The sequence below is a fragment of the Paeniglutamicibacter sp. ORCA_105 genome (assembly GCF_045798545.1).
In the GTDB taxonomy this organism is placed as follows: domain Bacteria; phylum Actinomycetota; class Actinomycetes; order Actinomycetales; family Micrococcaceae; genus Paeniglutamicibacter; species Paeniglutamicibacter sulfureus.
Genome location: NZ_JBIXLM010000007.1, coordinates 1 through 56,799, shown reverse-complemented (window position 1 = coordinate 56,799; position 56,799 = coordinate 1). Strand labels below are relative to the sequence as shown.

Genomic DNA, 56,799 nt, shown 5'->3' with positions numbered 1-56,799 from the left:
ATGCGCGAGGGGCGGCCTTGCGGATGCGCTGCTGCGCATGCGAAGACCGCCCCGGGCGGTTGCGCGCCGGCGGGTTGGCGCCGGCGGGAGGTGCTGCTGGGCGCAGCGCCGCGTGGCTTAGTAGCGCTTGGCGGCCTGCGGGTGGGAGGCCAGCTCGGTCTCGACCTCGCCGTGGACCTTCTTCTCCATGAAGAAGGAGAGCAACGGCACGACGCCGCCCAGGGCGATGGTGATGAAGCGGCTGAAGGGCCAGCGCATCAGCGACCACAGGCGGAAGTCGGCCAGCAGGTAGACGACGTACATCCAGCCGTGGATGATCAGGATGGCCAGCGAGACGTTGACGCCGCCGGCGATGTCGGCCCGGTTGACCAGGCCCACGGCGTTGGAGCCGCCGTCGAGCAGGGTGCCGCCGATGAAGAGCTCCAGGTGCCAGAAGTACTTCACGATCATTTCGGCACAGAGCAGCAGCAGCATCACGCCGGTGGCGTAGGCCAGCACCTTGTAGAAGGTGGCGGCGCCGCGGATCTGGGAGGGGGTGCCGGCAAAGCGGCGCACCTTGGGGGCGGAGTTTTCTTCGGTCACGACTGGTCCTTGTGTTGGGAAGCGCTGGTTGGGGATTCGCGGTTCTGGGGGGCGGGGTTTGCTGACGTGGGGTTCTCGGACGTGGAGCCCGGGGAGGCAGAGTCCGGCGCGACGTGTTCGGGTGAGGCAGAGTCCGGGGATGCCGTCGCCGGGTTCTCGTGGTCGAGCTGGCGCTGGTAGACGATCGCCGGGTCCAGGCCCGCTGCAAGGGCGGCGGCATCGGCGATGTCCTCCCGCTGGCGGCGGTAGTCGTCGGCCACCAGCCGGTACCAGAGGAACACTGCGAATCCGGCGAAGACCACCCACTCGATGCCGTAGAAGATGTTCAGCCAGTTGATCTGGCGCTCCTGGGGCTGCGGGCCCACGTCGACCTGGACCAACCCGGTCGCGGCGGCGGAGAGGTCGGTGCCGTCGGCGCCGGCCACCGTCGAGGCGACGACGAAGCCGCTGTAGGAGGGCACGTCCCAGACGTTGATCAGCTGGGCCACGGACAGCGAGGGGAAGATGCCGTTGCGCGCGTCCTCGGCGATGGGCGCCTCGGTGGGCAGCAGCCGGCCGGTGATCTCCAGCGTCCCAGTCGGGGCGGCGGCGGGGGTTGCGTCGTCGGGCTGCCAACCACGCACCACCGGGATGGTGTTGCCCGCCGGCGCTCCGTCGACCGCGAAGGCCGCGACGACCCAGTAGCCGGTGCGCGAATCCTCGATGCGGTTCTTCACCAGGACCTGCGTGCCGGGCAGGAAGCTGCCGGAGGCGGAGACCATCTGGTCTGCCTCGCGGGCCATCAGGTCCGTGGCGGGCTTCAGGTAGCCGGTGAGCGGAACGACGCGCTCGGTGGTGGTCACCGGGGGCGGGGCCTCGGTCTGCGAGCGGTTGAACTGCCATTGACTCAGCAGGACGAAGCCGGTGGCAACAACGAGGGCGCCAACCAAGGCCAGGATCCAACGGGGTTTAAGGGCAGTTTTCAGCACAGTACCACCGTACTTCGATTCGACGTGGAAGAGCCAATGGAACCCATGGCGCGCACCGCTCGTTCCCGGCGGCGCCGACCGGCCCGCGGGATGTGCCCGGGGGCGCGTTTCCGCTGGCGACCGGGGGTTCGGTGGCGCCCGGCAAGGGAAGGATCACGGGATGCCGACGTGGCGCGGATTACACCGCGCGGTACCCCGCGGGCGCCTGCGGTGCCCGACGGGCCCGATGCGGGGGGCCAGCCCGGGGTCGGCCAGGGAGTCGGCCGGGGATGGTGAAGTATCGGACGGTGGAGAAGTCGACGGTGGAGTTGATCAGCTCGGCGATGACCCCGGGGTCGTTGGCGCGGCGCAGGGATTCGCGGAACGACTCCTTGGCCAGCGAGCGGGCCAACGCGGCGAGCATCATCAGGTGCCCGGAATAACTGGACGCGGGGGTGGCCAGCAGCAGCACCACATGCGCTGCTCCGTCCTTGGCGCCGAAGTCCAGGCCGTGGCCGTAGGCCATGACGCCCACCGAGATGCTGGGCGCCGCCACGAAGGAGCTGCGGGCGTGGGCCAGGCCGATGCCGCCGGGAAGGCCGGTGGCCAGCTGGTGCTCGTGGCGGTGGACATCGGAGAGGAAGCCGGGAAGGTCCGCGATCCGGTTGGCCGCAAGGAGTCGCTCGGCCAGGACCGCGACCGCCTCGTCGCGGGTGGGGGCGGCCAGTTCAAGGACCACCATGGCGCCGGTGGTCAGCTCGGGGGTTGTCTCGTCTTCCGGCGTCGGCTGGGTTGAAGTCATGGGGATCGATTCGAAGGTGGCGGTCAACGGGCGGGAAGGGGGGCTGGACAAGCGACGGTGTGCCCTGGCTTTGTAGCGTACACGGGGCAGCCGCCCGGCATGCAGGGCGGGGTCGCGGGCAGGGGTCGCGGGCAGGGGTCGCGGGCAGGGGTCGCAGGCAGATGCGAAACGGCCGGGCGCCGATCGCCCGCTTTCCTGGTGGAAGCGGCGGATCGTGCCCGGCCGTCGTTGACGCGGTTGGCGCCTGTGGCGGATCGCCGGTGTCGCTAGTCGGCCTCGTAGGGGGAAACCACCATGTCGACGCGCTGGAATTCCTTGAGGTCCGAATACCCGGTGGTGGCCATCGAGCGGCGCAGCGCACCGACGATGTTCGAGGTGCCGTTGGTGTGGCTCGAGGGGCCGAAGAGCACCGTCTCCATGGGTCCCACGGTGCCGACCTTGACCCGGTCCCCGCGCGGGCTGTCCTCGTGCGCGGCCTCCATGCCCCAGTGCCAGCCGGCTCCCGGGGCTTCCTGCGCGCGGGCCAGGGCGGTGCCGAGCATCACTGCGTCGGCGCCCATGGCGATGGCCTTGACGATGTCGCCGCTGGTGCCCAGGCCGCCGTCGGCGATCACGTGCACGTAGCGTCCGCCGGATTCGTCCAGGTAGTCGCGGCGGGCCTCGGCGACGTCGGAGATGGCGGTGGCCATCGGCGCGTGGATGCCCAGGGCGCGGCGGGTGGTGCCCGAGGCGCCGCCGCCAAAGCCGACCAGCACGCCGGCGGCGCCGGTACGCATCAGGTGCAGTGCCGGGGTGTAGCCGGCGGCTCCGCCGACGATGACCGGGACGTCGAGCTCGTAGATGAACTGCTTGAGGTTCAGCGGTTCCTGGTTCTTGGACACGTGCTCGGCCGAGACGGTGGTGCCGCGGATGACGAACACGTCAACGCCCGCGGCCACGACGGTCTTATAGTGCTCCTGGGTGCGCTGCGGGGTCAGCGAACCGGCCACCGTCACCCCGGCGTCGCGGATTTCCGCCAGGCGCGCGGTGATCAGCTCGGGCTGGATCGGCGCGGCGTAGAGCTCCTGCAGGCGTGCGGTGATGGCCGGGTCGAAGTGCCCGCCGTTGGCGGACTGAAGGGCTGCGATCTCCTCGAGCACCTTGGCCGGGTCCTCGTAGCGGGTCCACAACCCCTCGAGGTTCAGCACGCCCAGGCCGCCGAGCTTGCCCAGCGCGATGGCGGTGGCGGGGCTCATCACCGAGTCCATGGGCGCGCCCAGGATCGGGGTCTCGAATTTGTAGGCGTCGATCTGCCAGGTCACCGAGACATCCTGCGGGTCGCGGGTGCGGCGGTTGGGGACAATCGCCACATCGTCAAGGGAGTACGCCTGGGCTGCGCGCTTGGAGCGCCCGATTTCAATCTCGTAAGTCACCGAACCACCCTATCAGCCCGCCGGCGGGGGCCGGCTCCCGCCTCACCCGGACCCCGCCCGCGTGACGTGCCCCGATGGGTGGGCGACGCCGTTCCCGAGAGTGGGCTTCAGTTGCCCAGGGTGCCCAGCGTGGCGGCCAGCGCGGTGGCCGCGCGTTCCTCTGCCGCGGCAATGACCTCGAGCTGGTCGGCCAGGGTCGCGAAATGCCCCGAGCGCGCCTCGGGGTCGATGGCCGGGTCGATGAGATCGGTGAACACGATCCAGTCCTGGGCCAGGTGCGCGTAGTCGGCGGCGTGGGCGGCCAGCGGCGCGAGTCCGGGCAGCGTGGCGGCCTCGGTGAGGAAGTCCGCGTACTGGCCGCGCAGCGCGCCCAGTCCGCCGAAGCGGGTGTCGGTGAGGAAGCCCAGGACCTGGGACAGTCCGGATTCCAGGCGCGCGGGCTCGGCGAAGATCCGGGTCCAGCCCTTGGCGGTGGTGGTGTCGCGCAGCTTCTGGGCCCAGTTGTCCATCCCGGCGATGCCGAAGTTCTTGGCGAAGTGCGTGGGGATTCCCTCCAGCTCGCTGGTGCCCAGCAGGCGCCCGGTGGTTTGCGCAATGGCCTCGCGCACATTGGCGGCCAGGGTGGCGGCGTCCGGGCCGGTGCGCTCGGGGACCCAGGCCTGCCAGTGCTTGTCCTTCTTGCGCCGGGAGCGGGCAAAGGCCAGGTCTTCGGGGCTGATGGGGGTCAGCGAGCCGGAGCCGTCGTCGATGAGCAGGTCATCGCCGTGTTCGCCGACGACCACCAGGTCGATGGAGTCGGAGTCCTCCACCACGTCGGCGTCGATCCACGGCAGGGCGGCAACGGAGGCGCGCACCACCACGGCGCGCCCGGCATCCAGCCCGGCGTCCAGGTAGTCGGCGGCCAGGCGCGCACTGCCGGTGGTGCGCTCGCTGAGCACGGCCCCGCAGCGGGCCAGCAGGTTGGCGGTGTATGGCTCCGGGTGCGCCCGGGTGACCACGGTGGCCGTGGTGACTTCCTCGTAGACGAAGGTGAAGGCCATGAAGCCGATGCCGCCGGCAAGCCCGGCCAGCAGCGGCTCGGACAGCGGCTCGCCGGTGAGCGGGTGGGTGACCCCGGCCTGGGTCAGCACGCGGTGCCAGAGCCCCGCATCGTACTGCAGGACGTTCTCCGGGGCGGGGTACTCGGGCAGCTCCGCTTCCTCGGCCGCAGCGGCAGCGGCGGCGGCATCCTGGGCGCTGGCCGGGCGGTTGGGCTTGGCGGCGAGGATCGCCTTGCGGGCGGTGGTGTAGCTTTCACCGGTGCGGTCCATGCGGGTGCGGACAAGCTTCTTCAGGTTCTTCGGTTGGGCCACGGTGTGCTCCTTATGTTGCGTGTGCGCGCAGGCGCGGGTTTCTCCCGCACGCCGCAGTGGGCAGCGCCAGTGAAACATTCTACGTGGGGCGGACAGGACCCCGGCACCGCGGCCCGCGCGGAAGCGGCAGCGCCTCCGCTGCGGATTCGACCCCTAGACGTGGCGCACGGCAACCAGCAAACGGGGCACCAGGGCACCGGACTTTACCGCCGCCACCAGGTTTCCCATCCTGTCCGCCGGGTCCGCGCCCAGCAGGATCGGGGTGGCCAGGGGCGAGGGGGAGCGTCGCGAGGCGGCGTCGGCCTCGGCCATGTGCTTGAGCACCGCGGCGCTGCGGTCGGTGTTTTCGGTGACGGTGAACCCGGCCGCGCGCAGGTGATCGAGGTAGCCTTCCTCGGTTTCCACATAGGACGCCGATGCGGCGTCGGCCCACGGCATGGGGTAGCCAACGGTGTTGGTGCCCATCAGGTCGTAGACCCCGAACACTCCCCCGGGATGCAGCAAGCGGTGCACCTCGGTGAACACCGCCGGCTTGTCGGCCAGGTTCATGCCCACGTGCAGCATGGTTGCGACGTCGAAGGAGCCGGCGGGCAGGCCCGTCTGGTGTCCCGGGGCAACCAGCATGGTGATGGAGCCGGCCATGGCGCAGGCGGCGTCAAGCTCCCTGGCCAGGACGACGAATTCCTCGGTGACGTCCACGCCGGTGACCACCGCACCCAGGTGCGCAAAGTAGCGCGCGGGGCCGCCGATGCCGCTGCCCACATCCAGCACCCGGGTTCCCAGCCCGATGCCCACCGCCTGTGCCACCGCCGCGGTGGCGGCCCTGCCGCCGGTGTGCAGGTGGTCGGCTTCGCCGAGCTCCTCCGGTTGCAGGACCTCCGGTTCCAGCCCCGAGTCCCGCAGTGCGGCATGCAGCCGCTCGCGCAGGTTCCCCGTGGTGTAGCGGCTGATGGACTGCTCGGTGTCGCTCATCGCTGACTCCTTGCGACGTATGGGTGCACACCCACCGCTTCGTCGCGGCGTGGCGTACCCATGGGGGGGGTCTTTCCCATGATAGGCCCGGGGCACCGCCGCGTCACCGGTGGTCGATACCCCAATTGTTGCGGTGCCCGGCGGGCCGGGAGCCGGCGGGACTACGGGAGCAGGCGTTCGCCCCTGCCGAAGCCGAGCACCAGGGCCGAGAGGGCCTGCCGGTCAACGACATTCGGCTCCCCGCCTGCCAGCCAGTCCCCCACCTCGCGCAGCGCCATCTGGGCGGTGGCCAGCCGCGGCAGCCCCCCGGCGGCCTGGTTGTTGGTGAGCATGGCCGCCCCGTCGCTGGCGTGGAACACCGTCCAGCCGCGCACCTGGAGTTCGGGAAACAACCTGCGGTAGCCCGCCACGGCCAGCGGGAACCGGTTCCCGATGTCCGCCGGGTCTCGGCCAGGGCGTTGTCCCAGCAGCCTGCCCTGCCACCAAAAGTACTGGCCTCCGGGGCAGTGGATGGATTCGAGAAGGGCCAGGCGGTTGCCGCAGAGCACGCCGTGGCCCACCTGCCGGTTCGGGTCCCCGGGAAATGCCAGCGGGTGGATCGTGCGGCTCCCGGGCAGCCGGTCCAGGTGCGCCAGCAACTGGCCGGTGAGTAGTTCCGCGGTGTCCAGGGACGGGCCGAACTCCCAGCCCGTGCGCTCCCGCACCTGTTGCGGATCCAACAGCCTCCTGGCTCGGGGCCGGCGGGGCGGGGCAGTCGTCGCCCGGACGGTTTCGACGCCCACCAGGTAGGCGCACAACCAGCCCAGCGGAACGGGGTTGGCATTGGGGCCTCCGGCGAGCGCGGGGACCAGCAGTGCGCCGGCGTAGGCGAGGAACAGGACGTAGGGAACGCTTGGCCAGGGTCCTGCGCGACCGCCGGCCCGTGCCCAGGCACCCAGCAGCGCCGGCACCGGAACCAGGAGCACCAGCAGCAGGACGGTTGCCGCCGGTGCCCGGTTTCCCCGCGCTACGATCGCCGCCGGCACGCAGGCAACCAGCATCACGATGGCCAACAGCAGCCACGCACCGATCCGACCCCATCCCGGACCCCGCCGCCCGGGCTCGCGGATCCGCAGTGGCGGGTAGTCCCGCTGGTGCCAGCGCATGGAGGAGAGCCTGATCTCGCTGCGTGCGAAGACGTCCAGACCCGCCAGGTGCGCGGGATCCTGGTGGGCAAACCAGCGCGCGTTGGCCCGGGCGCAGGCTTCGCGGCGGGCCCTGGCTCCGTCGCGTTCGCGCTCCCGGCGGATCGCCTCGGCCGCGGCGGAACGCGCCCGGTTCTGCACCCCGGCGTCCCGGACTCGCTGCCCGTCCTGCCAATGGTCGGCTTCCGCCCGTTCCCCGCGGATCCCGGCGGCGCTTCCCATGCCCAGGCCGAGGGTCGCGTCGTAGGCGGCTCGCAGCTTCTCGTCCTGCAATACCCGCAGCGCCTCGTTCAGGGCCTTGGCCAGTTCCTCGTTGCCGGTGGAGGCGTCGGGATGGTGTTCGCGCATTTGGGCGCGGTGGGCTGCCTTGATCACGGCAAGCGGCGCCGAGGAGAGAACCCCCAGGAGGGCATAGTGACTGGCCCCGTTCATGTTCCCGCACCCCATTGGCCACTGCATCCCCAACAGACCATGCCGCCCCAAGCCCTCCGTTCGCGGTCCCCAAGACCGGAGTGTTGCATCCGTGATGTTCACCCGAACCTACCAACATGCGGCGCGTTTGTTTAGGGTTGCCGGCCATTGCCATTTTCGGCGGGCGATCCAGCCCCACGGCGCAGTGCAGGCAGCGGCGGAACAGGCCGCCGGAGCGCCTGCCCGCTTGGATGCCGAGGACCGGGTGGATTGCTGCACCAGTGGCCGCCGGACACTGAAGGCCATGGCGCGGGATTGTTGCGGCGTGGCCACGGATCCAGTTTCTGACAAGGAACTCAAGGTTTTCCCAAGGTTACTTTGGACAATGTGTGGACATGGGTACTGTTGCGGTTCGAACGCTTCGGCCGGCAACGGCCACACGTCGCTACCTCATGGTCATCCCTCTGGGGTTATTGTGCTTACTCGCCATCGGACTTGGCTACTCGCTCACCACGGCCAAGACCGCTCCAAGTGTGCAATTGGGTGCACCGGCGGAGATTCCAGGGGGCATCGCCATGATCACGGGGGTTGTCCCGTTGGAGGTGGACGGATGGCAACCGCCCTCCCCCGTGGCGGCCCTGCAGCAAGATGCACAGGACGGCGCCCACCGGGTGCGCGTCGAAGTGCAGTTCACGTCCCTGGACCCTGCCGGTACCCGGCTGGATCCGGCAAGATTCATCGTCGACGGACTCGGATCGGGCCAACCGGTCCCGCTCTGGTCCTCTCCGGATGCAGCCTTTGTCCAAGAAGGTGAATCCGTGCGGGCCACCATGGTTTTCGAGCTGCCGGACAAGGCCGTTGCCTTGGTGCTCGAAGGTCCGGACGGTGGCCGCCTTTCGCTGGGGAAGGAACACCATTCAGGCGGTTGACCGCCTGACTTTCACGAAACACCAGTAAGAAGCTTGGGGTAATTTCAATGTCCATTTCCAGAAGGGAATTGATCCAACTAGGCGGCCTTGGGGGCCTGGGGATCATCGGTGCGGGTCTGGTGACGGTGCCGATATCCACCGTCTCCGCCAAGTCCGCGAGCCAGCTGCGCGCCGGTGACATGCCCAAACCGTACGCGGCTGCGTTCGCCAGGCCTCCGGTCCTGCATCCATCGTCCGTCTCCACCGGAGTCGACGGCGCCAAGGTGAACCACTACCGGATCAGCATGCGCCAGGCTGTCGCGCAGATCCTCCCGCGCCAGACCACCGGTATCCTCGGCTACAACGGCATCTTTCCCGGCCCCACCATTGAGCTGGAACAAGGCACCCGTGCGGTGGTGCACATGCGCAACCACATGCCGAAGAACCACCCGACGTTCGGTCACCTGCTGGCGACCTCCACGCACCTGCACGGTTCGGCGTCATTGCCTCAATTTGACGGCTACGCCAGCGACGTGACGCTGCCGGGGTTCTATAAGGATTATTACTATCCCAATACCCAGGCCGCACGCTCGCTCTGGTACCACGACCACGGTGTCCACTTCACGGCGCAGAACGTCTATTCGGGCCTCGCCGCGCTGTACATCATGCACGACGCGACGGAGCGGGAGCTGTTGCCACAAGGCGCCTTCGACGTGCCGTTGATCATCAGCGACGCCATGTTCGCCGCCAACGGCAGCCTGGCCTACGACGACCGGGACCATTCCGGTCTCTGGGGCGACGTGATCCTGGTCAACGGCAGGCCCTGGCCGGTGATGAAGGTCCAACCGCGGGTGTATCGCTTCCGCGTGCTCAACGCATCCATCTCACGCTCCTATCGCCCGACGCTGAGCACCGGAGACCCCATGTACGTGGTGGCCACCGACGGCGGGCTGATGCCGCGGAGCCAGGCCGTCAAGTACTGGCGCCACGGGATGGCCGAACGGTATGAGGTGCTGATCGACTTCAGCAAGTACAAGCCGGGGCAGCGCATCCAATTGCGGAACCTGTCCAATGCGAACAACCGGGACTATGACAACACGAACAAGATCATGGCCTTTGATGTCGTCGCACCCCCGAGCGAAACGGAGATGAAGCTCGACCCGAAGTGGAACTTCATTCCCAGCACGCTGGCGGACAGCCACGTGATGGGACTGACCAAGGATGATGCGGAGGAAAAGCGCTACTTCCGGGTGCAGCGCGACGACGGGGTCGAACCCTGGACCATCAACGGAGTGACCTGGGAAGACGTCATCGCCAGCAACTTCAAGCTCGCCAGCGCGGATCCCAAACTGGGCTCCGTGGAGATCTGGGAAATCGAGAACAAGTCCGGCGGCTGGTTCCATCCGGTCCACATCCACCTCATCGATTTCCAGATCCTCAGCCGGAACGGCAAGCCGCCCGCGGCCTGGGAACGGGGCCCGAAGGACGTGGTGTACATCGGAGAAAACGAGAAGGTCAAGGTCATCATGAAATTCGGACCGCACATGGGCCGATACATGGTGCATTGCCACAACCTCCCGCACGAGGACCATTCCATGATGTTCCAATTCCGGGTGGGCCTGGGCGAAATGGATGAGGATGTCAATGACCCGATCCTTGCCGCACCGTGCCAGTTCGACACCGAAACGGGAGATGACTGAGCGTGGCCATCACGGACCGCCCCGGAGCACCCGCCGCCGGACGGCGGCGGGTGCTCCGGGTCAGGTTCACGACCATCGCCGCCGCAGTGTTTGTGCTCGTGACCCTGGCCTGCCGGCTCTGGATCCTGGAGCCGGTGGCGGTCCAGTCGGACAGCATGGAACCCACGGTGAAGGCCGGCAGCCTGGTGTTTGTCTTCAAGCCGGGGCCGGAGCTCTCGGGCGTGCATTCGGGTGATCTGGTGGTTTTCCCGTCCCCGGTGGACGGAACTCCCCTGATCAAGCGGGTCGTTGCCGTCGGAGGGCAGCAGATCGAGGTCCAGGACGCGGTGCTGTATGTCGATTCGTCCCCGGTGGACGAGCCGTTCGTGGACCTGGCCACCATCGACGGGACCTACTACCCACGCACAGACGTCCCCGACGGGACCGTTTTCGTCATGGGCGACAACCGGGAGCGATCGATCGATTCACGGGACTACGGACCGGTTTCGCTCGAGGACATCGACGGGCTGGTCCTCGGAGCCAAGCCCTGAGGTGTATTGACCAGACTCGGCCTCCCGTAGGCCGAGCAGTGGCCTGGAAAAAAATTGGGCCCGATGCTGTCCACGGCGCGGGGACATGCCCAGCCACCTCGGTGGCCTCCCCGGAGCTGTTGGGCCTGCGCTGTGCTGGGGACGGCCCGGGGGCATCTGGGCTGTCGCGAAAACTCCGGGCCCCAAGTGTTGCCGACGAGGGAGCGAACCTTGGCGCTGAGCTGGTCAAACGTTCCTCGACCTGGCGTGCTTGCTGGCGCGACGCCCGAAACCCGGCTAGTGTCGAGTATGTTGTCTCTCCCCGCAATTTGTGAGCGTCAGCGTTTGGGGACGAACTCGTGTATTTCCGGAACAGCCAGCTTGGCGAACCGGGTAGCAAATCAATACATCGATTCCGAGGCAAGGACCCCAGCCATGAAAACCCCTTCTGCGCGTACCCGTAAAATCGCCATGTTCGGCGCCGCCCCGTTGGCCGTCCTGATTGCCGGTGCAATGGTCTGGCAGGGTTCCCAAGCAGCCTTTACGGCTTCCACCCGCAACGCCGGCAGCGCATGGAGCACCGGCAACGTGGTACTCACCGACGACGACCTGGGTGCGGCCGCATTCACGGTGGAAAACATCGTCCCCGGCCAGACCGGCCAAAAGTGCATCGTGGTCACTTCCCAATCCAACGTCCCGGGCCAGGTTCGTGCCTACACCCAGAATCTGATATCCGCGAAGGGCCTGGAGGACAGGATCTTCTTCGATTTGGAGCAGGGCGCCGGCGGCTCGTTTAACGATTGCACCGGATTCACTCCGACGGCCAACAACGTCCCGGAAATGTCCATTGCCCAGCTGTCCACTGTCAATCGGGATTTCGCCACCGGCGGCGCGCCATGGGATACGGCAGGCAACCCCGGCGAATCCCAGAGCTATCGCGGGACCTGGCGTTTCGACACCACCGGCATGAGCCAGGACGAGGTCAATGCCCTTCAGGGCGCCCGCGTGGGCATCGACCTGGTGTGGGAACTGCAGTCCGACGAGTCGCCCACCGCTCCGTAGCCCGGCGGCTACGTCAGATCTAACCTGTGAACCGGGAGGAACCCGGGTCCGCCCGGAGCCCCTCCCGGTGGAGCCCGTTATTTTCCGCTGAAGGATGGGTGCCCTTTTTGGCAGCCATTGCCTCGCGACTGTACCTAGGCGTACTTCTGAGCCTGGCCCTGATAGCGATGTTGCCTGCCTTGCTGGGCTGGAACGGCACCGTGGTGCAGAGCGGGTCCATGGAACCGCACATCAGCGCCGGCGACGTGGTGCTTGCGGCGGATTTCGGTGCCACCCAGGAGGTCCCGGTGGGCGGCGTCGTCCAGTTCACCAGCCCGGCGGAGGCCGAACCGGGCGGGGTGGAGAAGACGCGGCTGCACCGAATCGTTGCCGAGAATTCCGACGGTACCTTCGTCACCGCCGGTGACGCCAACACCGAGGTGGACAGCACTCCGCTGGAGCGTGGGCAGATCACGGGCCAGGCCAGGCTGCTGGTTCCGTCAGTGGGCCTCCCCGGGCTCTGGTTGGGCAGCGGGAACCTCGTCGCCCTCGCGTGGTGGATCGTGCTGACACTTTGCGCGGTCGCCCTTGCCGTGTTCTGCGGCCACCGCTCCGAAGACGACGACGATGAGGACAAGAAGGCGGACGAGGCCACCGGCGCCCCTCCTCCGCGGGCTCACGGCTCCCGTCTCTGGAAGGCAAGTGCCGCCATCGGCATCCTGGCCGCCCTGGTTGCCCTGGTGCTGGCCACGGCCTCAACCTTCTCCTCAGCCGCGTTCACGGACTCGACCGCGAATGCGGCCAACACGTTCGAAACGGCAGCGGATTGGACGCCGCCCTCGGTCACCATGCCCACTCCCGGGGCCACGGTGCGGGGCACCGTCCCCCTGACCGCGGTAGCCAGCGATGCCGTATCGGGAATCCGCAGCGTAGCCATCCAGTACCTGCCACCCAACGGCGCGTGGACCACATTGTGCACCCAAGCGGCATCCCCCTATACGTGCCAGTGGAACACCCAGTCGCTCCCGGACGGAACGTATGGCCTCCGTGCCATCGCTACCGACAACGCCGGTCTCACCGCCACCTCCTCCACCGCGCAAACCACGGTGGCGAACACCTTCTCGGTGACGCTCAATAGTCCCGAAGAGTCCGTTCGGGGAACCGTGGAACTCGCCGCCACCCTCAACAGCCCCGGCGGAACCCCGTACGCCGTCCGCGTGGAATACTCCGTGGAGGGCGCCAACAAATGGACCACGCTGTGCCAGATGCCGTCATCACCCTACAAGTGCGCCTGGCCCACCGGCAGCTTCGCCAACATCTCGTACGACCTGCGCGCGGTGGCCGTCGCGGGTGGAACCTCCACCTACTCGGACACCGTCACGGACGTACTGGTGGACAATGCGGCCCCCACAGTGACCATGAACGACCCCGGCACACCGCTTCGGGGAACCAGCACCTTCGCGGCCACGGCCGCAGACGCGCACTCGGGCACCGACCACGTACAGATCCAGTACGCCCGCACCGGCACCAGCACCTGGGCGCAACTCTGCAGCATCACCGAGGCGCCCTACTCCTGCCGTTTCAACACCACGACCCTTGCTTCCGCCTCCTACAGCTTCAGGGCCATCGCCACGGACCAGGCGGGCAACAGCACCACCTCGTCCCCCATCGCCAACAGGGTGGTCGACAACACCGTCTCCTCGGTGTCCCTGGAGGACCCGGGTGCCTATCTGTCGGGCAACACCACCCTCACGGCGGCCGCGAACTCCACGGCCGGCGTGGGCAGTGTCCGGATCCAATCCTCGCCCGCCGGGACGGACACCTGGACCACGCGCTGCACCCTGGCCGCGGCAACGTACTCCTGCGCCTGGGACACGCGGACCGTTGCCGACGGACTGTATGACTTCCGCGCCGTCCTCACCGACGGCGCGGGCAGGGAAACCATCTCCGCGCTCGTAACCAGCCGACGCGTGGACAACAGCCCCCTGCGCGCCGCGGACATCCAGGCCGCCAACGGCACCGGGGTCCCGGGCAAGCTCGACGCCGGCGACACCCTGAGCTTCACCTACAGCCAGCAGGTCAACCTGGCAACCGTCACCCCGGGATGGGCCGGCGCTTCCCTGCCGGTGACCCTCCGGCTGCGCGACGGCAACGTCCAGGGCCTGGGCACCGGCAACAACGGGGACACCGTGGACATCCAGCGGCCGGGCAGCACGGTGAACCTGGGCTCGGTAAACACCAAGGGCAACTTCGCCAAGAGCCAAAAGACCGTCACCTTCAACGCCACCATGTCGGCGACGACGGTGACCACCGCCGGGGTTCCCAGAACCAGCGTCACCGTGACGCTGGGTGCCCCCACCGGCGGGGCCGGCAGCCTGCGCACCTCCACCACGGCCGTCGCCATGGTGTGGACTCCGACTTCGTCCGTTGCCAGCATGTCGGGAGTCGCAAACTCCCTGACGCCCGCTGCCGAAGCCGGGACGCTCGATAGGGACTTCTAACCACGTCATTTGCCTGGTCTTGAGAAAGGGGCCATGCATGCGGCTACCCGGACGCAGTCCGCCGAATGAAGCCGGCCGCTGGCGGTTCGCCCACACACACACACACACACACTGCAATGCGGTTCCGGTTCTTCGGCACACCGCGGGCGGCCACATCAGGATCGTTCGGCTTGCCCACGCATCCGCTCATTGACCGTGCCCCGGGCCGGGCGCATACTGGCGCCGTGGCCACTCGAATTTCACACCTGTTGAACCAGTCATTCTCCGCCTTGAAGTACGAACCGACCGCTAAGAGGGTCCGTGCCACGCTCGGCGGCCAGCCCGTGGTGGATACCACGCACGCGCTCTTGGTCTGGGAACCCCGGCGCATCGTGCCGATCTACGCAATACCCGAATCCGACGTCCTGGCCGAGCTCACCGAGTCCGCTGCCGGGCCTTCCCCCGTTCCGGAGGATGCCAAGGTGCTGACCCCCGATGATGCCTTTGCGCTACACACCGCCGAAGGCACCGTCCTGGATGTCCAGGTGCCCGGGCATGCGCTGGAAGCGGCAGCCTTCCGCCTGGCGGATCCCGATCTGGATGGCGCCGTGCTGCTGGATTTCTGGGCCTTCGACTGGCGTGAGGAAGAACAGTCCATCCACGCCCACCCGCGCGACCCGTTCCACCGGGTCGACATCATTCCCGGCAGCAGGCACGTCCGCGTGGAACTCGAGGGCATGGTGCTGGCCGAATCCTCGCACCCGGTCATGCTCTTTGAGACGCACATTCCACCGCGCTACTACCTGCGGCCCGAGGATGTGAGATGGGATGCGCTGGTGGCCACCGGGACCTCGAGCATGTGCCCGTACAAGGGAACCGCCAACTACTGGGCACCTGCCAGCGGAGGGCGGGACGTGGCATGGAGCTACGCCAAGCCGTTGCCCGAATCCGCGGCCCTGGCCGGGCTGGTCTGCTTCTACAACGAACGGACCGATTTCCTGGTCGACGGAAAACGCCTCGGGCGACCAAAGACGCCCTTCGACTAGGCTCGTGCCCGGCATCCGTGGCACAGGACGACTCAGTCGAAGTCGAGGCGGAACCGACGCTCGATCAGGGGCGGGGTGAAGCGCGGGTCTCCCTTGGTGATCCCCGTGTCCCGCCACCCGTGGCGCAGGTACAGGTCCATGGCCCGCTGGTTTCCCTCGGCGACCCAGAGATAGGCCTCGGCGTAGCCTCGCACGCGCAGCCGCCCGGCGGCCTCACGCAGGAGCACGGTACCCAAACCCCTGCCCCAGCACTCCGGAAGCAGGTTCAGCGCGTACAGTTCCCCGACGTCTGCGGCCGCTTTGTCCCGCGGCACGCCGAACTGGCAAAACCCCACCACCTCCGCGCCAACCACAGCGACGATCGGGCGGTAAACCATTCCCCGGGCCAGGGTCCGCGCCCAGCTCCGGGCGATGAGGTCCACGTCCATGCTCTCCAGGAATGCGGCATCGATGATGCCCGCGTAGGCTGCGCGCCAGGCCGCAACCAGGGCCCGGGCAATGGCCGGGGCGTCGTCCTGGACCGCATCGCGCAACTCGACGACGGGTGCATTCGGTTTCGCGACTGGCTCCATGCCCGTCATCCTAGCTGCGCAGCAAGCTCGAGTCCGCCCTGCCTGCCCGCAGATCGGTCCGGGCCCAGCGCTCATGACACCGGCATTTTTGCGTTAAGGCCAAGATGTCCGGCCGGGAATCCCGGCCGGACATCTTGGATGGAGCAATACCGCGTAGCCTTCCGATGGGCTCTCGAATCCCTCGGGGAATCCGACGAATCAAACCCCTTGGTCATCTGCCTCGGAGAAGGTACCCAGGTCTTTTGCCGGCAGCGGAAGCTACAGCGGCCAGTTGTTGTTGCCGGAGGTGCGGCTGACGCCAGCTTCCGGGTTGACTTCGCGCAACGGCCAGTTGTTGTTGCCGCCCAAGGTCTTGACGATGCCGATGCTCTGCACCGAATCGCTGTCGTGCTTCGCAACGTCGGCGGCACCGCCGACGAATACGGCTCCGGCCAGCAGCAGGGCGGCTAATGCCGATCCCAGGATCTTCTTCATTTGAACTCCGTCTCAATTGATGTTGGGCAAGTGAACGGGACGTTCCCCGCAATGCCCGCACCCAAGACGAGTCGGCACCCCCAAAGGGATATCTTAGTGCTCACCTGCCGTTATTGGGTAGGGTCTTGGCGCTCAATTTGTGGTGAATCCACCTGACACGTTCCAGGCAGGTACATGTCGTGGATGCGCATTCTTGTATCGGCCATTTCCGCCATGCAGCATAATGGTGGGCATGCCCCACCCTTCATTGGAATCCCTTGCCGCCAAGGCCGAAGCGCACCACCGCAGGATTCGGAATTCGGGCGACCAGCAGCAGGTTCTGGAGGCTGCCGCGGAATGTGCCCGCATCTACGGTGCCCTGGGCGAATCCACCAAGGAATCAGATTTTCTCTACGACATGGGCAAGAGCCAGATCCTTACGGGGGCGTACGCCGCGGCGTTGCAGACCGCGGAAAATATCCTGGCGTTCCCCAGGACACAAACCGACCGGGTGTTCAGGGCCCAGGCGTTGATCCTGCGCGCAGCTGCCTTGCGCAACCAGTCCCAGCATGAAGCCGCCGTGGAAACCGCACGCCAGGCCCTCGACGTGATGGCGACAGTGGAAGACAATTACCACGCCCGCGCCGAGGCCTACCAGGGAATTATCGCTTGTTTGGTCGAAGCGGAGAAGATCGACGAAGCCTGGGCCGTGCACGGCCGGTTGTCCGCCACACTGGAAAAGGTTGACGATTCCAAGTTGGCCGGCCAGGGCTTCTGGACACTGGGTAATCTTGCCTTCGCCAGGGGACATCTGGCGGAGGGATTCGACTACCATCAGCGCGCCGCCGACCAACTGCAGCAAAGCAACGACATCCACCTGTGGGCGAGGTTCAACAACGCGAGCGCCGATATGCAATTGCAGGCAGGAGCGGGAAACCAGCAAACCGATGACTGCATTGCCAGGGCCCAGCTGGCCTACGACATCATCGGTGGCAGCGCGGTCGAACTCCTGGGGTTGGCCGGCACCCGGGCTCGGTGGCATCTGGCCAACGGCAGGCTCCAGGAGGCCTCGGACTTGCTGGAAAAGGCGCTGGTCGATGCCTACAACGGCGGGGCGCCGGAAGATGCCTCGGTGCATCTTCTCTGGTCACAGGTCCTGGATGCCCTCGGCCACCATGAATCGGCAACCAGGGAACGCGAACGCGCTGCCCGGATCGAGCGATCGGCATAACACTGGACCGGACCAACACTGCCGTGTCCGTGCGCGCCTAGGGCGCCTTCTTCGTGTCCTTCAGGATTTCCCTGACTTCCTCGTTGCTGAACTTGGTCCACGGGGAATCAACGGCGCCTTGTAGCGCGGCGTCCGGGCTTTGGGCCTGGTTCCACCACCTGGTCTCAAAGATGCGACCCTCGAACAGGACCCGTTCCCCCTTCTCGTAGATCTTCTCAGCCGACCAGGCCGGGTAGGTGCCGGCCGGGACGACGACCGGTACTTCGGGCTTGTCCCCCGGCAGCACCGGGCCAATCAACATCCACGTCGCTGCACCTTCGTCGGACACCGGCAAATCCGGCGCTGCTCCTTCGCTCCACCATTTCGCTTCGTAGACGTTGCCGCGCCACACGACCCGCTCCGACTTGGGGTAGGCGGCATCCTTGTTCCATACGGGGTAGGGGCTCTTGGCGGGGTCATCGACAATGGCTGTCTCCATGGGGGCAGCCATCGGAGCGGAGCCTTGCTGTGCCGTGGCCACCTTCGTCATGTCCGCCGAGAAGACACCGGCGAAGGCCCCCTTGGCCTGGTTGGTTCCACTGCAGTTGTTCGACACGCGCTGCAGGTCCGGGAAGTTCGGGCCGCAGTCGATGTCCCTGTTGGCCGACCACATCGAGATCCTCCCAATTCCGGTGGCGGCAGCAAAGCCCTTCAGCGCCACGGCATCATCAAGCGTGAAGACCTCCCCCATAAGGTCGTTCTGGCCGATCATGGGCGTGAGCCCGATCTTGGCCCACAGTGTCTGATCACCCAGGACCTGGCCCAGGTCGCCGTAGATCGCCTTGAGTTGCGAGTGCGCCGCACGTGCCCCCTGCTCCGAAGCTGCTGCCATGCTCTGGCCCGCGGCACGCGTTTGGCCAAAGTTCATGGTCATGAGGTTCACGCCCGCGAGGTCGACGCCGCCTTCAAGGAGCCTGCCGACTTCACCCTGCCCGGCTTCGGTCATGCCTCGGGTATCCACCGGGAGGGTAACCCACACCTCCAGGGGTTTGCCCGAGTCCTTCGCCCGCTCCTGAAGGGCGGCGACGGCCGAAGCACGCCGCTTAGAGGCAACGGAATCATCGAGGTCGTTTCCCTCAATATCCAAATCCAGCGTGGTGGAATCGTACCGTTGCAGGAAAGCCTCGTAACCGGCAATGATTTTCTGCTCGTCGGTGCAAGCTGTTGCCAGTTCGTCGTTGTTCAGACCACCCGTGGAAATGACGATCTCCCCGCCCTGATCCCGAACGCGGGCTACCTTGCGATCCAGATCAAACATCTCATTCGCGCCATCCATGGAGTAATAGCCACCCCAGGAGTTTGAACAGGGATTCTTGGGATCTGCCACGGCGAACCCCAAGACGACGCGTTCCCCTTCACCCACATTCTCGGCAATGGGATAGAACGGGGTCGAGGTTGCATCCACGTAGGAGCCAAACCAATGTCCCGACCCTGCAGCGCGGGCGGCATCGCGCGAGCTGTTCCAAAGGTACGTTCCCGCTCCCACCACTCCCGCGATGAGTACTGCTACAACAAGGACACGAACCCATGAAAGGCGCCTGCCGGCGGTCAGAGTAGACACAACAATCTCAATTCCCCAATAAACGTCAGCCCGCTTCCCATGGCCAGAACAGCGGGGTGGATGTCGTCGATTTGCAAGACATCCTGGTACAGCTAACCCCAAAGTTTTGGAAGAAAGACCGACCTGCGCGAATCTTGTGGAAACCTTGTGCAAACTCGGCGGCAAGGTAATCCAAATCACATACATTTCGTGGGTTATGCTCAGGTCCGGAAAGCCTGGGGATCCTTGGACCGCCTGGCGCCGATGCCAATTTGCTGGGGGGCAAACAGTCTTGAAAAACACCGACCATCACGGACGCAGCACAGTCCCGGAGCTGCGTAAACGCCAATGGGGCGCCGAAAAGCGATCCGAACCGCTGTCCATCGTTCATCCGATCCCTTCGCGACGCAAAATGGCGTGGGGACGCATCGGCATTGTCACGACAATCCTGGCGTGGATCGGCTACGTCATCAGCACGATCGCAAGGCAGCTGGCGGATAACCCGGATGCGGGTTTCCGGTTTCGGTTCGAAGCCGCCATGTACCTTGCGGTCGTCACCTTCCTGACTTTTTCGGCGTTGATGTACCTCATTGCCAGGCAGGGCGCACTGCTTCGTTTTTACCAGCACCGGCGGGTGCCCCGTGGCGAACTGGACCAGCACTTCCGTTCCTACGACAAGTCGATTACGACGCTGGTTCCCAGCTACGCCGAAGAACCCTCTGTTGTCAGGAAGACCTTGTGGTCAGTGGCACTGCAGGAGTTCGCGAACCTGAATGTGGTGTTGTTGGTTGACGACAATCCCTACCCCACAGACCCCGATGTCCTGGACAAGCTACAGGAAACCCGCGCTCTGGCCAGCGACATCCAGGAAGCGATAGAGCCGGCCCGTATTTCGGCCCAGGCCTCCCATTCATTGTTCCTGCGGCAAAGGGAACTCGGTGCCTCCAACGCACAAATGCTTGCCACTACTATCACCGCCTACGACGAAGCCTCCACTTGGCTGGAAATCATGGCCTCCAATGAGACGGTTGAAGACCACGTAGATGAGTTCTTCGTTGATTCGGTCATCATGGGACTGGCACGTGAACTCCGGCTCACTTTGCTCGCCCTGAACGCTGCCGCTGCGCAGAACGATTCGCCGAACAGCGATCACCTTGAAGAGCTTCACTTGCGGCTGGAGCGGATCTTCTCCGTGAAGATGCGGTACTTCGAGCGTAAGAAGTATGCCAACCTCTCACAGGCGATCAACAAGGCCATGAACCTCAATGCCTACCTTTCGCTCATGGGCCAAAAATGGTTCGTTGACCGGCGAGGTGACGTCGAGGTACTGCGTGCGTTGGATCCGACCATGGAATTCCCGCAAGATGGCGAAGTCCTGGATATCCCGGATTCCGAGTACCTGCTCACGCTCGACGCCGACTCGCTGTTGCTGCGGGACTACTGCCTGCGTTTGGTCTACTTCCTGGAGTCCGAGGAAAACTCGCGCGTAGCCGTGACGCAAACGCCCTACTCGTCCTTCCGTGGGGCGCCCACCCGCATCGAACGCCTGGCAGGGGCCACAACCGACGTCCAGCACATCCTGCATCAGGGCAAGACACACTACAACGCCACTTTTTGGGTCGGTGCCAATGCTGTCATCCGCAAGCAGGCGCTTTTGGACATCCGCCAAACCCACACCGTGGGTGGATATGAGATACACACCTATATCCAGGACCGCACCGTCATCGAAGACACCGAGTCAAGCATCGACCTCGGTACCCATGGCTGGACCTTGTCCAACTACCCTGAACGTCTCAGCTACAGCGCAACGCCGCCGGATTTTGGTTCGCTGGTGGTCCAACGCCGCCGGTGGGCCAACGGCGGGCTGTTGATCCTCCCGAAGTTTGCGCGCCAGGTCAGCGAACGCCAGCGCCGGAACGAGCGCATTCGCCTGCGTGAAGTGCTGCTGCGGGTCAACTACATGGCGTCTATCGCCTGGGCCAGCATCGGCTTGGTTTTCCTCCTGGTCTACCCCTATGACGGACGTCTGCTCAGCCCGCTGATCTTCGCTGCGGCGCTGCCCTACTTCATCGCCATGGGAAGTGACTTGAGGGACTGCGGACACCGTTTCAGCGACATTTTCCGAATCTACGGATTCAACTTGATCCTCTTGCCGGTCAACATGGCCGGTGTCCTCAAGTCCACGGAGCAGGCATTCACCGGAGAAAAGATTCCGTTCGCGAGAACCCCGAAAGTCAGAAACCGGACAGCTTCCCCAGGGCTCTACGTGGCCATCCCATACCTCATCGTGATCTTCTCACTCTTTACCATGTGGCGGGATTTCCAGGAACGCAACTGGGGCAATGTGGCCTTTGCCGCGTTGAACGCCGTGTTGGCGCTCTATGCCATCCACGCCTACATCGGTTTCAAGAACTCGATCGTGGACATGGTCCTTGGTGTCGTCCAATGGATATATGTCCCGCCCAAGAAGGCCAAGGTCGCTACAGTCTCCTATCCCGTGGCCACACCGGAAAACACCGATTGGTCAACCTTGCTCTACCAGGGTGACCGACGACTCGATCGAGACATGAGGGGAAGCAACGATCGACGCAAGAGGATCGGGGTCAAGTAGCCATGGGCAACATTCCCGTCGTCGAGATGGATTTCGAAGCACCGGACCGGCCAGCCGGCGTCGCCGCTGCCGCACAGTCCACGGACTTCCTTCCGATATCAACCATGGACTGCGAGCACGCCCTGCTCACCTTTCGTGGCAACGAGCTGCTCGAGGTCACTTTCAGGCCCCGCACCGAGCTCAAGATCCCGGTGGTGGTGGGTCTTCTGGCTCTAGTCGACGCCGAACTGGAACGACGTGTCAGGTACCTTCTGGTTGACATTGGTGGCCTGGATTCCGTGGATGCCGATGTCGCGGACATCGTCAATTCCACGTGCAAGGGCATTCGAATCGCGTTGCTGGGTTCGGGACCGGCCGATCGTGTCCTGGCCCGGTTCTTCATGCGCAAAATCGATCCACTGCGACAGCTGAGCTACGTCGAGAGCCGACAAGATGCCCTGACTTTCCTGCTGGAACATGACTGATCCGTGGGTCCCCGGCTCGGATGAACCTCGCATTCCGCAAATTGTCGATGCCATCCTCAGGATCGCCGATATGGACTTTGAGACGTCGATCCACCCCAGTAGCAGGCGCGATGAAATCGATGCCATCATCATGGGGATCAATGCCATGGCTTCCGAGTTGCAATCGACGTATTCCACACTCGATCGCCGGGTGTCTGAACGCACCCGGTTGCTCGAGGCGGCGCGCGACCGCATGGAGGAGCTGGCCTACACCGACCCCTTGACGAACCTGGCCAATCGTTCTGCCTTGATGGGCGAAATCGAAGAGATGCTTGAGGACCTCGAAGACAATGATTCTGCTCCGTTTCTCATGCTTCTGGATCTGGATGCCTTCAAGAGCATTAACGACACCCACGGACATGCGGTAGGCGACAAGGTCCTGCGCCAGCTGGCCGAGCGGCTTCGCAATTGCGTGCGCACCGAAGACGTGGTGGCCCGTCTCGGCGGCGACGAATTCGCCATCCTGGTGCGCATGCCCGAACACAGCGCCACGAGCGTGGGACGGCGCATCGTTGCGGCCATGAACGAGGACATGGTCATTGACGACATCCATTTGAGTCCCGGAGCCAGCTTGGGCATCGTGAGGGCTACGTCCGCCCACACCGGAGACGGGTTGGTGCTGGAAGCCGATACCGCGATGTATGTGGCGAAGCGCTCTGGAAGCGAGAAGGTCGTCGAGTTCGAACCCTTCATGCTCTTTGAACGGCGCGAAAAGGCCGAGATGCTTGCCGACCTGAGGCAGGCACTGGGGACCGAGCAGTTCTTCCCGGCCTACCAGGCGGTGATCTCGCTGGACGATGAACGCATCGTGGGTGCCGAGGCATTGGTCAGGTGGCAAAGAGCCGGATACGGATTGGTGCGTCCCGACGAGTTTCTGCCAACCGCCGAGGCGTCGGGCATGGTCGGGGCACTGACCGAATACATGCTCGAGAAAGCCTTGGAGGACGTCAAGAAATGGCGTGCCTCCAACCTTGTCGACGGCGGATTCAGGGTCCATCTGAACGTCACCTCACGAGAATTGCATGATCTGCGCTTCGCTGACGTGGTGCGAAATGCACTGCGTAAACACGGCTTGCCGTCCAGTGTCCTGGCCCTGGAAATCACCGAGAACCGATTGATGTCAGGAGACAACCTTCACCGATACACGCTATTGGCACTGCAAAAAATGGGTGTGGAGGTCTTCATCGACGACTTTGGTACGGGGTATTCCTCCATCAGCTACTTGCGGCAATTGCCCGTCACGGGGGCCAAGATCGACAAGTCATTCATCGATGACGTTGCCTTGGATCCAAAGCAGGAGGCCCTGCTGCGCGCCATTTCGGATCTGATCACCGCGTGTGAGCTCAAGTGCATCGTGGAGGGCGTGGAAACCGTCGAGCAATCCAAGAAGCTCAAGGCCATGGGTTTCACCACTGTCCAGGGGTTCCTCTACGCCCGCCCGATGGATGCTGCCGAGTTCGAGAAGACATTGCTCCGGCGCTGCTGATCCGCCCTCGCCCGATCCCGGGTGCCGGGACCTTCTCACGACGCCAGCTTGCCGGTCCCCCGCAAAATCCCCGGCGCGCGGCCCTGCCGTAGACTTTCCGGGATGCCTTCCCGCAATTCGTACGCACGCCCTCACGCCCGCAGACACCCCATCCGACTGAGCCACATGACCAAGCCGCATTTCCGTTTCACTGTGTTCCTCGCCGCTGCATATCTGTTGGCCTTGGCGATGATCGCCTTTTGGCCGACCCCGGTGGACCGTCCGGTCAGCGGAAGCCTGAGAAGTGTCATCGGGTGGCTGCACGCACATGGCATGCCCTCCTTCATCGGGTACAACAAGTTCGAATTCGGAGCCAACATCCTGCTTTTCATTCCGTTCGGCTACATCGCCGCGGCATGGACCAGGAAATGGTGGCACCCGCTGGCCGCGGGCTTCGCCGCGTCGTGCCTCATCGAACTCGGCCAGGCACTGCTGCTGCCAAACCGCTTCGCCTCGCTCCTGGACATCGTGGCCAACACCGTCGGTGCCGCCCTGGGCATCTTCATCCTTGCCTTCCTGCACGCACGGCATGCGGAACCGCGACCCGATTCCCCGCCGGCCACCGACCATGGACAGGGAACCCATCCCGATGACGAGATGGCCGGGAAACCGCCGGTCGGCCGGTGATTCCGGCAGCACACCAAGGCTCTCCCCAAAAAGGAAAGGCAGGGTCCCGCTGACTTGTCAGCAAAACCCTGCCCGGAGTGCCTGCAGCTTGGGGTCTGCGGCGTATCTCCCTTGGAAAGAACTGGTACTTGGGGGTAACCAGTTCCTTCCGAAACGGTCCCGCACTTGGGGGAGGCAGGACCGGAAGTCAAGTGTACCCATGTCATGTAGTCATGCGCCAATTCACCGGAGTGTCTTTTCGCCACTTTTTGGTAACACTTGGGCGGAACGCGGGATGGTGGTTTTCCCCCCCGCCCTTGGCGCGACCGTGCGGGAGCACGACGAAGGCCCCGGCACTGTCTTGCGATGCTGAAGACAGCGGCCGGGGCCTTCGGATCAGATGTTTAGCGCGAACGGTAGTTCGGGGCCTCGACGGTCATCATGATGTCGTGCGGGTGCGATTCCTTCAGCCCGGCAGCGGTGATGCGCACGAACTTGCCGCGTTCCTTCAGGTCCGGGATCGTGCGTCCGCCGACGTAGAACATGGTCTGGCGCAGGCCGCCGACCAGCTGGTGGGCCACCGCCGAGAGCGGGCCGCGGTACGGGACCTGTCCCTCGATGCCCTCGGGGATGAGCTTCTCGTTGGAGGGCGCGTCCGACTGGAAGTAGCGGTCCTTGGAGTAGGAGGTGTTCTTGCCGCGGGTCTCCATGGCACCGAGTGAGCCCATGCCGCGGTAGGCCTTGAACTGCTTGCCGTTCATGAACACCAGGTCGCCCGGGGACTCGGCGGTGCCGGCCAGCAGGGAGCCCAGCATGACCGAGTCGGCGCCGGCAACCAGTGCCTTGCCGATGTCGCCGGAGTGCTGCAGGCCGCCGTCGGCGATGACCGGGACGCCCGCCGGGATGGCGGCCTTGGCGGCCTCGTAGATGGCGGTGACCTGCGGGACGCCGACACCTGCGACGATGCGGGTGGTGCAGATGGAGCCCGGGCCCACGCCGACCTTGATGGCGTCGGCGCCGGCGTCGATCAGTGCCTGGGCGCCCTCGCGGGTAGCGGCCTGGCCGCCGATGACGTCCACGTGTGCGGCTGCCGGGTCCTTCTTCAGGCGGGCGATCATGTCCAGCACGCCCTGGGTGTGTCCGTTGGCGGTGTCCACGACCAGCACGTCGACGCCGGCCTCGACCAGCTTCATGGCACGGTCGTAGCCCTCGCCGAAGAAGCCGACGGCGGCGCCGACGCGCAGGCGGCCCTCGTCGTCCTTGGTGGCCTGCGGGTACTGCTCGGCCTTGTCGAAGTCCTTGACGGTGATCAATCCCTGCAGCACGCCGTCGTTGTCGACCAGCGGAAGCTTCTCGATGCGGTGCTTGCCCAGCAGCGCGATGACCTCTTCGCGGGACACCCCGACCCGGGCGGTGATCAGCGGCATGGCCGTCATGGCCTCATAGACCTTGGTGGTCATGTAGTTTTCGCGCGGCACAAAGCGGGTGTCGCGGTTGGTGATGATGCCCAGCAGCTTGCGGTTCTCGTCCACCACCGGCAGGCCCGAGACGCGGTAGTGCGCGCACAGGTCGTCCCACTCGGCCAGCGTCGCGCCCGGGTTCACCGTCACGGGGTTGGTGATCATGCCCGATTCGCTGCGCTTGACCTGGTCCACCTGGTTGGCCTGGTCATCGATCGACAGGTTGCGGTGGATGATGCCGATGCCGCCCTGGCGGGCCAGCGCGATGGCCATCGGTGCCTCGGTCACGGTGTCCATGGCAGCGGAAAGCAGCGGGATGTTGATGTTGATCCGCTTGGTCAGGCGCGTGGTGGTGTCAGCCTCCGAGGGGATCACATCCGTCGGGCCAGGAAGCAGCAAGACGTCATCGTAGGTGAGGCCTTCAAAGGCAAATGGATTGAACTCAGTCACGGGGGACCTTTCACGCCGGTGCGGGGATTGATTACATCCTAGAACGCTTCACCCCCAAGGGACATTCCCGCATGGTAGGTGTGGTGAACGCAACTCCCCCGGACCGCTGCGCACGACACCCTGCCCCGTCCCGGTTTGCCTTGCTGGCACCGGCCATCGTGCCCGCCGGGCCCGGGCTCCCGTGCGGGCAGGCCGCCCGGCATCGCCGGTCGGACCGGGAGGCAGGAAGGCGACCCGTCACGCCCTGATGAAGATCGCGGTGGCGCGCGAGGAGTCGATCCCGGTCTGGCTGATCGACTGGATCATGTACCAGTAGCTGTGTCCGAGCACCACGCCGGTGTCCAGCCAGGACTGGGCGGCGGTGGTGCGGCGGCGCACCGCGCGCAGGTAGGTGCCGGTGGACTGGATATAGGGAACGACGGTGCCGGTGGATTCCCAGCGCCAGATGGCGATGAGCTTCAGCGGCTCGCCGCTGGAACTGGAAGTCCAGCTCAACCGCACGCCGGTCCCCTCGCGCACGGCCTTGGAAATGGTCGGGGTGTAGGGGCGGGTGGCGTTCAGCTGCGGGTACGGGACCGGCAGTGAGGGCCGCGCGTAGTGGCGGGCCTTGAGGATGCCGATGGCGTTGAGCTTGTTCGCCCTGAAGGCGGTGGTGTTGTAATAGGCGTGTCCGCGCACCGCGGGCACCTGGCGGCACTTGGTGAGGTGGTCGCGCAACTCGTTGGGATCCCGCCAGGCGGCAGTGGCCGGGTCGCCGACCTTGTAGGCGGCCTCCCCGGTGTACAGCTTGACGTTGGTCCCGGCAACCTGCTTGGCCCACCAGTCGACCAGCACGTTGTAGTTGGCCACGGTGTAGCCCTGGTACCAGTACAGCTGCGGGGCGATGTAGTCGACCCAGCCGTCCTTGACCCAGCGCCGGGTGTCGGCGTAGAGGGCGTAGAAGCTTTCCAGCCCGCTGGTGGCCGAGCCCAGGGTGCTGGAGGTCCTGTTGGCCCAGATGCCAAAGGGGCTGATGCCGAACACGACCCGGGGCTTGGCTGCCCGGATGGCGTTGTGGGTGTCGCGGACGAACACGTTGATGTTGTTGCGCCGCCAAGAGGAAATCGAGGTGAACGAGCCCTTGTAGCTGGCGTAGGTCGAGGAGTCGGGAATCGATTGGCCGGAGACCGGGTAGGGGTAGAAGTAGTCGTCGAAGTGGACGCCGTCCACGTCGTAGCGCTTGACCAGGTCGATGACCACGCTGCGGATGTAGTTGCGCACCGCCGGGATGCCGGGATTGTAGTATCGCCGGGGCCCGTAGGCGAAGGACCAGGAAGGGTTCAACCGCGCCGGGTGGCTGGCCACCAGGGAGTTCAGCGAGGTGTCCATCCCCACGCGGAAGGGGTTGATCCAGGCGTGCAGGGCAATCCCGCGTTTGTGCGCCTCCGAGATCGCGTAGGCCAACGGGTCGTAGCCCGGGTCCTTGCCCTGGGTGCCGGTGAGGTACCTGGACCACGGCTCCCCGAGGGTGGACTTCCACATCCGGTCGGCGGCGGGGCGGACCTGCAGGAACACGGCGTTGAGGTTCCGAGACACGGCCAGGTTCAGGATCGAGCGCAATTCCGATTGCTGGGCGGCCACGGTCAGCCCGGATTTTGAGGGCCAGTCGATGTTCACGACGCTCGCGGTCCACAGGGCACGGAACTCGGTGCGCGGGTAGGTCGCGGAGGTGGCGGTGTTGCGGGAGGAGACGGTGTAGACGTGGTTGCGGATGACCGCCGCGGCGGCGGGGGCGGCAAGCAGCCCGGGGCCAAGAGCGGCGCCGGCCAGGCCCGCCACGGCCGCCGAAAGCACCGCCCTGCGGCTCACGGGATTGGCCAATGACAGGGACAGGGGTGCCATTTCCGTTTTCATGGCGGTGACTCCGATGGTGCGCGAGCGGTCACGGCCGGGCCGGATCGCGGGGCCGCTTGGAGGCAACGCTACGCCGCGCGGGCACGCCCGGAAAGTGCCGCTGCATCACGCTTGCGCCGCACTTTGGTTACGCCTTGGAGCAGGCCCCGGCGACACCCCCGGCCGGTGCCCGGGAACCGCGGGGTCAGGGCGAATCGGTGAGCGCAGCGAGGAAGCGCTTCTCGAATTCCACGGCGGTGGTCCTGGCAAAGGTACTGGTCAGGTGCGACTGGTCCATGTAGACCAGGACGTTGCCGATGACCGGGCGGCAGATCCCGTCGGGGCAGAGTTGGTCGGTCATGTCCATGGTGGAGAACCCCTCCCCCAAGGTGCCCGAGGCCGCCAGCTCCTCCAGCGGGGAGGTCTCGGCCATGAGTTCGGAAACCGGTGCGCTGCACTGCTGCGCCCATGCCCCGAACCTGTCCACGCAATCGGGCACGGGAGTGGTGAAGCGCGGGGTATCGCGCAGCGCCACGACCGGGATGCCGGCCTCGAGCAGCGGTCGGATGCCGGCCTCGTAGTCCGGCACCACCCGTTCCAGCTCCCCGGCGCTGTGGCCGTGACGGTCGGGGCCAAGCGCGGTAAAGGAGCCGAGGGTGATCACGGCGTCGGGGTCGTGCTCCAGTGCGTAGTCACCGGCGGCCGCGTTGAACTCCCCGCATTCCTCTCCGCGGGTTTCCGAGGGCCCGCCAAAGCGGCACGACGGCTTGGTCAGCAGAACCCAGCGCCACCCCAGCTTCTGCGCCATCGCATCCACCGCGCCGCTCCAGTGCTGCGCGTGCGAATCCCCCAGCAGCACAATGGTCTTTTCCGCCTTCGGGTTTCCGCCTTGCTGGCAGTACTCGATGGCCGGCGATTCGGGTGCCCACGCCCCGGTGCACTCGGCACCGAAGTTCGACCATTCCTCATCCAGCTTGGTGGTCAACGGGACCATCACGGCCTCGGAACTTGGTTCGTGCCCGAAGCCGGGATCCAGGATGGCCGCGCCGGGATTCTCGACCGGTGCCTGGGAGGCCGCCCGCAGCTCTTCGGCGGAGACGCGGTGTTCCCAGCCGCCCAGCGGGGCAAGCACCAGCGAGAGCAGTACCGCGATGCCCAGCCCCACGCGCCGGCGCTTGGCCGAGAGCCACTGCCAGGAGCGCAGGGGCGACTCGACGATGCGCGTGGTGGCCCAGGCCAGCAAAAGGGAAACCAGCATGATGCCCAGCCCGGCGCCGAGGGAGATCTCCGCGCTTCCGGATTCGACCAGGAAGAAGACCATGACCGGCCAGTGCCACAGGTAGAGCGCGTAGGAGACGTTCCCGAGCCAGCCGAGGACCGGCGCCGCGAGCACCCGCTGCACGCCCAACCGGTGGTTCGGGGCCATGATGACCAGCGCGGCGGCGAGCGTGGGCCATAGCGCCAGGTAACCGGGGAACTGTTGCTGGACCTGCAGCAGCATGCCGCAGCTGAGGATCGCCGCCAGGCCCAGCCAACCCAGGGGCACGGTCAGGGCGGCGGGGAGCCTTTGGAGCATCGGCAGGAAGATGGCCACCAGCGAACCCAGCGCGAATTCCCAGAGCCGTGCACCCGTGTCGAAGTAGGCCCACGATTGCGCCGTGGAAGTGGTGTGCACCGAGTAGGCCAGGGAAAGCAGGAAGACGGTGCCAAAGAGCGCGCCCATGGTCATCCGGTAGCTCAACGAGGGAATCCTGGTGCCGAGCCTCTTCCACAGGATCAGGCCCGCGGCCAGCAACAGCGGCCAGAGGATGAAGATCTGCCCCTGGATGGACAGCGACCAGAAGTGCTGCAGCGGGCTGGCGGTGGCGTGTTCGGCAGCGTAGTAGTCAACCGAGTCGCGGGCCAGCTGCCAGTTTTGGGCGTAGAAGAGGCTGGCGGTGATCTGCTCCATGATGGAGTTCCAGCGCGCCTTGGGCAGCAAGGCGACGCTGGCCGCGATGGTCGCCAGCAGGACCAGGACCGCTGCCGGCAACAGCCGGCGGAAGACATTGAGCCAATAGGTCAGCAGTGCCAGCGGACGCCCGCCCTCGACCTTGCGGATGAAGGCACCGGTGAGGAAGAACGCGGAGAGGAGAAGGAACACATCCACACCGCCGGAAACCCGGCCAAACCACACGTGGTAGACCATGACCAGCACCACGGCCAGCGCCCGCAGGCCCTGGAGCTCAGGCCTGAAAGCGGATGCGGTGTTCGCGGCACGTGGACTCCGCCCTGCCACGCGTTGCGCAGGTAAGGAAAGCGACATCAATACATCCTGGAAAATCGACAGCGTCCCCTGCCCGGAACGTTGGGCATGGGCATCCAACGTTACCAAACCTCGTTATCGATTCGTTACGCGAGGTTCCCTGACTGGCCACATGGTGTGTCTCCACGCCAACCGGTACCCAGCCATCCAAGTCACTCGGCTGCCGCAGGCCGAGCGGGCGCTTTCGCGCGCCTGCAGCCCAATTCCTACCAAAGTTGCCGACCAAGGACGAAGTCGCCGACGTGGAAACCCGATGGCATTCTTCGGGAGGCACACGCGAGGACTTGCCTGGGGAAGCAGTATCCCCGCGTGCACCACTCCATAGCGAGTTCCGAACCGGATTGCACGGGCGCGGCTGCACCCCCGAGATCCGGATCAGGCGGCCTTCCATGCAGGCCCCGATCAGCGCCAACGCAGATCCTGCGTTGGCTTCGAACCATAGGTCAACCGTGGAACAACGCTCGCGGACATACCCTGCGAAAAGCTTGCGCCCTGTGGCAACCTCCGGGCCCTACGCCGTTCGCCGCAGACCGAGCGCGCACGATTCCGGGCCCTAGGTTTTTTACAACCTGGGGCGACTACAAATGGGGCTCATGGGGCGGCGGGGGTGTCGCTCCGGCCCAGTGGGGGGCACACCCTGCAGTAGGAGTCATCATGTTTCAGAAGACCCGCACCATAAGGACGGGAAAGCGCGACCTCAAAAGAACCCGGCCCTCGGTGTTGGCAGGTGCGGCGTCCGCGGCACTGCTCGCCGCGGCACTGGTTCCGTTGGCAGGAACCGCAGCATCCGCCAACACCGCAGGCAATGGGCCGGTCGATCCACAAAATGGCTTCCCGACCTGGTTCTCGGACGGCACCGCGAAACTCCAGCTGTGCTACACGGCCGGCACCGGCTGCCTGATGGAACCACCGAATCCCGATCTTCCAGCGTCCTACCCGGACAATTTCCCCGATGAGGCATTCTGGTTCGCCGCGGAAGCCAGCGGCGGGAACCTGCGCCTCTACGAGGCCGCCCTGGAGGCAGCGCATGCCAACGAGATCGTCCAGGACGGGGACCAGATGGGCTTTGGCCGGCTGCGCTTCATCATCGAGAACATCGTCGCGGGCCAGCAATACACCGTGACGCACCCCTACGGGGTGAACACCTTCACCGCCGAAGCCGACCCCAAGGTCGGAGGGCGCATCAAGGTCACCCTGGATTCGGGCGCCTGCGCCCCGTCCCTTGCCTCCCCGTGCAATTGGGGCCAGGTGGGCGCGGCATTCCTGGGCGACTACACCACGGGCAGCACCGCGACTTTCCTACGTCAGGTCGGTGCGGCACCCGGAACCCTGGGCGACATCAACACCGCCCGCGCGGTCACCGGGGCGCCCTCGGGCAATAATTTCGTGACCGTCACCGGCCCCAACGCCGGCGGGCCTGGCATCGACACGTTGACGGTGAGCACCTTTACCGTCCAGGGCCTGCTCTACCAGGGAGACGACGGGGCGCCGAGCACCCCCGACCTGGCAGCGGCCAGCGACACGGGCAGATCAACCACTGACAACATCACCCGCACCAACCTTCCCACCCTCACGGGAACCGCCACCGCCGGATCCACCGTGGAACTCCTCGTTGACGGTGCCACGGTCCCGGCCGTGAGCGGTGTCGCCACCGGCGGCAACTACTCGTTGCGCGTGCCGACGGCGCTGGCCAACGGCGTGCATAAATTCCAGGCCCGGATCGCCAACCCTCTGGTTGCCACCGACCCCGCAGCGCCGCCGTACCTGACCTCACCTACACTCACCGCGACGGTGGACACCGTGGCACCGGTCTCCTCCGTCGTCGCGCCGTTCCCCTCGACGCCCACCGCGGACACCACCCCGACCCTGAACACGGCGGCCAACGAGGCGCGGTCGACCCTCGAATGCCGGTTGCTGCCGAGCAATCCCGACTGGGAAGCAGGTTGCCCGGCGGCGAAGACCTACGACGCCCAGCTCAACGGGACCTACGTGTATGAGGTGCGCGCCACCGATGCCGCCGGCAACACCGGTGCCGTAGCGACCCGCACGGTCCGGATTGGAACCGCGGACACCGTGGCGCCCGCCATTTCCAGCCGCGCTCCGGGAACCAATACAACGAACGTGAGCACGGCCTCCAATGTCTCCGCAGTCTTCAGCGAGTTCGTCCAGGGAGTTTCCCCCACGACGTTCACCCTGAAGAACCCAGCGGGGACCACCATCCCCGCGGCCGTCACCTATGACCAGGCGACGCGCAGGGCCACGCTGAATCCGACGGCGAACCTCGCCGCCAACACCGTCTACACCGCACGGATCACCGGAGGCACCACGGCGGTTCGCGACCTGGCGAACCTCCCACTGCCGACCGCCAGCTGGACGTTCACCACGACCGCCGCCCCAGCGGTGACAGTGCGCACGCCGGCATCCGGGGCCAAGTCCGTGGCAGTCGCCGGCAACGTCTCCACCACGTTCAGCGAACCCGTGGCCGGGGTGGGAGCGACAACCTTCACCCTGAAGAACACGGCGACGCAAGCGGCCATCGCCTCCGCCGTCACCTACAACGCGACCACACGGGTAGCCACGTTGAACCCGACGGCAAACCTGGCCGCCGACACCAGATACACCGCGGTCCTCACCGGCGGCAGCACGGCCATCCGCGACGCACAGGGCACCCCGCTTGCCACGCACAGCTGGACCTTCACCACCGGCCCCGCACCCGCGGTGTCGGCCAGGGTCCCGGCCGTCAACGCCACGGCCATCCGCCGGGCCAACAACATCACCGTCACCTTCACTGAATCCGTGCTGGGCGTCGGTACCCCGACGCTGAACCTCCGCAACGCCACCACCGGTGCAGTGGTGTCGGCAACGGTGACGCGCAACGGAACCACCAACCAGTGGATCCTGAACCCGGCTGCCAGCCTGGCGGCCAACACCCGCTACACCGTCCGGGTGACCGGCGGAACAACCGCGATCCGCGATGCGGCACTCAACCCGCTGGTCTCGACAACCTGGTCATTCACGACCGGCGCGTCCTGACATGAAGTTGGCCGCCTGCCCACCGCAAGTTGGTGGGCAGGCGGCCATTTCTTGTGCCCGGGCAAGGCCCGGAACGGCCTTACACGTCCCGGCGATGCCGGCGCGGAGGGAAAACTGGCGTGCGTGCGTCCGGCCCCGGAATGTCGGGCCACATACTCGTGCCAGGGAGCCGCGAGGGGCTGGGGGCGAGGAACTAGGGAACACCGTGACGGGCCTGGGATCGGCCGACCCCGCTGGATCGAGGTAGCCTCGAGCGCCTGTGGATTCGCGGGGTATTGCTCAAAAATGCCACCCTCCCAATGCAAAGTGCGGGCGCAATCACGGATTCTTTTCCCGATTGCGCCCGCACTCCCGTGTGTCCGACCCAGCCTCAGGTGCAAGGAAGAACACCTGCCACCACCGAACTCGATGGCATTCCCGGGAAGCACACGCGAGGACCTGTGTGGGGGGGGTAGCAGTATCCCCGCGTGTGCCGTACCAGGGTGCGTACCGGTCCGAATTTCACGGGTGCGGTTACACCCCGAAATCCGGGCCGGGCGGCCTTCCACTCAGGCTCCGTTCAGGGCCATCGCAGGGATTGCGCTAGCTTCGAGCCTCAGGTCAACCGTGAAACAACCTTCGCGGACATACCCTACGAAAAGCTTCGGTTCCTTGCCTCGCCGGATTGTTGCCGCTGGGCAGAAGAGGCCGGAGTCGAATGAGTACCGGCCTGGGTGCATCTTTTGAACGATGCTATAACCGGACACCCCAACTGAAGACGAATACGGTCGAAGCGATCACCCGACCCAACGACGAATGCATGGCACGCCCTGTTGCCACGTCGATACCTCCGGGAAGACCAAAACGTTGCCGAATGGCAACCTCCGGACCTTCCACCTCTCTGGTGCCCTGGGGAACTTGAGTCTACGATGAGGTCAACGTTGCACCAATGGTTGAAGGTATGCGACGTATCAGCAGTTTCGTCCGGGGATAAGCAACACTTTGATTGGGGATGACATGGTTGACCTGAAAAGTTTCGAGGAAGCCCACTACCTGACTGTCGCGGAGGTCGCCTTGGCGATGCGCGTCTCAAAGATGACTGTGTACCGCTTGGTGCACGGAGGGGATCTGCCGGCGGTGCGTTTCGGCCGGTCCTACCGGGTTCCCGCCCAGGCCGTGAAAGAGTACCTCATCGCCGAGCCGCACGCGGCGGCACCGGCGCAACTTTTCGCCTCGAACTAGCCGGGCACGTCGGTGTCGACCGATCCAGCGCACAACGCCAGGCGCCGCCGGCCTCCGGGCTTCCGTGCCCCCAAGGGGGGAAACGGGAACCTGGCTGCCGGCGGCGCCTGGTGCACTGCCACGCTTGCTGCGTGTTAGTGGTTGTGTCCTGCGTGCGAGTCCGGATCCGCGGCCGGCTTTTCGGCGACCAGGGTTTCGGTGGTGAGCACCAGGGCGGCGATCGATGCAGCGTTGCGCAGCGCCGAACGGGTGACCTTGACCGGGTCGATGACGCCGGCGTTGATCAGGTTCTCGTACACGCCGGTCAGGGCGTTGAAGCCCTCGTTGGCCGGTGATTCGGAAACCTTGGCGGTGACGACGTAGCCGTCGAAGCCGGCGTTCTGGGCAATCCAGCGCAGCGGCTGGACCAGTGCGCGGCGCGCAATGCCGACACCTGCAACGGCGTCGCCGGTGAGGGCGAGCACGTTGGGGTCGGTGTCCAGCACTGCAAGGGCGTCAACCAATGCGGTGCCGCCGCCTGCAACGATTCCCTCTTCGAGGGCAGCGCGGGTGGAGGAGACTGCATCTTCGATGCGTGCCTTGCGTTCCTTCAGCTCGACCTCGGTGGCTGCGCCGACCTTGATCACGCCGATGCCGCCCGAGAGCTTGGCGAGGCGCTCGTTGAGCTTCTCGCGGTCCCACTCGGAATCGGTGCGGGTCAGTTCGGCCTTCAGCTGCGAGACGCGGTCATTGACATCCTCGGCCGTGCCTGCACCGTCGACGATGGTGGTCGAGTCCTTGGTGATGGTGATGCGGCGAGCCGTACCCAGCACCTCGAGGCCGACCTGGTCCAGCTGCAGCCCCAGGTCCGGGGAGACAACCTGTGCGCCGGTGAGGATCGCAATGTCCTGCAGCATGGCCTTGCGGCGGTCGCCGAAGCCGGGGGCCTTGACGGCCACGGCGTTCAAGGTGCCGCGGATCTTGTTCACGACGAGGGTGGAGAGGGCTTCGCCCTCGATGTCCTCGGCGATGATGAACAGCGGCTTGCCGGCAGCCAGCACCTTTTCCAGCAGCGGCAGGAACTCTGCAACTGTGGAGATCTTGCCTGAGTTGACCAGGATCAGCGCGTCCTCCAGGACGGCCTCCTGGCGCTCCGGGTCGGTGACGAACTGCGGGGACAGGTAGCCCTTGTCGAACTGCATGCCCTCGGTGACAACCAGCTCGGTGGCGGTCGTGGAGGATTCCTCGATGGTGATGACGCCATCGGTGCCAACGGTCTCGAAGGCCTTGGCCAAGAGCTCGCCGATTTCCTCGTTCTGCGCGGAGATGGCCGCGACGTTGGCGACCTGCTTGCCCTCGACCGGAACGGCGTTGTCCTTCAGGCGCTGCGCAACTGCCTCAACGGCAACTTCGATGCCGCGCTTGATTTCGCCCGGGGCGGCGCCCGCGGCAACGTTGCGCAGGCCCTCCTTGACGAAGGCCTGTGCGAGCACGGTGGCGGTGGTGGTGCCGTCGCCTGCAACGTCGTTGGTCTTGGTGGCTACTTCCTTGGCCAGCTGCGCGCCAAGGTTCTCGTAGGCGTCTTCCAGCTCGATCTCACGGGCGATGGTCACGCCATCGTTGGTGATCGTCGGTGCGCCCCAGGCCTTTGCCAGCACCACGTTGCGGCCGCGCGGGCCGAGGGTCACCTTGACGGTGTTTGCGAGCTTATCAATACCCGCTTCGAGGGCGCGTCGCGCCTCTTCGTTAAAAGCTAGCTGCTTTGCCATGTCTTGCTCCTTATAAGCTACGTAAAGCCCCGGCCAGGGGCCGGGGCTTTACGAGGAAAAACTACTTTACGACGATGGCCAGGACGTCGCGGGCCGAGAGCACCAGGTACTCGTCGCCGCCGACCTTGACTTCGGTTCCGCCGTACTTGGAGTAGATCACGACGTCGCCTTCGGCTACGTCAACGGGGACGCGGTTGCCGTTGTCATCGACGCGGCCGGGGCCGATTGCCACGACCTTGCCTTCCTGCGGCTTTTCCTTGGCGGAATCAGGGATGACCAGACCGGAAGCAGTGGTGGTTTCTGCTTCGAGCGGCTGGACGACAATGCGGTCCTCGAGAGGCTTAATGGAGACGGACATCGTCTCTCCTTTGCGTGAGTTACCAATGGTTTACGGGCCGTTCGGGTGGTACCAACCGTCGTCGCGGTGCCAGCTGGTGAATTACCTCAGGCTTTCAGCACTTGCCGGGATCGACAGGCGCCACCAATGACTCTAGGCAACCATTAGCACTCGGTCAAGGCGAGTGCTAATTACGGGGTCATTTACGCCCTCGGCGCATCTGACGACTTGCGTCGATGTGTCCGAAGTGGCGCTGCGACGTCGACCCATCGACGAACCTTGATCGGGACATCGGAATCGTCGGTAATTACTGGGCAGTCGGAGAAGAGCGGGGCTCCCCTCGCACCTACAGCCAGTTTTCCAAAGGAACCGGCAGCATCGAGGGGAATCCACTCTGGCCTCCCCGACATGATCAATAGCGCCATCCCAAGGAGCAGGACGCCTTCGTCCTGGAATAACCTTCCCTCATTGTCGGAAAGTGCCGTTCACTTCCCATCCGCTGTTCCATTTCTCACGCCCCTGGAGCCCATCGTTCGCCGCGTGTCATTACGTAGCGCTTCCAGGCGTAGCCCCACGGGGTCACGGCAAGGATCGGCACAACGAAGAGAACGTTGAAGAGCATCGTCGCCGTTGCCGCATCCATGTCGTTGCCGATCAGGTGGGGCAGCGCCACGATTGCGAGCCACAAAACCTTCCACATCGTTTCGAACAGCAGGATCGGCAGCATCCCGAGGGGATAGCGGAGGCCAAGGAACGCCAGCAGAGACATGGCAGTCAGAATGCAGACAACCACCCCTTCGAACACGGGCATCGACGACGCCTGGAGCAGCAGCGGCCATTTAACGATCATCAGGCCCACTGCCATGAAGAGATAGCCGCCGCGCATCATGTTCAGGCGGAAGGTGGGCAGTTGCCCCGGCCCGGTGGTCCGATCCGGGAGCGCTACTGCCGCTTGGGGCTGAGAAACCGGAAGCGTTGACGAGGCGGAGGATGGCATTGTCTTGTACCTTTCGAATGGTGCGGTTTCGACGGTGCGGGTGCGGTGGCAAAACCTTGGGGTGATGTTGTTGCTGTCTTGACTCAACTTTCCCTGCCGACGTGAGAGCGCGCATCGGCGGAAAGGCCCGAATCGCACCGACCGAAAGTACGGCTTGGTCCTCGGCCGACCTGCCGATGTCTTCCCCCGATTCACGGGCGAGTATCGAGTCATGACAACTGAAACCACTGACAGCCGCGCTCAAGCCGGTTGGCCGCCCCGACGCCACAGAGCCCCGTGGCTGGCACCCGCCGGGCTGATTCTCCTCAGCCTCATACCGGTGATCGCCGGCATGTTCCGGGTCACCGAGCTGACCAGCGGCGGCGTCATCACCCCAGACAATGCCCGATTCTTCGCCTCGCCGATTCCGGTGATCACCCACATCGCCAGCGCCACGGTATATTGCCTGCTCGGTGCGTTCCAGTTCGTGCCGTCGCTTCGCCGCCGGCGCGGCTGGCATCGCATCGCCGGCGGCATCCTGATTCCCGCCGGCCTGCTCGCTGCCCTGTCCGGTTTGTGGATGACAGCTTTCTACGCAGCGCCGGATGGCGGCAGCGCGCTGCTTATGGTCATCCGGTTGTCCTTTGGTGCGGCCATGGCGGCTTGCATATTCCTTGGAATCATCGCGCTCAAGCGCCGGGACTTCAACGCTCACGGCGCCTGGATGACCCGCGCCTATGCGCTTGGCATCGCGGCTGGAACCCAGGCCGTCGTGTTCGCGTTCTGGATCCTCGGTGTTGGGCCGGTCAGCAGCCTGACCGACGCGCTACTCATGGGCGCAGCCTGGGTTCTCAACGCCGGAGTCGCCGAGTTCGTGATTCGCCGGCGTGCTCAGATGGCCCTCGCATTCTCAGGCCCCCGCTGATGCGCCAGTATCATGAAGGAGTGACCGGTCTCTTGCGCTCCGCGTGGAATGCGCCAGGCGCAGTTCCCCCTCCCCCGCGGCGGGTATGGCGGGACTGGGCGCTGTTATCGGTGGTTGTGCTTGTCGCACTGCTGGAGGCTACTCTCCGCACCGACCTTTCCCAACCCCTGCTAGCGGCGATCGTCGTGATCGGATCGGCCCCCACGCTGTTGTGGCGGCGGACTCTGCCACTGCCCATGCTCGCGATCGCGCACGGCGCCGTGGCAGTAGCGACCTTGCTGATGGGCAACTCGATCCTCTACACGAGCGTGTACGTCATCGTGCCGGCGTACGCACTGTTCCGATGGGGCAAAGGCCGAGACCTGCTGCTGGGGTCCGGCATCCTTCTCGTCAACCTCGTGGTTTCCGGCCTGGGTGGTGCGCCTTTCGCCGACATCCTCGGAGAGGTCGGGTTGACCGTCATCGTGGTCACCCTCGGAATTGCACTGCGCTACCGGGCACGGGCGAGGATGCGGGAGATCGACCGCGCCAAGTTGCTGGAACGAGAGATGCTCGCCCGGGATTTGCACGACACGGTCGCCCACCACGTCTCCGCGATTGCCATCCGCGCCCAGGCCGGGCTGGCGACTGCGGCCCTAAAGCCGGAAGCGGCAACGGATGCGCTCCGCGTGATCGAGGCGGAAGCGTCCAAGACCCTTGCCGAGATGCGCTCGATGGTGCGCGTTCTGCGTCAGGGCGACGCGCCTGAATTGGAGCCTGAACTGGCTCCTGGCCGGACCATCGCCGACGTTGAGCAGCTCGCCACCACTGAGCCACTTGCTGGCTCCGGGGCTGCCGGTCCGCGCGTCGATGTTCGCATAACCGGTGACACCCAAAGCATCCCACCGACCGTGGCCGCCGCCATCTTCCGGCTGGCGCAGGAGTCGGTGACGAACGCGCGCCGCCATGCCCGGGGTGTCTCCATCATCGATACGGTCCTCGAGGTGGATGAGGGTGGAGTGCGGCTGACGGTGACCAACGACGGTGAGGCGGCGCCGGCCGCGACGCCGGGCTACGGCATCACCGGAATGATGGAACGCACCTCACTGCTCGGGGGCACCTGCCACTCCGGCCGAGCGCCCGGCGGCGGTTGGGTTGTGACCGCAGTGCTCCCTCGTGTTGGATGGACCACATGACGATTCGCGTGCTCATCGCCGACGACCAGGAGTTGGTGCGCACCGGCCTCGGCATGATCCTCGATGCGCAGCCCGACATTGACGTCGTGGGGCAGGCGTCCGATGGCATCGAGGCGGTGGCTCTCGCTCGCCGTCTTCAACCGGATGTCTGCCTGTTCGACATTCGGATGCCCCGACAGGACGGCATCGAGGCCACCCGTGCCATCGCCGGACCGGGCGTGGAGAATCCCATGGCGGTTGTCATCATCACGACATTCGACCTCGACGAGTACGTCTATGCGGCCCTGCGGGCCGGGGCAAAGGGCTTCTTGCTGAAGGATGCCGGTGCCGATCTGCTCGGGCAGGCGGTGCGTGCCGCCGCCAGCGGTGATGCGCTGATCGCCCCCAATGTGACGGTGCGATTGCTCGAGGCGTTCGCGGATGCGGAGCCGGCGGCTGCCCCTGCCCAACCGGTCGAGCCGCTCACCGAACGGGAGGAGCAGGTGCTGGCGGCCGTTGCCCGCGGGCTGGGCAACAACGAGATCGCGAGCGAGCTGTACATCACCCTGAGCACCGTGAAAACTCACGTCGCCAGCCTGATGACGAAGCTCGGTGCCCGCAACCGAGTCGAGATCGCGATTTGGGCGTACCAGACCAAGCGGAGCCCGCGTCGGCCAGGAGCCACGCCGACAGGGCGTTAGCAGTCCATAAGACAAGCATCCTCAAGGAGGTCTTTGCATTCCAACCTACGCGAATTGCGCGAAGCTTCCGACTTGACTCAGGTCCAGCTGGCAGGCCGGCTCCAAATCACTCAGGTCCAGCTGGCAGGCCGGCTCCAAATCACGCAGAGCAGGCTGTCGCGAATAGAGCACGGGGATATTTGCACCACCTCGGGGAATTGAAGCTGCGTCCGCGCTTGAAGTTCGCCCATGGATACCTGGTAGACCCGGAACTGGTCCAGGGCCAGCACGGCCCGCAGAGAGTCGAGGTCCTGGGTCAGCAGGAAGGCCCGGGCCTTCACTACCCCTTGTTCCCGGAACACCAGCAGCTTCCAGTATTCCGAGGGCAGGGCCACGCCCCGGTACACACGGTCATCGCGACGTAAGACGGGGCCGGCAAAGACGCTGGCCCGCAGGTCCTGGACATCGACGTCCTCGTAGAGCGCGTTTTCCAGCCGACCCCAGATCCCTTCCTGGCTGCTCTGGTTGAAGTCATCCATTTGCGGGGCGATGTTGCCGTAGTAAAAGGAGTCGCGGTTGGCCCTGCACCGATGCACCGATGCACCGATGCTAGGGCAGGTTGCCTGCCAAGGCGAACACTTGCGGTCCCGCGCGTGGGGAACCGTCAGGGGCTTCGGAGCTCCCCCAGTGTCGGAAGGCCTCCGGCGGGCCGTCCTGGTTCGGGAGCGGTGCCGGGGCGGAGTCGCTCCTCGAGTCCGGCCAAGAGGATGGTGATGCCTTGATCGAGTTCCTCGGCACCGTCGTAGTCGGCCAGGACGGAGGCAAGGTTGCGCAGCTGGGGGAACTCCTTGGGCGGAAGCCGGTGCAGGCCCAGCCGCAGGATGGCCTCGTTTTCCTCCGGGTCGACGATGTGTTCCTGGAGTTCGTTCAGGATGTGGCCGTAGATATATCCGTAATAGGCCCGGTAGATGTGCAGGGCGCTTTCAGGCGTGAACCCGGCATTGATGAGCAGCGCCAGGATCTGCTCCAGCGGGCGCAGCGTTCCCAGTGGGCGCAGGCCCAGCGGGGTAGATAGGGGCCGGGTGACCAACAGCGGGACCACATGGGGGTGGGCCAGCGCCAGATGCCGAAACCCGTGGGCGACCTTGCGCAACTGGGACTGCCAGTCGACGTCGACGGGTTCGATGACCAGTTCCTGGAGCACCATTTCCGAGATGCCGTCCAGCAACGCGGCGCGGTTGGGTGCGTACCGGTAGAGGGCCATCGCATCGCGATCAAGGACCTTTCCCAGTCGGCGCATGGTCAGGGCTTCCAGGCCCTCGGCGTCCACCAGGCGCAGGGCCGCAGCAAGCACTATCTCACGCGTCAGCCGCTCTCGCCGCTTGGGGGCCGGCGCCCCGGAAGGCACCTGGTTCGGACCCTGTTCTTGCTCCGAGACGGCGTCGTCTCGGGTCGGATTCTCGGGCATGCGGTGATCGGACTCCATGGGTAGTGTGCGGCCCTGCCAGGGGTTCTGCAGGGGTTGGCCGGGTTGCCATACCTAATACTCTACATGTAGCGTCTACAACAAAGGTCTACAGTAGATATCTACAGCGTAGACATCGCAGACAACCCAGATTTTTCACCAGATACAACGGTTCAGCAGCGAGCCACGGTATTTCCCTTTGAGGAGCACGCCATGAATCGCCCGTACCGGAAACCACCTTCCACGCAACTGTCCCGACAACGAGCAACTGCGCTCGAACCCCAATGCCACCCGGCCCATGCACCCTCGGCCCCCCACGGGAGGCCGACACCATGGGCGTGATCGAGAACAACCGGGAACAATGCCGCTACGAACTCTACGAGTCCGGCGACTTGGCGGGATTCGTGCAATACGGCATGCGCGAGAACGAAATGTGGGTGCACTACACCCAGCTCAAGCGCCGTTACCGGTCCGAAGAGCTCATCGAGGAACTCCTCTTACATGTCCTTAACGACGCACGGCGCAGCCGCCTGGCCATCATGCCGTTCTGCCTCGCCCTGCGAACCCTGATGGACGAGAAAACCGAATACGCCCCGCTGGTCCCCGAGCTGTGGAGGCAGCGCTTCCTGGGACGAAGTGATCCGCAACGGCGGCCCATGCGCTACGTGCGCTTCACCGGATCCCCCAAGCGCCGCAGCACCGCCAAGGAATGCGACACGCTGCCGGCGCCGCAGTCCATCTCACGAGGCTATTCTTCCTGGACACCTCCATCGCCCCCCCGACCCCCGGGTCAATGGGGCACCGGACAATATTCCAGCCACCTGAGCGGGACCCAGGCAGGCCAGCATGCCCCCCGGGACAAACCTGCCGCCCCGCCACCCCCAGAAGACAAACCGTCCAACCAACGACAGGAAAATACGTGCACGAACTGAATCTGATCCGGGCTGCGGCCGAAGACGTGGCCGCAGCCCGAGTGGTGCTGAGCGAACGCAGCCAAGCCCTGAAAGCCATCGTCCGCACCGCCCTGGACCACGGAGCTGTCCCGGCCGACGTGGCCCGGGCCAGCGAAGCCGCACTCCCGACCCCCGCAATGCCCGCCAAAACCAGCCCGCCCGTGCTGACGGCCTGAGCCGTAAGAAGAACAGGTCCCTGCAGGAGACCTCCTGGGTTCTCCTGTAGGGGCCGACCTGCTCCATCGGCACACCGAAGACAAGGGCCCGCTCGTTCACGAGTGGGCCCTTGTACCGTTCGAACCCATCCCACCAGGATGCCGCGGCGCCTAGAGCCTGGGCCCTGGCAGGCATCCAACCTCAATGTGAAGCAAGGACATGCCCCATCGGACGCCCGTAAGCCAATCCGATACCGCAACAACTGGGCCGCGGAAGACTATCCGGTGGAGTGAATGGTCGGCTTGTGGGGTCCCCTCATGATTTCCCGTCCCGAATTGTGGGTGCGGTAGTGCGGTCTCGAGTGCAGCACCACCGGTTGCTGCCGATTAAGAAAGCCCTGGCAGTCGCTCCATGGGCGGCTCTCCAAGACGCGCAACTCGGTGTCTCCGGCCGCCCAGGCCCGACGACGGCAAAGGCCCGGCCACCATGGTGGCCGGGCCTTTGCGTTACGCGTGCCCCGTCCGGGGCGGCCGTCTACTTGACCGGGCGCACGTTGGAATAATTGACCACGCTGCGGTAGCCGGGCTTGGAGCCGGTGACGCGGACGGAGACGATCTTGAGCCGGTCGGCCGGACGCAACACGTATGTCCGGGAGGTGGCGCCGGTGATCCGGATGCTGTCCTCGCGCAGCCACTGGTAGCGCACCGTGGTGCCCGGGGTCCAGTTGCCGGGGTCGGCGGTCATTTTGCGGCCCACCAGTGCCGTGCCGGTGATGCGGGGCGGGGTGTTGGCCAGCACCCCGTAGCCGGGCCGCTTGGCCGCCGAGTACCGTACGGCCGGGGAGTACCCGGCCCTGGTGCCGGTGGCGCGCAGGCGGATCTGCTGGCCGCGATCGGCCGCGACGGGGACGTAGCTGGTGCGCGTGGCCGCGGTGATGTTCCGCCCGTTGCGCTGCCACTGGTATTTCATGGCGGTCCCGGGAGTCCAGGTGACGGGCAGGTAGCTGGTGAGTTTGCCGCCGACGCGGTTGGTGCCCTCCACGCGCGGTGCGGTGGCGCCAAGCAGCCCGGTCACCGGCCGCTTGGCCCCCGAGGTCCGCACGGCGGTGGTGTAGCCGGCTTTGGTGCCGGTGACGCGGATCTGGAGCACCTGGTTCTTGTCGGCCGTCGTCGAGCGGTACGTCTTGGCAGTGGCGCCGGCGATGGCCTTGCCGTTGCGCAGCCACTGGTATCGCAGGGTGGTCCCGGAGGTCCAAGCCCCCACGCTGGCGCCTTGAAGGTAGCCGAAGCCTGCCTCGCCGCTGTAGGTCGGTGTCGGGGCCTTCAGCGTGCCGGGGGCGATGGCCACTGCCGGGGAGGTGGCCACCGCGGGGGTGTGGCCGGGGGCGTTGGAGCGGACCTGGACGGAGAGCTTGTGGCCCATGTCTGCTGCGGTGGCCGTGTAGTCCTGCCTCGAGTGGTTGGGGATCTGGACGCCGTCGCGGAACCAGGTGTAGGTGTGGAAGGCCAGCGTGGTCGCGGGGTGCTTGGTGGGGTCGATCATCTGGTGGCTGGCGGTGAGCGTGCGGCCGACGGCCGGGGTCCCCTTCACTGCGACAGGCCCGATCCCCAGCGGCGCCAGGGCGATGGGCGCGCTCTCTGCCGTGCGGATCCGCACGGTGCCGTCGGGCCAGGTGGCCGTGACCTGCAGGCCGATGGCCTCGCCGGCGTCCTCGGCCTTCACGGGCCGGGTGGTCCCGCCCGGGGCGAAGTCCCAGCCGGTGCGCCAGCCGTAGACGGCCTTCATGCCGGTGGTGATCCAGGGGCCTGTGCGGTGAGCGTGCCGTTGACCACTGCGGTCCCTCCGACGCTGGTGGTCCCCACCGGGTGGGCGGGGTCATCGACCTGGATCGCCGCGCCGGTGTCGAGCTCGGCGGCGTTGCCGCGGTAGTCCCACAGGTACAGGGTGCCGAGCCGGTAGTGGCCATAGGGGGTGTGGGCGTCTGTGCGGAAGGTGTCCACGATGGTGAACACCCCGCCCTCGTTCTCCGGGACCCCGTAGCGCTCCGGCCTGACGTAGGTGGTCTGGCCCGTGGGCAGGTGGTCTTCCAGGGAGTAGCCCGCAGACAGCCGTGCGGAGGACTCGCGGATCCGCAGGGTGACCTTCACGTCCTGGCCGGGCACGGCAACGCGCGGTTCCACGGTCACCGATTCCAGGACCGGTGCCTCCCCGTCGAAGTCGGCGTTCTCGATGTTGTAGGACAGCGGATCCAGGATGGCGCGGTCGGTGACCTCGGTGGTGTTCCCGATCCCGTCCATCAGCACCAGCCTGGCGATGGACACGGTCGAGGGCGGCACGTCGGTGCCCCAGCCGCAGCCGCGCAGCACCCACACGTCGGGGTCTTCCCAGTTGGAGCCGTGGAGCTCGGGCTCGCAGGTCATCCGCTGCCAGCCGCCCGGGGTCTCGCTGTACCCGCGGACGGAAGCGATGCCGCTGGGGTCCTCGGCCCGCACGGCCAAGTGGACGGTGTCACCAAACTGCGCGCTGGTCGTTGCCCCTGTGTGCCCGACCGAGATGAGCCGGGGCCCTTCGGTGTCCGTGGCGTCCGCTGCCTGGGCCGCCGGGGCCAGTCCCAGGGACAGGGCGGCAAGTGCCGAGATGACAGCGGTCTTCAAGGCATTTCCAAGCATGTTTCCCCCAGTGCTGGTGGGCGACACCAGCGCCCGTTGGAAGGATCCTACAGGAGTCAGAACATCGCCAGCAAAGGCTACCTGCCGCCGAGGGCCGCGGCGACGGCCTCGTGCATCTTGGCCCAGGTCAGCGTCGGCCCTCTCACGCTTCTCGCCTCCGGAGCGCCGGCGCGCCGCCGAGATGTCGGCCGCTTGGAGCAGACGATGGGCAGGTTCTCACCGGCCGGCAGCGCATGGACCGAATGGGACAGGGTGCTCACCCTGTGTCCGCGGGCCAGCGCGGCGTGCGCCGTCTCGAGTCCGGCTCCGGCGGAGGCCCCGTTGACCGAAGGAACTCCGTTGATCGGAGGAGCTCCGTGATGGCAAGGAACACTGAAGAGATGCTGCAGAAGCGTCCTGTTGACAGGGCTGTCGTTGCGGTCCATAAGACACGCATCCTCAAGGAGGTCTTTGCATTCCGACTACGCGAATTGCGCGGAGCTTCCGACTTGACTCAGGTCCAGCTGGCAGGCCGGCTCCAAATCACGCAGAGCAGGCTGTCGCGAATAGAGCACGGGGATATTGCGCGGGCGCAGGTTGATACCTTGCGCAAGTATGTTGAGGTCATCGGCGGCACGCTCCGTGTCGAGGTCGGGCTCGGAGACGAGCGCATCCAAATCGCCTGACGGGAACTACGGACGCCCAATTGGCCGACAAGAAATGCAGGTATCGCAGAATCAAGCACGGGCATGGGCCGATTGCCCGGGCACAGGATCCGATGCCTACGCCCTCGGCGCATGGGGTGCGGCGGGCTTGGGCGAAGCAGGGAAAAGTGCCTTCAGCCGGGCTTCGGCGTCCTCGGTGGCGGCAGCGGCGGCCTGCTGGTTGGCCTCGGTCACGGCGGCGATCATCTCGGCCCGCTGGATCTTGATGCCGCGGGGCGCGTCGAAGCCGATCTTGATCGAATCGCCTTTGACATCCAGGACAGTCACCACGATGTCCTCGCCAATCAGGACCTGTTCTCCGACCTTCCGCGTAAGTACCAGCACCTTGCCATCATAACCCGGCGCCCATCACCGGTTTTGACTGCCCGGACACCCTGCGGGGCAGGTTCTTGCCGCGGGTCCTCGCTCTGGACCCGCACCGCAGCGCGATTGTTCGCCACCAAGGATCGAGCAAATGGGGAGGCGCTGCCCCCCCCTTCCGAACCCGGACCGGTCGACGCCTTGCAAATCCCTTTACATGCCGGTGTGGGTGAAGCAACGTGGAATGCATCCAAACCGCTACTACGAAAGGCAGAATGCCCCATGTCCGGAAACTTGCTTGCCCGCTCAATCCATGACCTGTCCGCAGCCGCTTGGTTCGGCGGTTCCCTCATGGGTGCTGTGGGTCTGAACGGTGCCACTTCCCAATCGAAAGACTCCACGGAGAGGACCCGGCTCTCCAGCTTGGGCTGGAAGAAATGGGCCCCGGTCCAAACCGCGGCATTTGCAGCCCATCTGGCCTCGCTGGGTCCGATCCTCTGGGAAAACAAGGGTCGGTACGCAGCCCAGGACGGCGTCATGTCGGCAACATGGATCAAGACCGGCGTGACCGTGGCCGGTGCAGCCGTCACCCTCTATGCTGCCGTCCTGGGCAAGAAGGTCGACGAGTTGGCAGATGAAGGGGCTCGCGGTGCAACCGAGCCCGGTCCCGAAACATCTCCCGAATTGGCAAAGGCACAAAAGCAGCTTCGCCAGTTGCAGTGGGCGATTCCCGGCTTCGCAGCCGCGGTCATCGTGCTGGGCGCCAAGCACGGCGAGATGCAGCGGCCGAAAAACGTCAAGCTTGGACTTCTGAAGGACTGAGCGGGTTTCCGTGCCCCGGCACGGTGGTCCCGGTATCAACTCCAGACAAGATGCGTGGCCGTGAACGTCCTTGGGGTGTGGCACCCCAAGGACGTTCACGGCCTGCGGCGCCTAGGCATCCATGGGCGCGCATTCCAAGCAACCAACCCAAGCAATCACATAGGTGACAACAGAATCATGGGAACCGACAGTGCATATGGGACATTGCCGGAGGCAACGTACATCCTGCCGCTGAAATGGCACTCCGACTCCGGCCTGGATGACCTTGCCGAATACCTCGGCCAAGTCGTCGAGTGGGTCCGGGTGATTGTGGTGGACGGATCCGAACCCAACCTTTTTGAAAACCACGCGGCACGCTTTCCTTCGGCAGTGGTGCATCTGCGACCGGTTCCCATGCCGGGGGCCAACGGCAAGGTCGCCGGTGTGCTGACGGGAGTGCATGCCGCGGGCGACGAACTCCTGGTCATTGCCGACGATGACGTGCGCTACGAACGGATCCAGCTGGAGCAGGTCTTGAACCTTCTCCAGCGCGCGGACATCGTGCGACCGCAGAACTTCCTGGCGCCACTGCCGTGGCATGCGCGGCTGGACACCGCCCGTTCACTGGTCAACCGTGCCTTTGGAGCCGACTATCCGGGGACCTTTGCCTTGCGCCGTTCGGTGCTGATGGCAGCAGGGGGATATGACGCCCACGTCCTCTTCGAGAACCTTGAACTGCTGCGTACCATCGATGCCGCCGGCGGCCGGGAAATCCGTGCCAACGACGTCTTTGTCCGCCGCCTGCCGCCCACCTTCAAACACTTTGCGGGACAGCGCGTTCGCCAGGCCTATGACGACTTTGCCCAGCCCCTGCGCCTGGCCGTGAAGCTTTGCTATGCCCCGCTCATACTGGCCGGGTTTTACCGTGCCGGGCGGGGCCGACCCGGCCTGGCTTCCGCCTGGCCGTTCGCGGCCTGGGCGATCGCCGAGATCGGACGGCGACGTGATGGCGGGGCCAAGGTGTTTGGAGGCGGTGCCGCCTTATGGGCTCCGGTCTGGGTTCTTGAACGGGCAGTGAGCATCTGGGTGGCCGTGGGCCACAGGGTTGCCGGAGGCATGCCCTACGCAGGCACGAAACTCAAGGTGTCGGCGCATTCGGCCTCCACGTTGCGCCGGAGGCTCCGCAACAGATCCTTCACCCTGGAACCGGACATGCTTCCGAACGTTCGCGGAAACGACCAAAATCCTTCCGCCCTTCGATCCGCATCGTTAGAGTCGACCTACGGCGTAGGCGATCCGGCAGCATGAACGCCGGCAACAGTGGGCTTCCCGAATCGAGGGAAGGCCCCGCATGCGCCGAACATTGCAGGCTACACACGAAGGAGAACCCCGATGGCTGAAACAGAGAACACCAACCCCGACTCGAACCCGGACGATGTAACGCAGCCTGAAATTCCCGAAACGGGTCGGGAAGACCAAGCGGAGGCGGCGAAGGACAAGGAGCACTCGGAGACCTTCCCCGAAGAACCGGACCCGGAGGAAGCCCAGGCCGATCTGGACCAGGCGCAAGCCGGCGAACCGACAGACTAACAAGGACCCGTTCGGGAAAATTCTCCTGGAAGAGTCCCGGTTTCATCCTTCGAGCACGCGGCCAACACCATGGATTGTTGAATGCTTTTGCTTCACAAAAGTGTCAGTATTCACCTCGCACGGAATTCGGTTTGCCCCTGCTACCCACGGCATCTACAATTTCGGAAACGTGTTGAACAATCGGGAGGAATAACCATGGCACAGGATTACGACGAAGCACGCCCGGATGTAGCCGAAGCTTCCGAGCGCACCCTGAAAGCCGTTCAGGAAATGGATGCGCCCACGGCGAAAAGTGTCCATTCCGAACTGGAGGAAACGGACCTTTCCGACGGCACCGAGCTTCCGGGCGCGATCGTGCTCGATGAGCTTGTGGTGGAGGTTGTCCCCCAGGCTGCGGATGAGTTCGTCTGCGGGGAATGCTTCGTTGTCAGGCACCGCAGCCAGGCCGCCAAGGAAGTCGATGGAGTCAAGATCTGCCGCGACTGCGCGGAACTCTAAAAGTCCCGAGCGTCGCTCTTCGAAATGCATGAAAACCCGGATGGCCGTCTGTATTGCAGACGGCCATCCGGGTTTCCAGGCTTAGGCCTGTCAAAGTAACAGTCCCGGTTCCTTGGAAGTGGAACACCCTCCCCTGCTGAGGCGTAAAGCAGAGTGACACGCCGCCAGATTTCAGCTCATTTCGGGAATTTCTTCATGGAATCACTCACAATTTGTGGTCCGGGGAAGACCTACACAGAAATCACGCTAAGGACGTTCCGGTGTTGATTCGGCCACAGACGCGCTCGTATCCATTCAGGAGTCCGGTCAGGGTTTTGAGCGTACCGTTGAGAATCCGCGTCACCGGGCTTTTTCTCGGGCAGGGCCTATGCGGGAATTGGACACCAAATCCCGGGCGCCTATCGTTCGCGGCGACCACGCGGCAGTACCCCACGAAAGATCACAACCGCATGGCATCGGGAGCATTTCCGGAACGCCGGCGCTCGAACCATGAGTCGCGTAAGTCGATCCCCCAGCGCGAGACCCGGCCACCAAAAATCCGACAGTTGAATCCTGTGAATCGCAGCTGTCAGTGGCGCGCTTAGCCTTGATGAAGTGCACATGGCCATGGGCACGAACTACTAGCACCCATCAGCCCGCAAGGCAGCCCATTAGCCCGCAACTGCCCGGGCGGTTCACCACTAATTCGCTGCGCAGACGTGAGCCACCCGGGCCACAGGGGTATTGCCGGTGAGTGGCGGTGAACCGTTCCAGTGACGGTTCCACTTGCAGACCGGCCAGACTTAGAACTTCATGCGTCCGCCCACCCAGAACCTGGCCACGGTCATTGACCCCCTGTCTGGGCGGTTCGAAATATTCATCCGGGCGTACCCTCCCGTGCGGGACGATGCAACCAAGCAGGGATCGCCCGTAGTGGGGTGAGCACCTCAACGATGCCTCGCCCACGATTCTTTCCGTTCTCTGCGGCCACCAAACGAACGACGCTTAGGTGTGCGTTAAGATCCTGCGGGCTGTTTTTGCCTCTTACTGATGATGGACAGCACCCCTCTAAAAGCGCCCAGGGCTATGCAGGAGCAGACCAAGATGAAGATCATGACGGTCAATAGTGTTGTGGCCGCGTTTGGCTCGAAGGAATTGATGGAGATGTAGGCCAGTGCCGGGACAGTTGCGCCCACTGCGGCTCCGAGAGCAGCGACGAGTGCTTGGCGGTTTCCGGAGGATGGAAGTCGTTTTCTTCCCTGGATGGCCACGGCCACTGCCGCTCCCATTGCGGGAGGGAGCGAAACCAAGGCACCAACAAACGCAGCCATAAGGACGTAGGGGGTGTCGCTCGCGCTCCACTCATCGGGTGCCAGTGAAAGCGCCAGATTGAGGGCCCCCGATAGAGCGCCTGTCAGCACGGCGATGCCAAGCAGGGGAAAGAACAGCCTGCCAAGATTCTGCGCGGGAAGAGAAGCCATGGGTACAGCCTATGGCGCATCTGAAAATCTGGGCTGTAGGCACTGCCCACGCGGAAGCGCATTGGAACTAGGCACGACTTGAAATCCTGGAATCGTATAGAAACACAAGGCAGCGATCCGTTGCAACGCGGCCTCCATCCGCTCGCTCGGTGGAATTGGGAAGCGTCAGGCATGGCGGCTCCTGACGATGCCTATCGGCCATCGTCCATGCCTTTCCCGGGTTGCCGGGACTAGTTCCCTGGGCCAGACTGCCAGGGCGCAATGGCTTCGGCGAGTGTTTTCACCGTGCGGTCCCCGAGTTCGTCCAGGGCCGCCAGGAGGCGGCGGGCATACTCCCAGGCCGGGGACCCGGTCTCGTGCAGCGTCGCGCGGATCAAGTCTGCGTGTGCGGCCAGTGGACGGGCCCCGGCCATCAGCGCCGCGGAACGCAGCGAGAATGCCGCGTCGATGGCGCCGTCCAGGTCTTGGGTGCCGATGGCCGCATGGATCCGTTGGCGGCGCACCGGCCACAGGTCCACGAAGTCGTGCACGAAGCGGGTGGCGGCCTCGGCGCCAAGCTCCCGCGCGAGGTCCGCCAGGACGTTGGTGGACACGAGAGTTCCCCTTCCATGGTCCTTGTCAGGGTTAGGTCCCATGGGTCAAGCATGGCGCAGTGACCTGGGGGAAAGGCGCAGGATTGACGCAGCATTGGCGCAGCATTGACGTTGGAATACTTACAAAACCTTTCATTGTTCCTGTTTGAAACCCGCCCCCGGCCTTGAGCAAGGCCCCGGATAGTCGTTGAAGCAGCCCGCCACCAGGCGCGGCGCTACGGAAAGCCAAAGGGGACAGATCATGAACAAGATGACCAAGGGCGCACTCGCCACCGGACTGGGCGTCGCATTGCTGGTAGGCGGCGGCGGAACCCTCGCCGTCTGGAACGCCAACGCCGGGGCGGATGCCGGTACTGTCAAATCCGGCAACCTGAACATCACCGCGGATCCGGGGGTCTGGACGAACGCCGTCTCCCAGGAGGGCGAGAGCATCGATATCAGCACCTACAAGATGGTCCCGGGCGACCTGCTCACCTTCACCCAGCCTGTCACCGTGGACCTGGTCGGGGACCTGATGCAGGCCACTCTCACCCTCACGGACCCGAACGACGTCTCCGCCCACCTGTTGGTCAGCGACATCACCCTGACCGACAAAGACGGCAAGGAGTTCACCGAGACGGCGCTTGACCCGGCCGACAGCGGAAAATACACCGCCAAGGTGACCGTTGAGCTACCAGACACCGTCAAGGGCAGGGACTACGTGAACGAGACCCACCAGCTGGAGACGATCGGGTTCGCGCTCACGCAGGACGCGATTGGCACGGTCGCCGACTAGCAGCAGCCTTCCACCACCGTCCGTACCACTTTGGAGCAGGACCATGAAGACGATGTCGGCGCTGAAGGCCACCGCAGCAATCGGCGTTGCCATCGTCCTGGCCCTGCTCACCGTCCAGGGAACCCTGGCCCTGTGGACCGCCACGGCCACCACCACCAGCCAAACCGTGCAGTCGGCGGACTTCAAGGTCACCGCCGCGGTCGGGGAAAACGTGCAGCGGCTGCCCGCCGGCGGAACCATCACCGTGGCCGGCCCGACCGGACTGACACCCGGGACCAGCCAGAGCACCCCGATCGTGGTGACGAACGCGGCAGATGCCTCGGGCCCCTTCACCATCAGCGCCACCGCGGGGACCACCACCGCCACCGGAGCGCTCGCCCCGTACCTGAGCACCAGCATCGGGCTGGGCCAAGACGGCCGCTGCACCAACATCCGCCAGGACACCCGCGTGGTCCTGGCCAAGGGAGCCAGCGCCACCTTCTGCCTGACCACCACCCTCGCGGAGAACACCCCGGCGACTTTTGGGGGCGCCGGGGCGTCCATCGCCTTCACCCTCGCCACGCAACAGCAATAAGCCATAAGCAACAAGCACCGGAAAGGACCACGCCATGCGAGCCAAGCACGCCCACAGGACCGCCGGAAGCCGGATCCTGCCGGCCACCGGACGCATCATGAGCTTCACGACCCTGATCCTGGCTGCGCTGGCCGCACTGGTGCTCATCGTCCTCCCGCTGGCCACCGGGTCCCAGACCTACTCCGTGCTCACCAACTCGATGAAACCGCACTACGGGCCCGGCACACTGCTGGTCATCCAGCCCACGCCGTTTGCCGAGTTGCGCACGGGGGACGTGGTGACCTACCAGATCGCATCCGGGCGTTCCGAGGTCATCACCCACCGCATCACCAGCGTCGGCACCGACCAGCAGGGCAACTCCCTGCTGGTGACCAAGGGCGACAACAACGACGTCGCGGACGAAGCCCCGGTCACCGAGATCCAGGTCCGCGGCAAGCTGCTCTACGCCGTCCCGTTCGCCGGATACGCCGCCAACTGGCTGGGGAACCAGGACAGGGGCCTGGCCACGCAGTTCGGGGCCATCGCACTAATAGGCTACGGAGCAATCTCCATGACCCGGGCGCTGCTCGTACGCCGCACCAAGTCCCGCCAGCAGGAGTCCACGACATGAGCCGCAAGATCCCCGGGTTGCGCACCGCCCTGATCACCTACCTGCTTATCGTCGTGCTCGGACTCGGCGGGGCCGGGGCCTGGGCCCTGTGGAGCCAAAGCGGGACAGTCACCGCCACCGTCACCGCCGGAACCTGGGCCCCGTCTCCCGGGACACCGCCTGGCGACACCCCGGGCGGCGGGACACCCCCCGAACCCTCACCCACTCCAACGCCAACCCCAACCCCAACACCCACGCCGACCCCGACACCAACCCCGACGCCCACTCCGACCCCGACTCCTACGCCGCCGGCCCCCGGGACGGTCAACCCAGGCACCGTGACCTGCACGCGCGGGCAAGACGTGGGCTCCTCCACCGCCGTCACCGTCGCGTGGACCGGCGTCGAGGCCGAAAAGTACCTGCTGACCGTATCGCCGGCCAGCGGAATGACCCCCAACCCCGCCGAAGTCCCACAAACCGGGGTGGGCCAGACCGTCAGCAAGACACTGACCTTCAATTGGCCCAACGCCAACGGAAAAGGCGTGTACACCCTGTCCATTGCCGCCAAGACCGCCGACAAGACCGGCACACCGATCCACCTCGAGGTTGACTTGATCGGCAGAAACCAGACTCGCGTCACGTGTACCCCCCGCTGACCGGGCGCCGCGACTACCCACGGGCATCCACCCCCACGCGCAACACATGAGCACCCCCGGCGAAAGCCCAAACCGTCGCAGACAGCTACTTGTTGCGTGCCCCGCCAAGCGGAGCCCACATACAGCACCATAATGTGAGCGATGGCTTGAGCATCCGAGAAGTCCTCCGGGTCCAGGATCTGTCCGAGTGTCCACCATCGTCGTTGCAGAACAAGTGCAGTTCTTCCTTGGCGAGCGGGAGGAATTCGTGGGCTGATCCGACCCTACTGCCGAGCTGTCGGTAGGCCCGGGACGAAGAGGAGATGGCAGTTTCCCTGTTCAAAGAGATCATCGAGGGACGTTTCCCGCTGGCTACCCCGACGTTTCTGAACCCTGGTAGGGCCCATCGTGGCGAGCTCGTTTCCCCACCGACGACTTGGGCGGCGTGGAGACCGGTACCAGCGGGTGCGGGAGAACCAGCCAGGTCATCAACTTCAGTGGTCGTGCAAGGCGGCGGCCCCGTGAAGGCCTGCGGTCGCGGCGCCTCAGCCGGCGCCCTCCTCCGTTGCCGCACCCTTGGCCAGGCCGTCCTCGACGCCGCCGAGCGAAACCGTCGCGCTCATGAGCGTTTCGGTCATCTGCTCCAGCACGGCCAGGTCGACGTTATCGATGGTGTCGCAGGCCTGGTGGTAGCACTCGTCGTACTGCTCCCCGGCCTGCCCGCCGAAGGTGCGTGCCTCGGCCTCGCTCTTGGTCCCCACGTCGCCGGTAAACAGGCCCCCGGACGGGATGTCGGCCTTCACGAACGCGTCGTAGTCCGAATCCTCGATGAACCCGACCGGCAGCGCCTGGACCCCCTCGGCCCGAAGGATGTCCCGGAACACCCGTTCGATGGCGCCAGACCCCTCGGGCCCGGCCTCCATGCCGTCCGAGCCGTCGCCGTCGAACACGAAGAACGCCGCGTTCGGCGAGCCCACCATGTCGACGTTCAAGTAGGCGACGTGCGCGGTGGCTTCCTTGCGGGAGAGTTGCTCGACGTAGTAATCCGAGCCGTGCATTCCATCCTCCTCGCCGCCCCAGAACGCGAACCGGATCTGCTCCCGCGACACGGAGCCCTCCTCCGCGAGCCGCAGCGCGACCTCGAGCACCGCGGCGACCCCGCTGCCATTGTCGTTGATCCCGGGTCCCTCCTCGACCGAGTCCAGGTGCGCGCCGAGTACCAGCACGCCGTCGGAGCTACTGCCGGTGTCGGCCAGGATGCTGAACGCGTCCACGGGGTTGCGCCGGCCGTAGCTGAACTCCTGGCGCCGCGGCTCGTACCCCGCCGCACGCAACTGCTCCTCGACGTACGCCGCCGAGGCCTCGTAGCCCCCGGTGGCGTCGGCCCGGTTGCCGCCATTCGCGTCCGCCGCATCCTGAAACGCCTCCAGGTGCCGGGCCAGCGCACTGGGTTCCACCACTTCCTGCACGAAAGAAGGGTCAGGCGGGGCTTCCACCGTCACAGGCGGCCGTGACTCGCCCGAACATGCGGCAACGCCACCGACCAGTGCCGCGCACAGCACAACGGACCACAGCCGGGTGCGGTGATGAGGATGGTTGTGGAAACGCTGTGGAACGGATTCTGCACGTCGCATGTGATTGACCCCAAGTCTGCGTCTTCGACGCTCATGGGCACATTCTAGGACGGGAGGGCCAGCCCCCTGCATAGCACCTGCCTGTGCCTTTGCTGTGAGCGGCCGGCCGGTGGGCTCGGCATCATGCCCGCTCCAAACTTTGCCAGCCGCCAAGGCTCGTTGAGAATCCTCCGCCGGCGCTGGTGGATGCGCCACCACCCGTGGGTGTCGGATCGTCCCGGAGCCAAGTAGTCATATGGAAAAACCGTCTCACGGCGCCCAACATTGTCGCTGGTTGAACCATAAAGGTCGAGGGTTTGGGCGCAGTTCCCCCCGGCCCAAAACTTCCCCCCTCGCGCATCCCCATGTTTGGGCCTAAACGCCGGTTTGGTTCAGGTTAGACGCAGGAAAAACGCAGCTTCCCAAGGGTTGGTACCAGCTACCCCGAGGAAAGCCACAGGTCCCGCCTTAACCCCGAAATGCCTTGCTATGTTTTTTTCAGCGCGGTGCACCAAGCAAGTCCAAACACCCCGCACAAACAACACACCACTTCATTTCAGGAGCTCCCCCATGCTGCACATTTACGCCACCCTCCAGACCCTCGGCTTCCGCATCAAGAACCGCCTCCAGCGCGACGAAACCGGCGCCACGGCCGTCGAGTACGGCATCATGGTCGGACTTATCGCCGTCGTCATGATCGCCGGCCTAGTGGTACTCGGCCCGAAATTGAGCGAATTGTTCAACGACGTCAGCGGAAAGATTCCCGTCGTCACCCCGTAGTTCTAGTCCACCCAAGCAACAGCTCCGTGGGGGGGGGGGGGGGGGGGGGGGGGGGGG

52 protein-coding genes and 1 pseudogene are annotated in these 56,799 nt (G+C 65.3%); 28 read left to right on the top strand and 25 right to left on the bottom strand.

Features of this window, described 5'->3' with window-relative positions:
• Positions 1 to 117: 117 nt before the first annotated feature.
• The 7 genes and pseudogenes from ACIPUB_RS05235 to ACIPUB_RS05205 all read right to left on the bottom strand — a co-directional run bounded on the left by ACIPUB_RS05235 (position 118) and on the right by ACIPUB_RS05205 (position 7,683).
• Complete coding sequence (locus ACIPUB_RS05235) at positions 118 to 582, bottom strand: DUF3817 domain-containing protein (RefSeq protein WP_264270893.1); 465 nt, start codon at positions 580 to 582, stop codon at positions 118 to 120.
• Positions 579 to 1,550, bottom strand: coding sequence for an SURF1 family protein (locus ACIPUB_RS05230; RefSeq protein WP_407606406.1), 972 nt, complete (start codon positions 1,548 to 1,550; stop codon positions 579 to 581). The genes ACIPUB_RS05235 and ACIPUB_RS05230 overlap by 4 nt, the downstream gene beginning before the upstream one ends.
• Positions 1,551 to 1,842: 292 nt before the next feature.
• Positions 1,843 to 2,331, bottom strand: a pseudogene (locus ACIPUB_RS05225) (PTS sugar transporter subunit IIA); the annotation flags it as partial.
• Between the two features lie 266 nt (positions 2,332 to 2,597).
• The gene (locus ACIPUB_RS05220) at positions 2,598 to 3,743 is read right to left on the bottom strand and encodes a GuaB3 family IMP dehydrogenase-related protein (RefSeq protein WP_264270890.1); all 1,146 of its coding nucleotides are present in this window, start codon (positions 3,741 to 3,743) and stop codon (positions 2,598 to 2,600) included.
• Between the two features lie 107 nt (positions 3,744 to 3,850).
• The gene (locus ACIPUB_RS05215; RefSeq protein WP_407606405.1) at positions 3,851 to 5,095 is read right to left on the bottom strand and encodes a DUF4872 domain-containing protein; all 1,245 of its coding nucleotides are present in this window, start codon (positions 5,093 to 5,095) and stop codon (positions 3,851 to 3,853) included.
• Between the two features lie 153 nt (positions 5,096 to 5,248).
• Positions 5,249 to 6,067 carry a class I SAM-dependent methyltransferase gene (locus ACIPUB_RS05210; RefSeq protein ID WP_407606404.1) on the bottom strand — a complete coding sequence of 273 codons (819 nt, stop codon included), beginning with the start codon at positions 6,065 to 6,067 and terminating at the stop codon, positions 5,249 to 5,251.
• A gap of 161 nt (positions 6,068 to 6,228) precedes the next feature.
• Positions 6,229 to 7,683, bottom strand: a complete 1,455-nt coding sequence (locus ACIPUB_RS05205) for a J domain-containing protein (protein ID WP_407606403.1) — start codon at positions 7,681 to 7,683, stop codon at positions 6,229 to 6,231.
• Between the two features lie 374 nt (positions 7,684 to 8,057).
• Here ACIPUB_RS05205 and ACIPUB_RS05200 point away from each other — a divergent pair, with 374 nt between their 5' ends.
• From ACIPUB_RS05200 to ACIPUB_RS05175, 6 genes are all read left to right on the top strand, one after another.
• Positions 8,058 to 8,591, top strand: a complete 534-nt coding sequence (locus ACIPUB_RS05200; protein ID WP_407606402.1) for a hypothetical protein — start codon at positions 8,058 to 8,060, stop codon at positions 8,589 to 8,591.
• Between the two features lie 47 nt (positions 8,592 to 8,638).
• Positions 8,639 to 10,270: a multicopper oxidase family protein gene (locus tag ACIPUB_RS05195; RefSeq protein WP_407606401.1), complete on the top strand. Its 1,632-nt coding sequence runs from the start codon at positions 8,639 to 8,641 to the stop codon at positions 10,268 to 10,270.
• A 2-nt stretch (positions 10,271 to 10,272) separates the two neighbouring features.
• Positions 10,273 to 10,800, top strand: coding sequence for a signal peptidase I (lepB, locus tag ACIPUB_RS05190; RefSeq protein WP_407606400.1), 528 nt, complete (start codon positions 10,273 to 10,275; stop codon positions 10,798 to 10,800).
• 414 nt (positions 10,801 to 11,214) lie between these two features.
• Positions 11,215 to 11,841: a hypothetical protein gene (locus tag ACIPUB_RS05185; RefSeq protein WP_407606399.1), complete on the top strand. Its 627-nt coding sequence runs from the start codon at positions 11,215 to 11,217 to the stop codon at positions 11,839 to 11,841.
• A gap of 98 nt (positions 11,842 to 11,939) precedes the next feature.
• Entirely contained in the window at positions 11,940 to 14,321 is a 2,382-nt protein-coding gene (locus tag ACIPUB_RS05180) for an Ig-like domain-containing protein (protein WP_407606398.1), read from the top strand.
• Positions 14,322 to 14,545: 224 nt separating this feature from the next.
• Entirely contained in the window at positions 14,546 to 15,346 is an 801-nt protein-coding gene (locus ACIPUB_RS05175) for a DUF427 domain-containing protein (protein ID WP_407606397.1), read from the top strand.
• A gap of 32 nt (positions 15,347 to 15,378) precedes the next feature.
• On the opposite strand, the gene ACIPUB_RS05170 is transcribed toward ACIPUB_RS05175, so the two are convergent.
• Positions 15,379 to 15,918, bottom strand: coding sequence for a GNAT family N-acetyltransferase (locus ACIPUB_RS05170; RefSeq protein WP_407606396.1), 540 nt, complete (start codon positions 15,916 to 15,918; stop codon positions 15,379 to 15,381).
• 258 nt (positions 15,919 to 16,176) lie between these two features.
• On the bottom strand, positions 16,177 to 16,392 hold the full coding sequence (locus ACIPUB_RS05165) for a hypothetical protein (protein ID WP_407606395.1): 216 nt from the start codon (positions 16,390 to 16,392) through the stop codon (positions 16,177 to 16,179).
• Positions 16,393 to 16,624: 232 nt separating this feature from the next.
• Between ACIPUB_RS05165 and ACIPUB_RS05160 the strand changes: the two genes are divergently transcribed.
• Positions 16,625 to 17,602, top strand: coding sequence for a hypothetical protein (locus ACIPUB_RS05160; protein WP_407606394.1), 978 nt, complete (start codon positions 16,625 to 16,627; stop codon positions 17,600 to 17,602).
• A 37-nt stretch (positions 17,603 to 17,639) separates the two neighbouring features.
• Here ACIPUB_RS05160 and ACIPUB_RS05155 read toward each other — a convergent pair whose 3' ends face one another.
• A complete protein-coding gene (locus ACIPUB_RS05155) occupies positions 17,640 to 19,202 on the bottom strand; it encodes a chitinase (RefSeq protein WP_407606393.1) in 1,563 nt (520 codons plus the stop codon).
• A 391-nt stretch (positions 19,203 to 19,593) separates the two neighbouring features.
• On the opposite strand from ACIPUB_RS05155, the gene ACIPUB_RS05150 reads away from it, so the two are divergent.
• The 4 genes from ACIPUB_RS05150 (at position 19,594) to ACIPUB_RS05135 (ending at position 24,447) form a co-directional block, all read left to right on the top strand.
• Positions 19,594 to 21,792 carry a glycosyltransferase family 2 protein gene (locus ACIPUB_RS05150; RefSeq protein WP_407606392.1) on the top strand — a complete coding sequence of 733 codons (2,199 nt, stop codon included), beginning with the start codon at positions 19,594 to 19,596 and terminating at the stop codon, positions 21,790 to 21,792.
• 2 nt (positions 21,793 to 21,794) lie between these two features.
• Entirely contained in the window at positions 21,795 to 22,256 is a 462-nt protein-coding gene (locus ACIPUB_RS05145) for a hypothetical protein (RefSeq protein ID WP_407606391.1), read from the top strand.
• On the top strand, positions 22,249 to 23,781 hold the full coding sequence (locus tag ACIPUB_RS05140) for an EAL domain-containing protein (protein WP_407606390.1): 1,533 nt from the start codon (positions 22,249 to 22,251) through the stop codon (positions 23,779 to 23,781). Before ACIPUB_RS05145 ends, ACIPUB_RS05140 begins: the two co-directional genes overlap by 8 nt.
• 165 nt (positions 23,782 to 23,946) lie before the next feature.
• A complete protein-coding gene (locus ACIPUB_RS05135) occupies positions 23,947 to 24,447 on the top strand; it encodes a VanZ family protein (protein WP_407606389.1) in 501 nt (166 codons plus the stop codon).
• Positions 24,448 to 24,830: 383 nt separating this feature from the next.
• On the opposite strand, the gene guaB is transcribed toward ACIPUB_RS05135, so the two are convergent.
• The 3 genes from guaB to ACIPUB_RS05120 all read right to left on the bottom strand — a co-directional run bounded on the left by guaB (position 24,831) and on the right by ACIPUB_RS05120 (position 30,513).
• The gene (gene guaB / locus ACIPUB_RS05130) at positions 24,831 to 26,336 is read right to left on the bottom strand and encodes an IMP dehydrogenase (RefSeq protein ID WP_407606388.1); all 1,506 of its coding nucleotides are present in this window, start codon (positions 26,334 to 26,336) and stop codon (positions 24,831 to 24,833) included.
• A gap of 237 nt (positions 26,337 to 26,573) precedes the next feature.
• Complete coding sequence (locus ACIPUB_RS05125; protein WP_407606387.1) at positions 26,574 to 28,229, bottom strand: glycoside hydrolase family 10 protein; 1,656 nt, start codon at positions 28,227 to 28,229, stop codon at positions 26,574 to 26,576.
• 184 nt (positions 28,230 to 28,413) lie between these two features.
• The gene (locus ACIPUB_RS05120; protein ID WP_407606386.1) at positions 28,414 to 30,513 is read right to left on the bottom strand and encodes an acyltransferase family protein; all 2,100 of its coding nucleotides are present in this window, start codon (positions 30,511 to 30,513) and stop codon (positions 28,414 to 28,416) included.
• Between the two features lie 654 nt (positions 30,514 to 31,167).
• Here ACIPUB_RS05120 and ACIPUB_RS05115 point away from each other — a divergent pair.
• Positions 31,168 to 33,546, top strand: a complete 2,379-nt coding sequence (locus ACIPUB_RS05115) for an Ig-like domain-containing protein (RefSeq protein ID WP_407606385.1) — start codon at positions 31,168 to 31,170, stop codon at positions 33,544 to 33,546.
• 996 nt (positions 33,547 to 34,542) lie between these two features.
• On the top strand, positions 34,543 to 34,767 hold the full coding sequence (locus ACIPUB_RS05110; protein ID WP_407606384.1) for a helix-turn-helix domain-containing protein: 225 nt from the start codon (positions 34,543 to 34,545) through the stop codon (positions 34,765 to 34,767).
• Between the two features lie 134 nt (positions 34,768 to 34,901).
• On the opposite strand, the gene groL is transcribed toward ACIPUB_RS05110, so the two are convergent.
• The 3 genes from groL to ACIPUB_RS05095 form a co-directional block, all read right to left on the bottom strand.
• Positions 34,902 to 36,515 carry a chaperonin GroEL gene (groL, locus tag ACIPUB_RS05105; RefSeq protein ID WP_407606383.1) on the bottom strand — a complete coding sequence of 538 codons (1,614 nt, stop codon included), beginning with the start codon at positions 36,513 to 36,515 and terminating at the stop codon, positions 34,902 to 34,904.
• A gap of 61 nt (positions 36,516 to 36,576) precedes the next feature.
• A complete protein-coding gene (groES, locus tag ACIPUB_RS05100) occupies positions 36,577 to 36,873 on the bottom strand; it encodes a co-chaperone GroES (protein ID WP_217391057.1) in 297 nt (98 codons plus the stop codon).
• Between the two features lie 490 nt (positions 36,874 to 37,363).
• Positions 37,364 to 37,936: a hypothetical protein gene (locus tag ACIPUB_RS05095; protein ID WP_407606382.1), complete on the bottom strand. Its 573-nt coding sequence runs from the start codon at positions 37,934 to 37,936 to the stop codon at positions 37,364 to 37,366.
• 124 nt (positions 37,937 to 38,060) lie between these two features.
• Here ACIPUB_RS05095 and ACIPUB_RS05090 point away from each other — a divergent pair, with 124 nt between their 5' ends.
• The 3 genes from ACIPUB_RS05090 to ACIPUB_RS05080 all read left to right on the top strand — a co-directional run bounded on the left by ACIPUB_RS05090 (position 38,061) and on the right by ACIPUB_RS05080 (position 40,608).
• Complete coding sequence (locus ACIPUB_RS05090; RefSeq protein ID WP_407606381.1) at positions 38,061 to 38,753, top strand: DUF2306 domain-containing protein; 693 nt, start codon at positions 38,061 to 38,063, stop codon at positions 38,751 to 38,753.
• Positions 38,754 to 38,863: 110 nt separating this feature from the next.
• Positions 38,864 to 39,928: a sensor histidine kinase gene (locus ACIPUB_RS05085; RefSeq protein ID WP_407606380.1), complete on the top strand. Its 1,065-nt coding sequence runs from the start codon at positions 38,864 to 38,866 to the stop codon at positions 39,926 to 39,928.
• Positions 39,925 to 40,608 (top strand): response regulator, encoded by a 684-nt coding sequence (locus ACIPUB_RS05080; protein ID WP_407606379.1) that lies wholly within the window; start codon positions 39,925 to 39,927, stop codon positions 40,606 to 40,608. Before ACIPUB_RS05085 ends, ACIPUB_RS05080 begins: the two co-directional genes overlap by 4 nt.
• Positions 40,609 to 40,718: 110 nt before the next feature.
• Here the strand turns inward: ACIPUB_RS05080 and ACIPUB_RS05075 are convergent, their stop codons facing one another.
• Both ACIPUB_RS05075 and ACIPUB_RS05070 read right to left on the bottom strand, forming a co-directional pair.
• Entirely contained in the window at positions 40,719 to 41,183 is a 465-nt protein-coding gene (locus ACIPUB_RS05075) for a DNA/RNA non-specific endonuclease (RefSeq protein WP_407606378.1), read from the bottom strand.
• A gap of 68 nt (positions 41,184 to 41,251) precedes the next feature.
• The gene (locus tag ACIPUB_RS05070; protein WP_407606377.1) at positions 41,252 to 42,055 is read right to left on the bottom strand and encodes a TetR/AcrR family transcriptional regulator C-terminal domain-containing protein; all 804 of its coding nucleotides are present in this window, start codon (positions 42,053 to 42,055) and stop codon (positions 41,252 to 41,254) included.
• A gap of 329 nt (positions 42,056 to 42,384) precedes the next feature.
• Between ACIPUB_RS05070 and ACIPUB_RS05065 the strand changes: the two genes are divergently transcribed.
• Positions 42,385 to 42,984 carry an N-acetyltransferase gene (locus ACIPUB_RS05065; RefSeq protein ID WP_407606376.1) on the top strand — a complete coding sequence of 200 codons (600 nt, stop codon included), beginning with the start codon at positions 42,385 to 42,387 and terminating at the stop codon, positions 42,982 to 42,984.
• Positions 42,972 to 43,181, top strand: a complete 210-nt coding sequence (locus ACIPUB_RS05060; protein WP_302265414.1) for a hypothetical protein — start codon at positions 42,972 to 42,974, stop codon at positions 43,179 to 43,181. Before ACIPUB_RS05065 ends, ACIPUB_RS05060 begins: the two co-directional genes overlap by 13 nt.
• 514 nt (positions 43,182 to 43,695) lie before the next feature.
• On the opposite strand, the gene ACIPUB_RS05055 is transcribed toward ACIPUB_RS05060, so the two are convergent.
• Positions 43,696 to 44,946 carry a hypothetical protein gene (locus tag ACIPUB_RS05055; protein WP_407606375.1) on the bottom strand — a complete coding sequence of 417 codons (1,251 nt, stop codon included), beginning with the start codon at positions 44,944 to 44,946 and terminating at the stop codon, positions 43,696 to 43,698.
• The gene (locus ACIPUB_RS05050; protein WP_407606374.1) at positions 44,943 to 45,830 is read right to left on the bottom strand and encodes a hypothetical protein; all 888 of its coding nucleotides are present in this window, start codon (positions 45,828 to 45,830) and stop codon (positions 44,943 to 44,945) included. The genes ACIPUB_RS05055 and ACIPUB_RS05050 overlap by 4 nt, the downstream gene beginning before the upstream one ends.
• A gap of 359 nt (positions 45,831 to 46,189) precedes the next feature.
• On the opposite strand from ACIPUB_RS05050, the gene ACIPUB_RS05045 reads away from it, so the two are divergent.
• The gene (locus ACIPUB_RS05045; RefSeq protein ID WP_407606373.1) at positions 46,190 to 46,495 is read left to right on the top strand and encodes a helix-turn-helix domain-containing protein; all 306 of its coding nucleotides are present in this window, start codon (positions 46,190 to 46,192) and stop codon (positions 46,493 to 46,495) included.
• 96 nt (positions 46,496 to 46,591) lie between these two features.
• On the opposite strand, the gene csrA is transcribed toward ACIPUB_RS05045, so the two are convergent.
• Positions 46,592 to 46,858 (bottom strand): carbon storage regulator CsrA, encoded by a 267-nt coding sequence (csrA, locus tag ACIPUB_RS05040; protein ID WP_407606372.1) that lies wholly within the window; start codon positions 46,856 to 46,858, stop codon positions 46,592 to 46,594.
• A 258-nt stretch (positions 46,859 to 47,116) separates the two neighbouring features.
• On the opposite strand from csrA, the gene ACIPUB_RS05035 reads away from it, so the two are divergent.
• The 4 genes from ACIPUB_RS05035 to ACIPUB_RS05020 all read left to right on the top strand — a co-directional run bounded on the left by ACIPUB_RS05035 (position 47,117) and on the right by ACIPUB_RS05020 (position 49,723).
• Positions 47,117 to 47,656 carry a hypothetical protein gene (locus ACIPUB_RS05035; RefSeq protein WP_302265405.1) on the top strand — a complete coding sequence of 180 codons (540 nt, stop codon included), beginning with the start codon at positions 47,117 to 47,119 and terminating at the stop codon, positions 47,654 to 47,656.
• A gap of 177 nt (positions 47,657 to 47,833) precedes the next feature.
• Positions 47,834 to 48,943 (top strand): glycosyltransferase, encoded by a 1,110-nt coding sequence (locus ACIPUB_RS05030; protein WP_407606371.1) that lies wholly within the window; start codon positions 47,834 to 47,836, stop codon positions 48,941 to 48,943.
• Positions 48,944 to 49,027: 84 nt separating this feature from the next.
• The gene (locus ACIPUB_RS05025; protein ID WP_407606370.1) at positions 49,028 to 49,225 is read left to right on the top strand and encodes a hypothetical protein; all 198 of its coding nucleotides are present in this window, start codon (positions 49,028 to 49,030) and stop codon (positions 49,223 to 49,225) included.
• Between the two features lie 195 nt (positions 49,226 to 49,420).
• Complete coding sequence (locus ACIPUB_RS05020; protein WP_264271694.1) at positions 49,421 to 49,723, top strand: DUF4193 domain-containing protein; 303 nt, start codon at positions 49,421 to 49,423, stop codon at positions 49,721 to 49,723.
• Between the two features lie 995 nt (positions 49,724 to 50,718).
• Here ACIPUB_RS05020 and ACIPUB_RS05015 read toward each other — a convergent pair.
• Together ACIPUB_RS05015 and ACIPUB_RS05010 are read right to left on the bottom strand one after the other, a co-directional pair.
• Positions 50,719 to 51,183, bottom strand: a complete 465-nt coding sequence (locus ACIPUB_RS05015; RefSeq protein ID WP_407606369.1) for a hypothetical protein — start codon at positions 51,181 to 51,183, stop codon at positions 50,719 to 50,721.
• 230 nt (positions 51,184 to 51,413) lie between these two features.
• Positions 51,414 to 51,776 carry a hypothetical protein gene (locus ACIPUB_RS05010; protein WP_407606368.1) on the bottom strand — a complete coding sequence of 121 codons (363 nt, stop codon included), beginning with the start codon at positions 51,774 to 51,776 and terminating at the stop codon, positions 51,414 to 51,416.
• 241 nt (positions 51,777 to 52,017) lie between these two features.
• Here ACIPUB_RS05010 and ACIPUB_RS05005 point away from each other — a divergent pair, with 241 nt between their 5' ends.
• The 4 genes from ACIPUB_RS05005 to ACIPUB_RS04990 are packed head-to-tail and all read left to right on the top strand — an operon-like array spanning position 52,018 to position 54,370.
• A complete protein-coding gene (locus ACIPUB_RS05005) occupies positions 52,018 to 52,551 on the top strand; it encodes an alternate-type signal peptide domain-containing protein (protein ID WP_407606367.1) in 534 nt (177 codons plus the stop codon).
• A gap of 43 nt (positions 52,552 to 52,594) precedes the next feature.
• Positions 52,595 to 53,125: a SipW-dependent-type signal peptide-containing protein gene (locus ACIPUB_RS05000; protein ID WP_407606366.1), complete on the top strand. Its 531-nt coding sequence runs from the start codon at positions 52,595 to 52,597 to the stop codon at positions 53,123 to 53,125.
• Positions 53,126 to 53,159: 34 nt separating this feature from the next.
• A complete protein-coding gene (locus ACIPUB_RS04995; RefSeq protein WP_407606365.1) occupies positions 53,160 to 53,735 on the top strand; it encodes a signal peptidase I in 576 nt (191 codons plus the stop codon).
• Positions 53,732 to 54,370: a SipW-dependent-type signal peptide-containing protein gene (locus ACIPUB_RS04990; protein WP_407606364.1), complete on the top strand. Its 639-nt coding sequence runs from the start codon at positions 53,732 to 53,734 to the stop codon at positions 54,368 to 54,370. The genes ACIPUB_RS04995 and ACIPUB_RS04990 overlap by 4 nt, the downstream gene beginning before the upstream one ends.
• 524 nt (positions 54,371 to 54,894) lie before the next feature.
• Here ACIPUB_RS04990 and ACIPUB_RS04985 read toward each other — a convergent pair.
• Together ACIPUB_RS04985 and ACIPUB_RS04980 are read right to left on the bottom strand one after the other, a co-directional pair.
• On the bottom strand, positions 54,895 to 55,818 hold the full coding sequence (locus ACIPUB_RS04985; RefSeq protein WP_407606363.1) for a M20/M25/M40 family metallo-hydrolase: 924 nt from the start codon (positions 55,816 to 55,818) through the stop codon (positions 54,895 to 54,897).
• 29 nt (positions 55,819 to 55,847) lie between these two features.
• Positions 55,848 to 56,018 (bottom strand): hypothetical protein, encoded by a 171-nt coding sequence (locus ACIPUB_RS04980; protein ID WP_407606362.1) that lies wholly within the window; start codon positions 56,016 to 56,018, stop codon positions 55,848 to 55,850.
• 514 nt (positions 56,019 to 56,532) lie between these two features.
• On the opposite strand from ACIPUB_RS04980, the gene ACIPUB_RS04975 reads away from it, so the two are divergent.
• Positions 56,533 to 56,742: a Flp family type IVb pilin gene (locus ACIPUB_RS04975; RefSeq protein ID WP_407606361.1), complete on the top strand. Its 210-nt coding sequence runs from the start codon at positions 56,533 to 56,535 to the stop codon at positions 56,740 to 56,742.
• Positions 56,743 to 56,799 lie beyond the last annotated feature (57 nt).

Bases quoted from the DNA above. Each gene is read 5' to 3' on its own strand.
- ACIPUB_RS05210 (WP_407606404.1), bottom strand. From the start codon at position 6,067: ATGAGCGACACCGAGCAGTCCATCAGCCGCTACACCACGGGGAACCTG.
- ACIPUB_RS05205 (WP_407606403.1), bottom strand. From the start codon at position 7,683: ATGAACGGGGCCAGTCACTATGCCCTCCTGGGGGTTCTCTCCTCGGCG.
- ACIPUB_RS05200 (WP_407606402.1), top strand. From the start codon at position 8,058: ATGGGTACTGTTGCGGTTCGAACGCTTCGGCCGGCAACGGCCACACGT.
- ACIPUB_RS05195 (WP_407606401.1), top strand. From the start codon at position 8,639: ATGTCCATTTCCAGAAGGGAATTGATCCAACTAGGCGGCCTTGGGGGC.
- ACIPUB_RS05185 (WP_407606399.1), top strand. From the start codon at position 11,215: ATGAAAACCCCTTCTGCGCGTACCCGTAAAATCGCCATGTTCGGCGCC.
- ACIPUB_RS05170 (WP_407606396.1), bottom strand. From the start codon at position 15,918: ATGGAGCCAGTCGCGAAACCGAATGCACCCGTCGTCGAGTTGCGCGAT.
- ACIPUB_RS05165 (WP_407606395.1), bottom strand. From the start codon at position 16,392: ATGAAGAAGATCCTGGGATCGGCATTAGCCGCCCTGCTGCTGGCCGGA.
- ACIPUB_RS05160 (WP_407606394.1), top strand. From the start codon at position 16,625: ATGCCCCACCCTTCATTGGAATCCCTTGCCGCCAAGGCCGAAGCGCAC.
- ACIPUB_RS05150 (WP_407606392.1), top strand. From the start codon at position 19,594: ATGGCGTGGGGACGCATCGGCATTGTCACGACAATCCTGGCGTGGATC.
- ACIPUB_RS05145 (WP_407606391.1), top strand. From the start codon at position 21,795: ATGGGCAACATTCCCGTCGTCGAGATGGATTTCGAAGCACCGGACCGG.
- ACIPUB_RS05140 (WP_407606390.1), top strand. From the start codon at position 22,249: ATGACTGATCCGTGGGTCCCCGGCTCGGATGAACCTCGCATTCCGCAA.
- ACIPUB_RS05135 (WP_407606389.1), top strand. From the start codon at position 23,947: ATGACCAAGCCGCATTTCCGTTTCACTGTGTTCCTCGCCGCTGCATAT.
- ACIPUB_RS05125 (WP_407606387.1), bottom strand. From the start codon at position 28,229: ATGAAAACGGAAATGGCACCCCTGTCCCTGTCATTGGCCAATCCCGTG.
- ACIPUB_RS05120 (WP_407606386.1), bottom strand. From the start codon at position 30,513: ATGTCGCTTTCCTTACCTGCGCAACGCGTGGCAGGGCGGAGTCCACGT.
- ACIPUB_RS05115 (WP_407606385.1), top strand. From the start codon at position 31,168: ATGTTTCAGAAGACCCGCACCATAAGGACGGGAAAGCGCGACCTCAAA.
- ACIPUB_RS05110 (WP_407606384.1), top strand. From the start codon at position 34,543: ATGGTTGACCTGAAAAGTTTCGAGGAAGCCCACTACCTGACTGTCGCG.
- groL (WP_407606383.1), bottom strand. From the start codon at position 36,515: ATGGCAAAGCAGCTAGCTTTTAACGAAGAGGCGCGACGCGCCCTCGAA.
- groES (WP_217391057.1), bottom strand. From the start codon at position 36,873: ATGTCCGTCTCCATTAAGCCTCTCGAGGACCGCATTGTCGTCCAGCCG.
- ACIPUB_RS05090 (WP_407606381.1), top strand. From the start codon at position 38,061: ATGACAACTGAAACCACTGACAGCCGCGCTCAAGCCGGTTGGCCGCCC.
- ACIPUB_RS05080 (WP_407606379.1), top strand. From the start codon at position 39,925: ATGACGATTCGCGTGCTCATCGCCGACGACCAGGAGTTGGTGCGCACC.
- ACIPUB_RS05070 (WP_407606377.1), bottom strand. From the start codon at position 42,055: ATGCCCGAGAATCCGACCCGAGACGACGCCGTCTCGGAGCAAGAACAG.
- ACIPUB_RS05065 (WP_407606376.1), top strand. From the start codon at position 42,385: ATGGGCGTGATCGAGAACAACCGGGAACAATGCCGCTACGAACTCTAC.
- ACIPUB_RS05055 (WP_407606375.1), bottom strand. From the start codon at position 44,946: ATGAAGGCCGTCTACGGCTGGCGCACCGGCTGGGACTTCGCCCCGGGC.
- ACIPUB_RS05050 (WP_407606374.1), bottom strand. From the start codon at position 45,830: ATGCTTGGAAATGCCTTGAAGACCGCTGTCATCTCGGCACTTGCCGCC.
- ACIPUB_RS05045 (WP_407606373.1), top strand. From the start codon at position 46,190: ATGGCAAGGAACACTGAAGAGATGCTGCAGAAGCGTCCTGTTGACAGG.
- ACIPUB_RS05035 (WP_302265405.1), top strand. From the start codon at position 47,117: ATGTCCGGAAACTTGCTTGCCCGCTCAATCCATGACCTGTCCGCAGCC.
- ACIPUB_RS05030 (WP_407606371.1), top strand. From the start codon at position 47,834: ATGGGAACCGACAGTGCATATGGGACATTGCCGGAGGCAACGTACATC.
- ACIPUB_RS05025 (WP_407606370.1), top strand. From the start codon at position 49,028: ATGGCTGAAACAGAGAACACCAACCCCGACTCGAACCCGGACGATGTA.
- ACIPUB_RS05020 (WP_264271694.1), top strand. From the start codon at position 49,421: ATGGCACAGGATTACGACGAAGCACGCCCGGATGTAGCCGAAGCTTCC.
- ACIPUB_RS05015 (WP_407606369.1), bottom strand. From the start codon at position 51,183: ATGGCTTCTCTTCCCGCGCAGAATCTTGGCAGGCTGTTCTTTCCCCTG.
- ACIPUB_RS05005 (WP_407606367.1), top strand. From the start codon at position 52,018: ATGAACAAGATGACCAAGGGCGCACTCGCCACCGGACTGGGCGTCGCA.
- ACIPUB_RS05000 (WP_407606366.1), top strand. From the start codon at position 52,595: ATGAAGACGATGTCGGCGCTGAAGGCCACCGCAGCAATCGGCGTTGCC.
- ACIPUB_RS04995 (WP_407606365.1), top strand. From the start codon at position 53,160: ATGCGAGCCAAGCACGCCCACAGGACCGCCGGAAGCCGGATCCTGCCG.
- ACIPUB_RS04990 (WP_407606364.1), top strand. From the start codon at position 53,732: ATGAGCCGCAAGATCCCCGGGTTGCGCACCGCCCTGATCACCTACCTG.
- ACIPUB_RS04980 (WP_407606362.1), bottom strand. From the start codon at position 56,018: ATGAGCGTCGAAGACGCAGACTTGGGGTCAATCACATGCGACGTGCAG.
- ACIPUB_RS04975 (WP_407606361.1), top strand. From the start codon at position 56,533: ATGCTGCACATTTACGCCACCCTCCAGACCCTCGGCTTCCGCATCAAG.